Below are 57,671 nucleotides of genomic sequence, written 5' to 3' on the forward strand. Positions count from 1 at the left end.
GCGGATCGAGGGGCTGTCGGTCAGCAGCATCACCAGCCGGTCGATGCCGATACCCTCGCCGGCGGTGGGCGGCATGCCGTACTCCAGCGCACGCACGTAGTCGGCGTCGTAATACATCGCCTCGAGGTCGCCGGCGTCCTTCTCGGCGGCCTGGGCGGCGAAGCGCTCGGCCTGATCCTCGGCGTCGTTCAGCTCGGAGAAGCCGTTGGCGATCTCGCGCCCGCCGACGAAGAACTCGAACCGGTCGGTGACATGGGGATTGGTATCGTTGCGTCGCGCCAGCGGGCTGACCTCGGCCGGATACTCGGTGATGAAGGTGGGCTGATCGAGCTTGGCTTCGGCAACCTCCTCGAAGATCTCGGTCTGCAGCTTGCCAAGACCCCAGCTCGGTTTGGTCGCGATACCCAGACGCTCGCAGGTCGCCCTGGCGGCCTCGAGGGTATCGATATCCGCTTCGCCCAGCCCGTCCCCATGCTCCAGAATCGACTGACGCAGGGTCAGGCGGCGGAACGGCTGTCCCAGGTCGTAGTCGGTGCCCTGGTAAGTAACGGTGGTCGTGCCCAGCACCTGCTCGGCCGCGTCGCGGATCATCGCCTCGGTCAAGTCGAGCAGATCACGATAGTCGGCATAGGCCCAGTAGAACTCGAGCATCGTGAATTCGGGGTTGTGCCGCGTCGACAGGCCTTCGTTGCGGAAGTTGCGATTGATCTCGAACACCCGCTCGAAGCCGCCGACGACCAGCCGCTTGAGATAGAGCTCCGGTGCGATGCGCAGATACATGTCGATATCCAGCGCATTGTGGTGCGTGGTGAACGGTCGCGCCGTGGCGCCGCCAGGGATCGGCTGCAGCATCGGCGTCTCGACCTCCATGAAGCCCCGCTCCACCATGAACCGACGGATCGCGGCGATGACGCCGGAGCGCACCTCGAATACCCGACGCGACTGCGGGTTCATGATCAGGTCGACGTAGCGCTGGCGATAGCGCGCTTCCAGATCGGTCAGGCCGTGAAACTTGTCCGGCAGCGGACGCAGACTCTTGGTCAGCAGCTTCGCCTCGATCAGCATCACGTAGAGATCGCCCTTGCCGGACTTGTGCACCGGGCCGCGGCCGGCAACGATATCGCCGATATCCCAGCTCTGGATGTCTTCCAGCAACTCGGCGGGGAGCCCCTTCTTGTCGACGTAGAACTGGATCTGGCCGGAAGCGTCCTGGATCACCACGAACGGCCCCCGCTTGCGCATGATGCGGCCGGCAACGGCAGCCTGGCGGTCGAGCGCCTCGAGCTCGGGCTTCTCCTTGTCGCCCAGCTCCGCCTGCAGGTCCGCCGCCAGACTGTCGCGTCGGAAATCGTTGGGGAAAGCGCTGCCGCCCTGCTCCGCCGCACGTTCGCGGCGGGCCGCCAGCTTGCCACGGCGCTCCGCGATCAGCCGATTTTCTTCCTGGGCTTCATGCTGTGCATCGGAAGGAGATTGCGGGTTGTCCTGGTTCGCCATGTCGTCGCCTGTCGAAAATTGAAATAAAGCCGCGAGCCGCGAGCCGCGAGCCGCGAATGCAAGTCTCAGCCAAAACAATACGCTCGTGGCTCGTGNNTCCAGATCGCCGTCGAGCACCTTGTCGCAGTTGCTGCTCTGCACGCCGGTGCGCAGGTCCTTGATCCGTTGGTCATCCAGGACGTAGGAGCGAATCTGGCTGCCCCAGCCGATGTCGGCCTTGCTCTCCTCGGCCTGCTGCTTGGCGGCGTTGCGCTTCTGCATCTCGTGCTCCCACAGCTTCGCCTTCAACTGCTTCATGGCAAAGTCGCGGTTGGCGTGCTGGCTGCGCTGGCTCTGGCAGGCCACCACGATACCCGTCGGCTCGTGGGTGATTCGCACCGCCGAATCGGTGGTGTTGACGTGCTGGCCGCCGGCGCCGGAGGAGCGATAGGTGTCGGTGCGCAGATCGGCCGGGTTGATCTCGACCTCGAAACTGTCGTCCACCTCCGGAGAGAGGAACACCGACGCGAAAGAGGTGTGCCGCCGGCCGCCGGAGTCGAACGGACTCTTGCGAACCAGCCGATGGACACCGGTCTCGGTCCTGAGCCAGCCGAACGCGTACTCGCCCTGGACGTGGATGGTGGCGGACTTGATGCCCGCGACCTCGCCGGCGGAGACCTCGGTCAACTCGGCCTTGAAGCCGTGGTGCTCGGCCCAGCGCAGGTACATGCGCAGCAGCATGTTGGCCCAGTCCTGCGCCTCGGTGCCGCCGGAGCCGGCCTGGATGTCGAGATAGGCGTTGTTCTCGTCCATCTCGCCGGAGAACATGCGCCGGAACTCCAGCTTGTCGAGCTGTCCCTCGAGATACGACAGTTCCTTGCGAACCTCATCGATCGTGGCGTCGTCTTCTTCCATCACCGCCAGCTCGAGCAGCTCGCGGTTGTCGGTCAGACCGCTATCGAGGGTGTCGATGGTCTCGACCACGGCTTCCAGCGACGCCCGCTCCTTGCCCAGCTTCTGGGCGTAGTCGGGATCGTTCCAGACGTCCGGGTTTTCCAGCTCTCGGGAGACTTCTTCTAGCCGGTCTTTCTTCTCGGCATAGTCAAAGATACCCCCTCAGGACGTCTGTCCGTTCGGACAGGTCCTTGATGAGGTTATTGATCGGATTGATCTCTTGCATGGGGCTCCTGCCAACGTCGCCACCGACGCGCCGAACCTTCCCGGAACACGGGGGTGGTCGACTCGTCGAAAAAAGGACGCCTATTGTAGCCAAACCCCGGCATAGCGTCATCCCGCCGTCGACCGTCTCACGCTGTGCGAATCGAGACGATGCGCTAAGGTGGAAAGAATAAAAACCTGATCATCCATTACCGTTCGAGGGATCCCACTTTGATATCACCGACTCGCCTGGCAGCCGCCATCGGTTTCGCAGCCACCCTGAGCGCCCTGCCCATCCAGGCAGCCACACTGCACATGGGCATCTCCGGCGATCCCGCATCGCTGAGCCCGGCCAAGATCACCGGTGGCGTGTGGGAAGAGGATGTGCTGCGGGACATCTTCGAGGGCCCGATCGCCATCGATGCCGACGGCCGGATCATCCCCGGCGCCGCCGAACGCTGGGAGATCTCCGACGATGGCAAGACCTACATCTTTCATCTGCGCGACGGCCTCGAATGGTCCGACGGCGAGCCGCTGACCGCCGACGATTTCGTCTACGCCTACCGCCACCAGGTCGATCCCAAGACCGCTTCCAACTACGCCCACCGCCTCTATCCGGTGGTCAATGCCCAGGCGATCAACGCCGGCAGCAAGCCGCTCGATTCGCTGGGGGTCGAATCCCTGGACGACGGCAAGACGCTCAAGATCACCCTCAACGCCCCCACCGTCTATTTCCTCAAGACACTGGTGCTGCCGTTCGCCTACCCGATCCCCAAGCATGTGGTGGATGAGTTCGGCAACGACTGGAGCGACCCCTCCCACATCGCGGTCAACGGCGCCTTCAAGCCGGTGAAGTGGGTCTCCAACACCGAGCTGGAGACGGTCAAGAACGATCACTTCCATGATGCCGACAACGTCAGCCTGGACGGCGTCGACTACTACCCGCTGGAGGACAAGAACGCCGGCATCCAGCGCTTTCGTGCCGGCGAGCTGGATATCCTGCGTGACTATCCGGCGGCGCAGTATCCGCGCCTCTCCGAAAACCTGCCCGATGCCACCCACCTGTTCCCGTCGCTGGGCACCTACTACTACGTATTCAACCTGCGCGACGGCTCGCCGGTGGCGGACAAGCGCGTCCGCGAGGCGCTGAGCCTGGCGATTCGCCGCGACGTCATCGCCAAGCAACTGCTGAAAGGCGGCGTCGAGCCAGCCACCTCGCTGGTACCGCCGGGAACCAGCGACTACGAGGCCCAGTCCCAGCCCGGGCTCGATGACGACATGGACAGCCGCCTGGCCAAGGCCAAATCGCTGATGGAAGAGGCCGGCTACGGCCCGGACAAGCCGCTCGAGCTGACCCTGCGGTTCAACAGTGGCGACGAACACCGTCAGATCGCCGTCGCCGTCGCCGCGATGTGGAAGCCGCTGGGGGTCGACGTCGAACTCAGAAACACCGAAGCCAACGTCCACTACGCCGATCTGATGGAAGGCGATTTCCAGGTTGCCCGCGCCGCCTGGATCTCCAGCTACGACGACGCCCAGAACTTCCTCCAGCTGCTGTCGGCGGAGACCAACAACTACGGTGCTTACCAGAACGACGACTACAACCAACTGGTCAGCCAGTCGGACGCCGAGCAGGACCCGGGCAAGCGGGCGCAGCTGATGCAGCAGGCCGAGGCACTGGCGCTGGCCGACTATCCTCTGACGCCGATCTATACCTACAGCTCGCGCAATCTGGTCAATCCCGAAATCGAGGGATGGAACGACAACGCGCTGGACATGCACGCCTCGCGCTGGATCGAGCTGCCGGAGTGACTAGACCAACGTCTAGCTGTGACCGAAATCACAACGGAGGCGGCGTCACTGCCGCCCTCGCGCACCTATATGCATGAGATGAAACGGACTATCGAGCATTTGAATTAGACGGATCATGAGGTTCGCGCGAAGGTGTCGCATCGATCCCCGGGATGGCCATTGGCCGATTCACTGATGGCACGCTCGCGGCGATCGCCCTACAGCGAGCCTTTCACAACGGATCTTCACAACAACAAGTCGGAGCTTTTCAAAGATGTCGAAGCTGCAACTCCCCCGCACCCTGTTTCCCCTGAGTGCCCTGGCGCTGGCCACCTCGCTGATGGCATCGCCGGCGCTGGCCGAGACCCTCAGTATCGGTGTCCAGGGCGAGCTCGCCTCTTTCGATACCTCCCAGGTCTCCGGCGGCGTGTGGGAATCCCAGGTGCTGATGGACGTCTATGAGGGCCTTATCAAGCAGTCTCCCGATGGTGAATTGCTGCCGGGCATGGCCACCGAGTGGGAAGTCTCCGACGACGGCAAGACCTACACCTTCCACATGCGGGAAGATGCGAAGTGGTCCGACGGCGAGCCGGTCACCGCCGAGGACTTCGTGTTCGGCTGGCAGCACCTGCTGGCGCCGGAGAACGCTTCCAAGTACGCCTACATGCTCTATCCGATCGTCAATGCGAAGGCGATCAACACCGGCGACAAGGCCGCCGACACGCTGGGGGCGGAATCTCTCGACGACGGCAAGACGCTCAAGGTCACCCTCAACCATCCCACGCCCTACTTTCCACAGTTGCTGACCCACTACACTGCCTACCCGGTGCCCAAGCACCTGGTCGACGAGTACGGCAAGAACTGGGTCAAGCTGGACCATATCGCCACCAACGGCGCATTCAAGCCGGTGGACTGGATCTCGCAGTCGAAGATCAGCGTCGAGAAGAGCTCGACCTACTACGATGCCGACGATGTCTCCCTGGATGGCGTCAACTACTTCACCGTCGAAGACCGCAACGCTGGCATCTCGCGCTTTCGCGCCGGCGAGCTTGACGTGCTGCGCGATTACCCCTCCAGCCGTTACCAGTGGCTGACCGAGAACCTCCCCGACGCCACCCACATGAGCCCGATGCTGGGTTCCTACTACTACGTGCTCAACCAGCGCGACGGGCACCCGACGAACGACAAGCGGGTACGCGAGGCGCTCAATCTGGCGATTCGTCGCAACGTGCTCTCCGAGCAGATCATGGCCGGCAGCTTCAAGGCCTCCACCGCCATGGTCCCGCCCGGTACCAGCCACTACGAAGCCCAGCATATGGATCTGGGCAGCGACGATATGAACGCGCGCATGGCCAAGGCCAAGGAGCTGCTGCAGGAAGCGGGCTATGGCCCCGACCATCCGTTGAATCTGCGCCTGCGCTACAACACCAGCGACGAGCACAAGAAGATCGCCATCGCCGTGGCCGCGATGTGGAAGCCGCTGGGCGTCAACGTCCAGATGATCAACTCCGAAGCCACCGTTCACTACCAGACCATTCAGCAGGGTGATTTCGACGTCGCCCGGGCCGGCTGGATCGCCGACTACAACGACGCCGAGAACTTCCTCACTCTGCTGCACACCGGGGTCGGCAACAACTACGGCGCCTACTCCAACCCGGAGTATGACAAGCTGATGGATCAGGCTGCCCAGACCCAGGATCTGGATGCCCGCGAGAAGCTGCTCGAGAAGGCGGAGAACGTGGCGCTGGACGACTACGCGTTCATCCCCATGCTGACCTACGTCACCCGCAACCTGGTGAATCCGAAGATCGAGGGCTGGGAGGACAACGTCGAGGACGATCATCCGTCCCGCTGGGTTCACTTCACCGAGTAACGGCTTGAGCTGTCTTGCGGGGGCGCCGGCATGAGTCATCCAGGAGCATCGACATGACTTGTGTCGCCGTCGCCGTGGCGGGATTGTGGACCTCCCCCGAAGCGCCCCGGGCCATCGACGTCCCGGCGCTGGGCAACCCGGCACAGCTCGAACGCTGGCTCTCCCGACTGGACGACGAGACCCGTCTGGCGCTGTGCAAGGAGAAGCGGCTCGCCACTCAGGTACTGCTGGACACGCCGGTCGAGATACTCGAGCGCTATCGTGATGGCCACGACAACGACTGGTGTCGCGTGGTGATCCCGAGCCAGCGGTCCTCGTTGGACGAGCGCGGCTACCCCGGCTGGATACCGGCGGCGCAGCTCGTCGAGGCTGAGGGCTGTCCGGCCGATGCCGAGTCGGTGGTGGTGATGGCTCCCATCGCCTGGCTGCAGGGTCTATCCCAGGGACGCTCGCTGAAACTGAGTTTTCTGACTCGGCTGAAACTGGCCGACCCGGTGACGGAAGTCGCTGACCGGAGAGCGTCTCGCGTCTGGGTGGAGACATCGCTGGGACGCGGCTGGCTGCCGCGCGACAGTGTCCAGTTGCCGGGCGAGAGCCTGCCGTCGACTGCCGCGACGCTGGAAACGCTGGGGCGGCGCTTCGACGGTCTGCGCTATCTCTGGGCCGGCAACTCGAGCTTCGGCTACGACTGCTCGGGGCTCGTTCACAGCCTGTTCGCCGCCATCGGCATTCGTCTGCCTCGGGACGCCCACGACCAGGTCGAGACAGGGCTTCCGGTGGCGCCGGACGAGCGCCAGGCGGGCGATCTGCTGTTCTTCGAGAAGCCCAACGACACGGGCCGGCTGGTAGTCGATCACGTGGCGCTCTATCTCGGCGATGACCGCATGCTGCACGCGCCGACCAACAATGCCCGAATCGAATGTCGCCGACTTTCGGGCAGTCGCTACGAAACGCAGCTCTGCGCCGTGCGTCGCTATCTCGACCCGGGCGATCCGGGAACGGCGATTCCAGCGGGAACTATTCCAGCAGGAACCTGAAGACTTAAGATCGAGACGGGGTCGCCAGAACCGGCGAATACGCCAGCAGCCCCGGCCATAACAAATGCTCAACAACGGATGGACTCGATCATGCGTAAACAGCCCCACCAAAGCGCGCGCCGACGATTCGTTCGGCTCGGCCTCCCCTTGCTGATGGCCGCGGGCCTGATCGCGTCGGGGGGCGTCGCCACCGCCCAGGCCGCGACGCTGAGTATCGGCATCCAGGGTGAGCCGGCGTCACTGGATACCGCCCGGATCGGGGGTACCACCTGGGAGAACGACGTCCTCGGCGATCTGTTCGAGGGCCTGGTCACCCTGGACCCCGCCGGCGAGTACATTCCCGGCGCCGCCAGCGGCTGGGACGTCAGCGACGACGGTACCGTCTACACCTTCGAGCTGCGCGACGACGCCAACTGGTCGGACGGTGAGCCCGTGGTCGCCAGGGACTTCGTACTCGCCTTCCAGCGTCTGTTCGATCCGGCCAACGGCGCCGTCTACGCCAGCCTGTTCTACCCGATTCGCGGCGCCGAAGCGCATACCAAGGGCGAGCAGGACGCCCCCGAACTCGGCGTCGAATCGGTCGACGCCAAGACCTTGAAGATCACCCTGAACCAGCCGACGCCCTACTTCCCGACGCTGCTGGCGCATATCGCCGCGTCGCCGGTGCCTTCGCACCTGATCAAGCGCTTCGGCAACGACTGGACCCAGATGGATCACATCGCGACCAACGGCGCCTTCACCCCGACACGCTGGACCTCCCACGATCACATCGCGGCGCGCAAGAACCCCGAATTCCACGACGCCGACGACGTCGCCCTCGATGGGGTCGACTACTATCCGGTCGAGGATCGCAGCGCCGGTCTGCAACGCTTCCGCGCCGGCGGTCTCGACATCGTTCGCGATTTCTCGCCGGACCGCTACCAGTGGCTGCAGGAGAACCTCCCCGACGCCGTCCACCTCGCACCGCAGCTGGCCAACTACTACTTCGCGCTCAACCAGCGCGACGGCCATCCGACGGCCGACAAGCGCGTGCGCGAAGCGCTCAATCTGGCAATCCGCCGCGACGTGATCGCCGACAAGATCATGGGCGGTGTCGTCGCCCCGGCCAGCGGTTTCGTCCCCGGCGGCGTCAGCCACTACGACGCCCAGACCATGCCCGGCCTGGCTCGGCCGATGGATGAGCGGATTGCCGAGGCCAGGAGCCTGCTCGAAGACTCCGGCTACGGCCCGGGCCATCCGCTGGAATTGACGCTGCGCTACTCCACCACCGAGGCCAACAAGCGCATCGCCGTGGCGCTGGCGGCAATGTGGCAGCCGCTCGGGGTCGAGACGCAACTGATCAATGCCGAGGGCGCGGTCCACTACGCCGAGCTCGCCAACGGCAACTTCGATGTCGGTCGTGGCAGTTGGGTCGCGGATTTCGACGACGCCAGCAACTTCCTCGGCATCCTGCAGAGCGACTCGCCCAAGAACTACGGCGGCTATCGCAGCCCGGCGTTCGACGAACTGATGGCCAAAGCCAGCCGCGAGACCGACGAAGACGCTCGCCAGCAGCTGCTGCAGCAGGCGGAGCGGCAGGCGCTTTCCGACTATGCGGTGGCACCGATCTACGTCGACGTCTCGCGCAACCTGGTCAACCCCAAGCTGGATGGCTGGGAAGACAACGCGCTCAACCGGCACCTGTCGCGCTGGCTTTCGCTGCCGCAGGGGAACTGAGACCCATACCCGAGGGCGTTGGCGAAGAGGCACTCATGACAACAACAAGAGAGACCGCTGGAGCGAGGGCGGAATCAGGCATGACGAAAACAACAGTCAGAAAACTGCTCGTCATCGCGAGCTGCGCGATGTTCACACTGATGCCGCCGATGGCAGTGGCCGATATCGAGGGAGGCAAGCAGGTCCTGCGCCGCGCCAATGGGGCCGAACCCTCGTCGTTGGACCCGCAGCTGATGACCGGGACCTGGGAGTCAGCCATCATCTCGGATCTGTTCGAGGGATTGCTCACGCGAGATGCGGATGGCGGCTCGATCCCGGGCGTCGCCGAGTTCTGGGACATCTCCGACGACGGGCTGCACTACACCTTCCATTTGCGTGGCGATGCAAAATGGTCGGACGGAACGCCGCTGACCGCCGACGACTTCGTCTATGCCTGGCGTCGAATCCTCAGCCCGGAACTCGCCGCCCCCTACGCCTACATGCTCTATCCGATCCTCAACGCCCGTGCCTATAACCAGGGCGAACAACCAGCCGATGCGCTGGGCGTCGAGGCCAGCGATGACCGTACGCTGAGCGTCACGCTGGCCCGCCCCACGGGCTATTTCCTGGAGATGCTGAGCCACGCATCGACCTATCCGGTGCCACGCACCGCCATAGAGCAGTACGGCAGCGACTGGACCAAGCCCGGTCACATGATCTCCAACGGCGCTTTCGAACTGACCGAGTGGGTCTCCCACGACCACATCGCCGCAGTGAAGAACCCCGACTTCCACGATGCCGCCAATGTCGCGCTCGACGAGGTCCAGTTTCTGCCCATTGACGATGGTCGCGCCGCCCTCAATCGCTTTCGTGCCGGCGAGGTCGACATGACCAGCAGTGTGCCGACCGATCGTATCGAGTGGGCACGCGAGAATCTGCCCGACGCGCTGCATGAAACCCCAACGCTGGCGACGTTCTATTTTGCGTTCAACCAGCGCCCGGGCAGCGTGCTCGATGATCCCCGTATTCGCGAGGCGCTCAACCTTGCCGTTCGTCGTGACATCATCACGACGCAAATCACCAAGCTCAATCAGCCCCTCGCCTACAGCCTGGTGCCCACCGCGATCAGCCATTATGACGGTCCCGAGTTCGACTTTGCCCGGGAACCGATGGCTGAGCGGCTCGCCCAAGCGAAAGCGCTCATGCAGGACGCCGGCTACGGCCCCGATCACCCCCTGCATCTGACGATCGACTACATCACCAATCAGGACACCAAGCGTATCCCGGTTGCCATGGCCGCGATGTGGAAGCCGCTCGGGGTCGAGGTCACGCTCACCAACAGCGACGCCGCCGTCTACTACTCGAAATTGCGCCAGGGCGACTTCCAGATCGGCATGGCGCCGTGGAACGCCGACTATAACGACGCCAGCAACTTTCTGGATCTGTTCCGCACCGGCGTGCCCAACAATCACTCCGGCTATAGCAACGCCGCCTACGACGCCATGATGGAGCGCGCCTCGAACGAGTTGGATCCGGACGAGCGCGCGCGGCTCATGGCCGACGCGGAGGGCATTCTGCTGGACGACTACGCCATGTTGCCGCTCTATTTCTACATTCGACCGGCACTGGTCTCGCCCTCGCTCTCCGGCTGGAAGGAGAGCCCGATGGACGATCATCTGAGCCGCTGGATGCACTTCGAAGATCCCGAATGACCCCACTTAATGACGATGCCGACGAGTGAATTACGCATGACCGCAGCCAAGCCGAGAAGAGACCGCAATACATGCTGATCTACACCCTCAAGCGCCTGCTGCAGGCGATTCCCACGCTGCTGATCGTGATCACGATCTCGTTCTTCCTGATGCGTGTGGCGCCCGGCGGCCCATTCGACGGCGAGCGCCAGCTGCCGCCGGAGATCGAAGCCAACCTGATGGCCGCCTACCATCTCGACGAACCGCTGCCGATGCAGTATCTGCGCTACATGGGCAATCTGCTCCAGGGCGATTTCGGGCCGTCGTTCAAGTACAAGGACTTCTCGGTCACCGAGCTGATCATGCAGGGTTTTCCGGTCAGCCTGGAGATCGGCGGGCTGGCGATACTGCTGGCGCTGATGATCGGGCTGCCGCTGGGGATCGCGGCGGCGATCAAGCGCAACTCCACCGTGGACTACCTGGTGATGGGCACGGCGCTGACCGGTATCGCCGTTCCCAACTTCGTGATCGCGCCGATCTTCGCCCTGGTGTTCGGCGTGCTGCTGGGCTGGCTGCCGGCCGGGGGCTGGAACGGTGGCGCCCTGCCCAACCTGGTCCTGCCGGTGGTGGCGCTGTCGATCCAGCAGATCGCCTATATCGCCCGGATGATGCGCGCCAGCATGATCGAGGTGCTGGGCAGCCACTTCATTCGCACCGCACGGGCCAAGGGTCTCAACGAGGGTGAAGTGATCTGGCGCCACGCGCTTCGCCCCGCCCTGCTACCGGTGATGTCCTACCTCGGCCCGGCCATCGCCGGGATCATCACCGGGTCGGTGGTGATCGAGCAGATCTTCGGCATCCCGGGGATCGGCCGCTACTTCGTCCAGGGCGCGCTCAACCGTGATTACACCCTGGTGATGGGCACCGTGGTCTTCTACGGCGTGCTGATCGTGCTGATGAACCTGATCGTCGACCTGCTCTACTCCGCGCTCGATCCCCAAATTCGCTACGACGACTGACTCATGAACAGTGACCGCCTCATGACCAACGACCGAGCCTCAACTCCATTCATTCGTGCCACCGGGGAGGCCGCCAATGACGTCTGATTCCAAGCCCTACAGCGGCGAACGGCGGGATGGCGCCCCGCTGCCCGCCGGCGGCCCCAACCCGCCCCGCGCTCCGGAACCGGAGGCCGCTGCGGCCCCCGTGGGCGAAAGCCTGGCCAAGGATGCCTGGCGGCGCCTCACCCAGAACCGTGCCGCCATGGCCAGTCTGGGCCTGCTGATCGCCATCGTGCTGGTCTGCGTCGCCGGCCCCTGGTTCCTGCCCTGGGGCCTGGCCGAGGTCGACTGGAACGCCTTCGGTACCGGCCCGACGCTGGAAGGTGCCCACTATCTGGGCACCGACGCCAACGGCCGCGACCTGCTCACCCGCGTGCTCTATGGCGGCCGCGTCTCGCTCTCGGTGGCGCTGGTCGCCTCCTTCGTCAGCCTGGTGATCGGGGTGCTCTACGGCGCCATCTCCGGCTATCTGGGCGGCCGCGTCGACAACGTCATGATGCGCTTCGTCGACATCATGTACTCGCTGCCGTTCATGTTCCTGGTGATCCTGTTGATGGTGGTGTTCGGCCGCAACATCTTCCTGATCTACGCTGCCATTGGCGCGGTGGAGTGGCTCGACATGGCCCGTATCGTGCGCGGCCAGACCCTGGCGCTGAAACGCCGCGAGTTCATCGAGGCCGCCCACGCGCTCGGTGTGCGGGATACCAAGATCGTCACCCGCCATCTGATTCCCAACGCCATTGGCCCGGTGATCATCTACGTCACCCTCACCGTGCCCAAGGTGATCCTGCTGGAGAGCTTCCTGTCGTTTCTGGGGCTCGGGGTGCAGGAGCCGCTGACCAGTTGGGGCGTGCTGATCTCCGAGGGGGTGGACATGATGGAAAGTGCCCCCTGGATGCTGCTGGTGCCGTCGTTCTTCCTCGCCGCCACGCTGTTCTGTCTCAATTTCCTGGGCGATGGGTTGCGTGATGCCCTCGACCCGCGCACACGCTGAGGATGACTCGATGACGCAATCACTACTGGAAATCGACAAGCTCAGCGTGACGTTTCAGCTGCCCACCGGCCCCGTGACGGCGGTCAAGGAGGTCAGCTTCGCCATTGCCGAGGGTGAGACGATGGCACTCGTCGGCGAGTCCGGTTCCGGCAAGTCGGTCACCTCCACCGCCGCCATGCGCCTGCTGCCGGAGCTCGCCGAGACCACCGGCGCAATCCGCTTCAACGGTGAGAACCTGCTGGAGGTCACGCCCAAGCGCATGCGCCGCGTGCGCGGCAACGACATCTCGATGATCTTCCAGGAGCCGATGACCTCGCTCAATCCGCTGCACCGGATCGGCAAGCAGATCGGTGAAGTGCTGATCCGGCACAAGCAGCTCAAGGGCCAGGCCAATCGGCAGCGCGTCCTGGAACTCTTGAGTCAGGTCGGCATCCCCGAACCGGAACGCCGGATCGATAGCTACCCCTACGAGCTCTCGGGCGGCCAGCGCCAGCGCGTGATGATCGCCATGGCGCTGGCCTGCGAACCCAGACTGCTGATCGCCGACGAGCCGACCACGGCACTCGACGTCACCGTGCAGGCGCAGATCCTCGATCTGCTCAAGTCGCTGCAGGCCGAATACGGCATGGCAATCCTGTTCATCACCCACGATCTGAGCATCGTTCGCCACTTCGCCGATCACGTCGCGGTGATGCGGTATGGCGAAGTGGTCGAAACCGGTCCCACGCTGGAGGTCTTCGACAATCCTCGGCACGACTATACCCGCATGCTGCTCGACGCGATTCCGCGCGGGCGCAAGGAGCCTGCCCCGGCAGACGCACCGGTGCTGATGAGCGGACGGGACATCAAGGTTCGTTTCGCGCTGAAGAAGCGCCTGTTCGGCAAGAGCGAATACTTCGAGGCGGTACGCGGGATCGATCTCTCCATCCGCCGTGGCGAGACCCTGGGTATCGTCGGCGAATCGGGCTCGGGCAAGTCGACGCTGGGTCGCGCCCTGCTGCGACTGCTGAAGTCCGAAGGCGACATCCGCTTCGAGGAGAGTGACATCTCCGGGCTCGACAAGTCCGGCATGCGACCGCTGCGCTCGCGCCTGCAGGTGGTGTTCCAGGACCCCTTCGGTTCGCTCTCCCCGCGCATGACCGTGGGCGACATCATCAGTGAAGGTCTCAAGGTTCATCATCCCGAGTTGAATCGCCGTCAACGCGAGGCCGAGGTGATCGCCGCGCTGGAAGAGGTCGCCCTCGATCCGGCCATGCGCAACCGCTACCCGCATGAGTTCTCCGGCGGCCAGCGCCAGCGCATCGCCATCGCCCGTGCGCTGATCCTGAAACCCGAGCTGCTGCTGCTCGACGAGCCGACCTCGGCGCTCGACCGCTCGGTCCAGGTCCGGGTCATCGACCTGCTGCGAGACCTGCAGAAGAAGCACGGCCTGACCTACCTGTTCATCAGCCACGACCTCTCAGTGGTTCGCGCACTCTCCGATGACGTGATGGTGATGAAGGAAGGGCGCGTCGTCGAACACGGCTCGGTGGAATCGATCTTCTCGAATCCTCGAGAACCCTATACCCAGGCGCTGCTGAAAGCGGCGTTTCTGGAGAACGAAGTCGCGGCCTGAAGTTACCACCCAGCGCGCGAAGAAAGGCGATCGACAACAACAACCGACTCGAGAGGGCATCGTGGTTTCCAGCGGATTCATCCCCAACAAGACCGTCGCGTCATTGATCCTCGGCACACTCCTGACCAGCGCATCGGTCATGGCTTCCACAGCCGCGATGGCGCAGTCACTGCCGCCGTCCGCCGAAAATGGGGAGTGGGATCTCTCCGATCTCTACGCCTCGCTCGACGACTGGCAGCAGGCACTGAAGGAGGTGGATAGTCGTATCCAGACCCTCGGTGACTATCAGGCGACACTGACCGACAGCCCCGAGGCGCTGGCCAAGGCACTGGATGCCATTCGCTCGGTGGAGAAATCCGCCAACCGCGTCCAGACCTATGCGTCCCTCCAGGCCGACGAGGATCTACGTGACGGTCCGGCGCAGGAGCGTCAGGCACAAGCCGAACAACTGATGGCGCGGTTCGATTCGGCCATCGGCTACCTGCGTCCGACGCTGATCGCAATGGACCGAAGCGCTCTCTCGAGCTGGCTCTCCAATCCGCAGCTTCGGGATCACCGCCGCTTTCTGGAAAACGTGATTCGTGAAGCGCCACACACGCTCTCCGAGCAGACCGAGACCGCCCTGGCCGCCCTCGGCCCGGTGATGAGCCATGAGACGCCCTATTCGTTGCTGGCGAATTCCGATATCGAGTGGCCCACCCTCGAGATCGACGGCAAGCGTGTACGCCTCGACGCGGCGGGTTATGGCCAGTGGCGGGAATCCCAGGATCGCGATGTGCGCCGGCGGGTGTTCGAGGCCTACTGGCCAGCGTGGCAGCAGTACACCGCCACATTCGGCTCACTGCTCAACGCCCAGGTCCAGCAGCATGTCACCGAGGCGAAACTGCGCCACTACGACAGCGCGATGGCCGCCGCGGTGTCTCGCGATGACATTCCGCCGGCGGTCTACCAGCAACTGATCGACTCGACCAACGCCCACCTGGACACGCTCCACCGCTATCTCAGACTGCGCCAGCGCATTCTCGGCGTTGATCAGTTGCACTACTACGATATCTACCCACCACTGGCCGAACTCGACAGAAAATTCGATCTCGATGATGCACGCGAATTGACCCGGGAAGCGACGACGCCGCTCGGCCCGCATTACGCCGAGCTGATCGGACAGGCCACCAGCGCCGCCTGGACCAGCGCCTATCCGAGTCAAGGCAAACGCTCCGGCGCCTACATGAACGGCTCGGCCTATGACGTTCACCCCTACGTGCTGATGAACTTCAATGGCAGTTACGGCGATGTATCGACCTACGCTCACGAGTGGGGCCATGGCGTACATAGCATGCTGACTAAGGAGAATCAGCCGTACGCAACGTCGGACTACTCGATCTTCACCGCCGAGGTCGCGTCCACGACCAACGAACAGCTACTGGTCGATCGCATGATCCGGCAGGCCAAGACCCCGGAGGAGAAGCTCTTCTACATCGGACAGGCGCTCGAAGCCATTCGCGGAACCTACTTCCGTCAGGCCCAGTTTGCCGAGTTCGAGTTGGCCATTCACCAGGCCGCCGAGAACGGCGAACAGCTATCCGGTGATCGCCTGACGAAAATGTACGGCGAGATTCTGCGCAAGTACTACGGCGTCGACCAGGGCATTACCGACATCGACGAGACGGACTACGCCGAGTGGGCTTACATCCCGCATTTCTACTACGACTTCTACGTCTACCAATACGCCACCTCTATCACGGCGGCACAGGTGTTTGCCCAAGGCCTCGAGGAAAATCCCCAGGCGTGGCGAGACAGATATCTCAACGTGCTCTCCCAGGGCGGCGCGCAAAGCGGTTATCAGTTATTGAAGAACGCGGGCGTGGACCTTGCAACGCCGGCGCCCTACGACAAACTCGCTGACACGATGAACAAGCTAATCGATGAAGCCGAAGCCGCTCTCGACAAGGTCGGCTGACAAGCGGGTAGAAGACGCTCGGATTGAGAGATCCAGCCAGGATGATGACACCGCCGCTACGCATCAACGCCCTCATATCGAGGGCGTTTTTTTGCTTACGTTCATCGAAGCTGGCAACCGTATCTACTTTAGATACCGGGCATAATGACCATGATCGGCATGCGTTTTTTCTATCACATCATTTATGAAACGCATGTTTTTTTGCAGTGCGAATCGCCAGAATTCGCACTTATCGAGTGCAAGAAAACACATGCAATCGGTCGGCAAAAGCCCTGTTGTTCGAAAGCCGGACAAACCTCTTCGACATCACTCGCCGCAGCATAACAGGTGTTAAGGAATCTACGACGTCGCCCCGTGTCTCTTCAATCAATGTGACTCCTAACCTTTGAGGTATCCAACGTCATTTCGCCAATAAAACAATCGTTTACTTGAGCCAAAACTGAAACCGCCGGTTTTGTATAAAATATTCAGTGCCACCGCCACCGCCCAGCGGCAATATTGCTTTCCACCCCGGCCATATTCGCACCGATTGGCACATATATTGCTGCAACTTCCAACAAGGGATTGTGGCTCCTGTCGCGGAGTCACCAACAAGCAGTCACTAGAACAATCGAGACAATATGACCGCGATTGACAACGCGCTTCCCGCTGGGGAAGTGACGCCGAAACACAGACACTCGATATCTCGGCCTGAAGTCCTGGTCCTGATAGCGATCTCGGTGCTTATCCATGGATTGATCTGGTGGTCATTGAATCGCCAACCCCTGGTTGCCGCTGAAGTGTTGCCGAATCAGGCATCCCAGGCATCGGAGGTGACCGTCTCATTGACCAGCGCGCCGCCACCCGAGCCGCCACCGCCGCCGCCGCCGCCGCCCGTTCAGGAGACGCCGGTCGTGGATGACGTTGCCGTCACGCCCGCTGAAGAGGAAGTGGCACCGGAGCCTGAGCCGGAACCGGAACCGGAACCGGAACCGGAACCGGAACCGGAACCGGAACCGGAACCGGAACCTCAGCCTGAGCCACAACCCGAGCCCGAACCGCAGCCCGAGCCCGAGCCCGAGCCGCAACCAGAGCCCGAGCCGGAGCCTCGGCCCGCGCCCGAGCCACAACCGAAACCCGCGCCCAAGCCAGCGCCCCAGAAGCCTGCATCGACACCGAGCCAGCCTTCTCCGCCGACTGAAAGCGCAAGCGCAGCGTCCAGCAACGAGGTCACACCTGCCGTATCCGGCATGCAGAGCCTGGGCAACCCGCCGCCACGCTATCCGTCACTCGCACTGCGCCGCGGCTACGAGGGCAACGTGCAATTGAAGATCCTGGTCATGCCCGATGGCACGGCGGGTCAGGTACAGGTCATTCAATCCAGTGGTCATCGGGAACTGGACGAAGCCGCCGTCGAGACGGTTCGCGGCTGGACGTTCAAGCCAGCCAAACGGGGCGATACACCGATCAAGGGCTGGGCGCTGCAGACCATCGCGTTTCAGTTGCCCAATTGACGAACAACAACGATGCAACACTTTCAGCAAGGAAAAACACCATGATGGAATCCAATGACATCACCGCCATGATCGTACCCGGCGTGCTCTGGACGCTGATCGTCTTCTCTATCGCGACCTGGGCGATTCTGCTGATAAAGGGCCTGCAGTTCGCTCGTAATCGGGTCGAAAACAAGCGTTTCCAGAAAGCTTTCTGGGAGGCCAAGAGCATGGAGGAGGGCGAGTCGATCAGCGAAAAACGTCCGGGCACCATGGCATCGATCGCCCGCGCGGGTTTCGACGTGATCACCGGGCGCGACATCTCTCCCCGTAACCAGGACCTGGCTCAGAAGATCAACCGATCCGATCGCCTGGAGCGCACATTGAGACAGCAGATCCAGCGCGAACGCCGCTCTCTGGAAGGCGGTCTGGCGATCCTTGCCAGTATCGGCAGTACCTCACCGTTCATCGGTCTGTTCGGTACGGTGTGGGGCATCATGGAAGCCCTGATCACCATCGGCGAAACCGGCGAGGCAGGTCTGGACACCGTGGCCGGCCCCATCGGCCATGCGCTGATCGCGACGGGGGTCGGTATCGCCGCCGCGGTGCCGGCAGTGCTGGTCTACAACTACTTCACGCGCCGGCTGAAACTCAACGTATCGCTAATGGATGATTTCGCTCACGACTTCTACAGCCTGGCCCAGCAGCACGCCTTTCAAAGCCGCGCGCCCAGGCCTGTCGCACCCGAAATACCGTCGCCTTCCCCAGCAATGGGGTGATCTCGAGTCACCGGTATCAGCCTCAATCCGCTCATGAAAAGGTAATGTGAAATGGCTTTTTCCAGTCACGACGACGATGAAGTTCTCAGCGAGATGAATGTCACCCCACTGGTCGATGTGATGCTCGTTCTACTGGTGGTTTTCATCGTCACCGCGCCGCTCATGACCAATGCCGTACACGTCAACCTGCCCAAGACAGGGGCGGTCGCGCCCCCCGAGACCAAGGAGCCAATGGTCGTGAGCGTCGATGCCGATGGCGCTTATTTCATTGGCAAAAAGGAGTACAGCTTCGAAGACCTGGAGCAGGCGCTCGTCCAGGCCCATGACGAGAATCCCGATCAGGCCGTACAGCTGCAGGCGGATGAAGGGGTGGAGTACGGCACCGTTGCCAAGGCCATGGCGGCGCTGGAGCGCTCTGGCATCCAGAAGGTGGCCGTTCTGACCCAGCAGTGATCTCAAGAGATTGCCTGGGATACACCACCTCGCAACGCGCGGGACGCCTGCCTGGCGTGATTCGTTTCACTGAAAAGGGAGAATGGACACTCAACGACAACGATAGCGTAGAGCACTCGAATAACAGCGATTGAACATCGAATACCAACAACTGCTATTCAAGGAACACCCTGATAATGACAACGCCAAAAATTTGGGATGCCAAGCATCCCAGGGAATCTCTTTGCTCAAAATCCGGCTGGCGGCTCTCGATGATGCGCCCGGCCGTGTGGCAAAGGTCGTCACTACTGGTGTCGACCTGCCTGATCCTTGCGGCGGCGGCACCACTGGCCATGGCACAGAGCAGTGACGATGACTATGTCGCCCCGCCGGCCGGTGCAGCCGACGAGATTGCCGAGCCGGCAGCGCCCGCCGAAGCGGCACCCGCTGCGGCTGCGGCCCCTGCCGCAGCCGTCGCGGCGCCCGCAGCGGCACCGACTCAGGATCTCGGCCGGATGGAAGTGACCGGTTCGGCAATTGCCCGGACCGATGCCGAAACGGCGGTCCCGGTGACGATCATCGAGGCTGAAGAGATGCGGCAGCAGGGCATTACTTCAACCGCACAGCTGCTTTCGCAAATTTCGGCCAACGACACGAGCTACGGGCCTGGGTTTGGTACCGGCACGGCCATTACCGGCGGAGCCAGCTTCGCCAACCTGCGCGGTATCGGCACAGACAAGACACTGGTGCTGCTGAACGGTCGCCGACTGGCCAACAACTCGCTGGATGGCAGTGCCGTCGATCTCAACTCGATTCCCTTCGGTGCCGTCGAGCGCGTCGAGGTCCTGCGTGATGGCGCGTCGGCCATCTACGGTACCGATGCCATTGGCGGGGTCATCAACTTCATCACCAAGAAAAATCTCACGGGTGGCAACGTCGAACTCGGCTACGACGCGCCCACCCATAGTGGAGGTGGCGATAGCGGCGACATCAGCGCGACCTGGGGTAACGGCGATCTCGAGAAAGACGGTTTCAACATCATGGGATCGATGCGATACCGCAAGCAGGATGACGTCGACTACACCGACCGTGGCAGTATCCGCCAGATCTATGATCCTGCGCGCGGTATCAACGGCACTTCCTCTTTCGCTTATCCTGGCAACTATTATCAGGGCGGCGTGGCGGGCAACCCGCTCGCCGGAGAGGGGTGTGACGGAGAAGGATTGGTCGATACCGGCGGCGCCACCTGTACCTATGACTACGGTCGGTACGGGCAAATCCAGCAGAAGACGGAGAACACGTCGCTTTACACGCGAGCCGCTGCCAAGCTGGCGGAGAACCACACGGCCTCTCTCTCCTACCTGTGGTCACGAAATAAAAACACCTCGCTGAGCGCGCCATCCCCGACTTCCGGTGGTCCGGTCATTCAGCCCGGGACGCCCTTCTATCCGAACGATCCCGCGCTCGATCCGACCCAACCGATCGACGTACGGTGGCGTGGCATTCCCGCTGGCCCCCGCGTGACCGACAACACCATCGACGCCCAGCGTCTGGTACTGGATTTCACCGGCGATTTCTCCGGGTTCAACTACGATAGCGCCGTTTCCTGGAACCGCAGCGATACTGACCTCAACTATCGCAGCGGTTATCTCGACGACAACGACCTGCAAGATGCTTTCAACAACGGCTTGATCGATCCTTTCTCCACCGACCCGCTGACGGCAGCCGGCCAGCAAGCGCTGGCGGATGCCGAGGCAAGCGGTCTGGTATGGACCGCGCAGAATGATGTCTATGCCTGGGACGGCAAGCTGAGTCGCGAGATCGGCGACTGGTTTGGCGCCGGCTCCTCCGCGATCGCCGTTGGTGCCGATTACCGTCACGAACGCCTGAAGCTCGAGACCGACCCCGATATCGCCTCGCGCGCGACCAGCGGCGGTCTTTCTCCGGATGCCTCCGTCAACGAAAGCCGCGATGTCAAAGGCATCTACAGCGAGTTGAACGTACCGATCATCGAAGGGCTGGAGATCACGGCGGCCGTGCGCTATGACGACTACAGCGATGTCGGCGATACCACCAACCCGAAGATCTCCTTCCGCTGGCAACCCTTCCAGCAACTGCTGGTTCGCGGTGCCTATAGCGAAGGCTTTCGCGCGCCGTCGCTCTATGAGCTCTACGATCCTGCCGCGCAGACGTTCTCCCCAGGCGGCCTCAACGATCCGCGACTCTGCCCCGGTGGCTCACCCGCCAACGGCGGCGTCGCCAGCCGCGACTGTAACACCCAGTTCCTCGAAGAACAGGGCGGCAATGAGGACCTGAAACCGGAAGAGGCCAAGAACTGGACACTCGGCTTCGTCTACCAGCCGTTCCAGAGCTTCTCTGCAGGGCTGGATTTCTGGTGGGTCGAGATCGAAAACGAGATCGATCTGCCAACCTCGGATTACGTCATCGCCAACGAGCCTGGCACCATCAGGCGTAAAGACGATGGATCAATCGACTACATTCCGGTTCGCTATCAGAACCTTGGCACCACCAAGACCAATGGTGTCGACGTGTCGGCGAACTACCGACTGCCGACAAGCTACGGTTTCTTCAGCGTGGGTTACACCGGCACCTACGTCGATCGCTATGACTTCCAGGAGACGCCAGATGGCGATTACGTCAGCCGCGTCGGACACTACCGCGCCGGCTACGGCACGATCTTTCGCTGGAAGCACAAGCTTTCCGTCAACTGGAACAAGGGCCACTGGGGCGCCGGTGTCATCAACCACTACATGACGGGTTACGACGACTACGACACCTCCACTAACCGTGAAGTCGGTTCCTACACGACTTGGGACGCCCTGGGTTCTTACGCTTTCAGCGCCGGCCCGACAGTTACCGTTGGCGTGCGTAACCTGTTCGATCGCGACCCGCCCTTCTCCAACCAGCCGGAAGTCGGCCAGCTCGGCTACGATGCCCGCTATGCCGACGCCCTGGGTCGCACCGTCTACGCCCGTTTCAATTACGCTTTCTGACGGGCAACGCGTTCCTTAACGATCGATTGCCGCTGCCTCATGCAGCGGCTTTTTTTCACCCGAACTACCGAGACATCATGACTGATAGACACTTCCTGCCACCGTCGGCGATCCGCTGCGCCACCATGCTCCTGCTGATCGCCGGTACCTCCGGTTCGAGCGTCTTCGCCGCTGGCAATCCGGGCGAATCAACAGCCTCGACAGCGCCGAGCACATCTGCCCCTTCCCACGCGTCGGCATCGGCCACCACCTCTGCCGCGCTAGGAAGCTGGGGCGTCGACCTGAGCGCCCGCGACACCAGCGTCGCCCCTGGCGACGACTTCTACCACTACGTCAACGGCGGCTGGCTGGCACGCACCCCAATTCCGGCCGACCGCAGCAACTACGGCGCCTTTACCGTGCTGGCCGACCGGGCCGAGCGGCAAGTGCATGACATTCTCCGCCAGCTCGACGGTGCCAATACGCCGCCGAACTCACCCCAGCAGCGCCTCGGTGATCTCTATCACGCCTGGATGGACGAGGGCGCCATCGAGGCCAAGGGCATCTCGCCGCTGATGCCGGACCTGACGCGTTTGGCGGGAGTCGAGAGTAAGGCGGATCTGGCTCGGTTCAGCGCCGACCGTCGTCTCGGCGTGCCGGCCATCGTGACGCCGGACGTCGATATCGACGCGAAGGCGCCGGATCGCTACGCCGCCTATCTCTCGCAGATCCCGCTGATCCTGCCCACCCGGGACTACTACCTCGGCGACGATCCGCGCTTCGACGCGATTCGCCAGGCCTATCTCGGCTACATCGGCAGGCTGCTCACACTGGCGAGGCAGCCCCATCCCCGACAGAGCGCACAGCGCATTCTCGAACTGGAAACCGCCATGGCGGAGATCGAGTGGGCGCCGGCGAAACAGCGGGATCGCGACCTGACCTACAATCCGCTGCCGTTGGATCGGCTCGAAGACTATGCCCCCGGTTTTCCCTGGCAGGCATGGCTCTCGGCCAGCGGTCTTGCCGGTCAGCCCCAGGTCGTGCTCGCGGAGAATACCGCCATTCGCGGCCTGGCACGGCTCTACGACGAAACGCCGCTGTCGACGCTCAAGACCTATGCGACGTTTAGACTGCTGGATGCCAACAGCCCGTATCTCTCCAGTGACTTCAGCCAGGCGCATTTCGATTTCCACGGCCAGCGTCTCTCCGGCCAGCCGGCGCAGCGCGAACGCTGGAAGCGCGGCGTATCGCTGATCAACGATTTCCTGGGCCAGGCTGCCGGCAAGCTCTACGTGATGCTGCACTTCCCCCCCCAGGCCAAGCGCGAAATGGAGACACTGGTCGCCAATCTCGAAGACGCCTATCGCGATCGTCTGCAACACCAGGCGAGCTGGATGACCGATCGGACCCGTCAGCGGGCGCTGGAGAAGCTCGACGCCTTCACCGCCAAGATCGCCTATCCCGATCACTGGGAAACCTACGCCGGGATGACCATTCGTGCCGACGATCTCTACGGCGACATCGGTGCGGCACGCCAGTGGCACTGGCAGGACGATCTGGCCAAGCTCGGCGGTCCGGTGGACCGGAACGAGTGGTTCATGAACCCACAGACCGTCAACGCTTACTACGCTCCGTCACGCAACGAAATCGTGTTCCCCGCGGCAATCCTGCAACCACCCTTCTTCGATCCCAACGCCGACCCGGCGGTGAACTACGGCGGCATCGGGGCGGTGATCGGTCATGAGATGAGCCACGGTTTCGACGACCAGGGCCGCAAGTCGGACGGCACCGGCATGCTGACCGACTGGTGGACGCCCACCGACGCCGAGCATTTCGACCAACTGGCCGAGCGTCTCGGGCAGCAGTATGCGCAGTACCAACCGATACCGGGTTATTCACTCAATCCGCAGTTGACGATAGGGGAGAACATCGGCGACCTCGGAGGCGTGAACATCGCCCTGAGCGCCTATCACCGCTCGCTCGATGGCGAACCCGCGCCGATCATCGACGGCTTCACCGGCGACCAGCGCTTCTTCTTGGCCTGGGGCCAGGTCTGGCGGCGCCTGATGCGCGAGGAGGAGATGATCAATCGGGTCCAGAGCGATCCCCACTCGCCGTCGCAGTTCCGGGTCAACGGCATCGTGCGCAACATGGATGCGTGGTACGACGCCTTCGGTGTCGTGCCCGGCGACGACCTCTACCTGCCGCCCGAAAAGCGGGTGATGATCTGGTAGGTTTCTCTGGAGGATTCCCACGCGCCTGAACGACGACCCCCGGCCTCATGGCCGGGGGTCGAATCCGTCAGCGGACGCCGAATAGCCGTACGATCTCAGGCGCGCCGCTCGACGCCGATCGTCTCGAGCCAGGCGTTGAGATCCTTGGTGCTGATCTTTTCGTCGCTGCCATCGCTCTTCTTGAAGGTATCCAGCACTTCGAACAGCCCCTGATCCTCCAACAGCAGTGCCGCCGCTTCCTGTTCGCTTTCGTCGCGATCCTCGTCATCGGCGAACTTCTTGAGATCATCGCGGCTGACGATATCGTCCTTGCCATTCCAGTCGTCCCAACTGTCGATCGCCACGGTCAGCGCCTCCTCGTTGTCACGATAGAAATCGACGTCGTAGTCCCCCACGACCGAGGCCCGACGGTAATCATCCAGCCCGACTTCGCCGATGGTCGCGAGCCAGTCGTCGAGGTCCCGGGTACTGATCTTGCTATCCTTGCCGCCACCTTTCTGGAAAGTGTCCAGGGTGTCGAACAGCCCCTCGTTGTCGAGCAGCAGGTTCGCTGCATCATGCTCGGCATCGCTCCGGTCGTCATCGTCGACGATCTTCTCGAGATCATCGCGGCTGACGATGTCATCCTTGCCGTTCCAGTCGTTCCAGCGCTCGGCAATGGTCTGGAACTCGGCCGCGTGGTCCTGCAGGAACTGCGAGCCATAGCCGCTGGCCGCCGCCGTCTGTCGATACTCCTCCACGCTATCCTCGCCAAGTTCCTCCAGCCAGGTGTCGAGATCGTTGGTGCTGATCTTGGCGTCGCCGTCGCCCCCGTGCTTGAGGGAATCCAGCCCATCGTAGAAACCGTTCTCGTCCAGCAGGAACTGGGCAGCGTCGCGTTCGCCCTGGCTCCTGCTCTTGTCGGCGATGAAACCCTTCAGATCGTCGCGGCTGACGATGGCATCCTTGCCATTCCAGTCGTCCCAGACGCTGGCGATGGTGTCGATCTCCGTCTTGTGCGCATCGAAGAACTCTCGGCCATAGAGCGTCATCATCGCCTCCATGCGCGAATTTCTGCGAAGTTCGTCGGTGCCCAACCCCTCGTCGCCAGCATCCATGTCCGTGCTGCTCCAGGGGCGCCAATCGTCGGTCTTGCTGATATGGTCCTTGCCGGTCTGGCGCGTGGTGCCACCGGTCAGATGTTTCTCCCAAAGATTCTCGGTGCCGGGGTCACCGTCCTTGTGCAGATAGGGTGCCAGCCGGGAGAGCGAGCTGCCGCGTTCGCCCTCGGTATCCTGAAAGTGCTGCCACTCCTTCGACTGGTAGTCGAAGATGGATTGGTCGTCAGGCGTGTCTCGACCGCCGTACATGTAGGACTCGTAGCGGGCAAACTCGAGCTTGTCGCCCCAATCGTCCTCGGTGACACCGTATTCGGAAAGATCCTTGAAGAAATCTCCCTGGGAGTCGGTCAGCTTCTGCATTTTCTGGTGATTGATCGCTTCGGCGATCAGCGTCCCGGCGATACCGAAGATGGTGCCGACGACACCCAGGACGGGGCCAGCCACGCGCGCGCCCATGAAGATCCCGCTCATCACGCGGGTGCCGATACCCCCGAGATTGGCGGCAAGATTGCTGCCGCTGGGCGCAAACATCGACACCGTGTTGGCGAGCGCCATTCCGGTGGTCGAGGAGCCCAGCCCGATCTGAATGCCGGCGCCGGCTCTCTCCAGCGCCGTATCGGCATCCTTGAGCTTCTTGACGCCGGTGACGAGATCCATGACGCCGCCGGTGATGTCCAGCCCCGCTCCCCCCATGAAGCGCAGATACGAGCGTCCGACCCTCTTGGCGATATCGGTGCCAGAGGTCCGGGTACCGGTGTCGATCATCTGGTTGCCCAGGTTTTCCGCCAGCTTGTCGAAGTTTCTTCGCCCGTTCTCATCGAGATCGTCGAGTGGAATGCCCTGATTGCCCAGACTCCGAGACCCGTTGTCCACGCGCAGGCTGATGTTTTCGGCGAAGAGATCGGCTTTGACATCGGCACCGGATTTCCAGATATCCGGGAAGTTGTCACCCAGCAGCCCGAGCCAGGCGGTCGCATTGGCGCGCGGCACGCCGCCTTCGATGCCGGGCACCTCGCGCTTCCCGCCCAGCGTCTCGATGAGATTCGAACCGAACTTGGCAAAGTCGTTGCCGAAACTGAGCGCGCCCACCAGATCGCGAACGGCCCCTACCCGCTCATCGGTGGTCATCTCGTCCCAACCGCCGTTGGATATCTGCATGCCACCGCTGATCAGGCTCATCATCCCGCTCATGGCACCCAGCGTACCGCTGGAACTGGCCGAATCGAGAACCTTCTTGAAGGTCCCCTTTTCCGCCTCCGGCAGCGCGGTCAGGTTGTCGTTGACGATCTTCTGGAACAGCTTGTTCTTTTCCGCCTGACTGATACCCGGCCGGTTGGTGACCTCAGTCGCCAGGCGCAGGGATTCGGCGAGTTTCTTGTGCTCGCCCGCCGACAGGTTGGATAGGGAGGACTTGAACGATTCCAGATCGCGATTCAGGGTCTGATAGGCGTTATAGGACTTGTCGGTCTTGTCCAGATGCTGAAGCGCGCTATTGATGCCCCCCTGCACGATATCGATGGTGTCACGCAGTCCCGTGCTGACATTTTCGGCGTCTACCGAGTCGGGGTTCTCCATATAGCCATCGAGCTGATGGGTCATCATGTTCTGGTCGAAGGTCTGCTTCCGGTCCTTGTAGCGATCCGGTTCCAGCGCCTGCAGGGCTTCGAAGTAGTTGTCGACTTCAGCCTGAATCCCGTCCGAAAGCGCCTCGTCGTCCGTCGCTTCCGCCTTCTCCTTCATCGCAATGACGTAATCCTCGAAATCGAGGTTGGCCTTGCCGTCGGCGTCGAACAGCGCTTCGTTGACCTTGTCGCTGATCGCCTCATGCTTGTCGTCGGGGACGCTCTCGATAGCCCCCTGCAGCGAATCGTCGTAGCGCTTGCTTATACCCTCCTTCTGCATCAGCTCGGAGATCTGCTTGGCGAGTTCGTCCTCGTCGATGAGCGCCTTGGCGTCGTCACCGGTGAGATGCGTCGGCTCCGTTTGTGCCTGCCGATAGGTCGAACCGCCGGACTCGATCAGCTCGACGTAGCCGTAGAGATCGTAGCCATGATCGGTGGCCCCCTGAGCATCGATCAGATCGACCAGCTTCGCTTCGTCCGACTCTTCGCCAAGCTTGCCGCTCTTGACGTCATCGCGGATCCCCTGGATGAAATCCTCGGCAGCTTTCTGCCCTACCGTCTTGTGATTGCCGTCATCGTCCGTGTCATCCACTTCGGCCTCCATCAGGCCGTCGTCGGTGAAATCCGGAATATCATACTTGTCGCGTATCTGCCCGGCGCTCAGTGAGGTATCGGAGACCTGCTCCGGCTTCTCCGCATCGCTCTCTGTCGTCTCGTCGTTGCTCTTGCCCGAGGCGACGGCCCTGACCAGCGTCGACAGCCACTGCGGAGAGCCGGCCGGTGCGCCAGTGGTATCCGGTGTCTCGATTTCGCGATCTGAGTTAACGGCGGGGGCCATCGATAGTCTCCTGAGCGGGAAGGGAAGTCTGAATCGGCCGACTGGACGCCATTCAGTATCTCGCCTCCCCGTCGTCCAGACAGGGCGAATGGGTGACTAATTTTTTTATTGTGTAACGATTCGGAAACGACTGACGACAGTTGTGCATCTCCATTATCGATCCGGACTCGAGCGGCCGATTGCCGGCGTCGATTCGCCGCCAGCCGGGCACGAACCGCCATTACGCGACGACCCCGGCCTTGGCCGGGGTCGCAGTGTGGTCGAGCGCGAGTGTCGACGGATGAACCTGGGCCCTAGAAGCGATAGGTCGCCTGCACGCCGAACAGGTTGAGCGAATTGTCATATTCGGCCTGATAGGAGGTACCGTTCTCGTCCTGCAGATCGACGTCGGCGCGATCTTCCCAGATGTAGCTGTAGGCGGCATCGATGGTCAGGTCGGGGATCGGCGTCCAGCCGGCGCCGATCGAGACCAGGGTCCGGTCCGCCGTGGGTACACGTGGGCTGCGATGGGCATCCTTGACCGGTGACTGGTCGTAGGCGATACCACCGCGCAGGGTCCAGGCCGGATTTACCTTGTAGGAGAGGCCGGCGGCATACTGCCAGGTGTCGCGATAGTCCTGCTGCTCGTTGATATCCAGCCCCAGGTCGTTGTCGACCACCAATTGATCGAAGCGGCTCCAGCGGATATAGGTCGCCCCGGCCATCACCGTCCAGCGGTCGTCGAGCTGGTGGGTCACCGAGAAGTCGATGGTCTCGGGCAGGGTGATATCGAGCGAGGCGTCGCCGTCGGCGTCGAGGAAGACCGGGCCGCCAGCACCGACCCCGCCGAAGACGTTGGAGGCATCGACGTCGCCGGTGAGATGGTATTCGACCTTGGAGCGGTAGGTGAGACCCAGGGTGGTGGACTCCACCGGGCGGTAGATCATACCGATATTGTAGCCCCAGGCGTCGTCGTTACCCTTGACGTTGACGGTACCGTCACCACCGGCGGTCGGGTTGAGCGGATTGGGCGTCTTGCTCTCCAGCTCGCCCTTGATGTGGTTGTAGGTCACGCCGACCCCGATCGCGAACTTGTCGTTGAAGCGATACGACAGCGTGGGCTGGGCGGTGATGATCTCCAGATCGCTGTAGTTGCCGAAGTAGCGTCCCTTGAAGTCGTCGCTGTAGTCGGTAACCAGGCCGAACGGCGCATAGACGCCGAGACCGAAGCTCCAGCGATCGTTGATCGGCTGCACGTAGTAGCCGAACGGTACCGCCTTGTGCGGGATCATGTCACCGTCGGTGCTGCCCCCGGTGCCGACCGCGGCGACACCAGCCGGCGTGAGCGCCGGCTGGGTACCGCTGTCGTTGCTGATATCCGAGCTGGCATCGATGTAGTGGGTACCCACGGTGACCTGGGCGCGGTCGAGGAACGACATGCCAGCCGGGTTGCCGAAGACGATGGAGCCGTCCTGCACGTTGGAGGTGCGTCCGGCCCAGGAGGTACCCTGGCCGCTGACGCTCTGCTCCTGAAGCTGGAAGGCACCGGCCATGGCCTGACTGGAGGCGGCGGCGCTCACCAAGGCGATGGCCAGCGATAGACGACGATAGCGAATGATCATGATTGGTTCCCCTGGACCCAGGAAGCCGCCGCGGCGTCTTGCTCGCCTGTCATGCGGTCGGTGATTCCGTTGTTCTCCAAGCCAATTCCCGGCATGGGAAAGGCTCGACTTGTCGCTTTCCGTTGTGACGGAATGGCGGTTTAGCGTCAATTAGCAAACGGTCGTTTTAATCGAGTTTTGGGGATTTCTTTGGTCGTAAGACCAACGGCTATAGCCGCCCGGCAGTGACGACGAGCGCCTGCTGTCACGTCTTGACCAATGGGTAACACCCAGGTTTTAGACTCATGTTCATGACAGGCCCCGCGAGGATATCCCATGAAAGTCACCGAACTGGCCCGGGCCGCGGGCGTCACTCCCGAGACGGTGCGCCACTACGCGCGCCAGTCGCTGCTGAACCCGCGCCGCGACCCTGACAATGGTTACCAGCTGTTCGATCAGCGCGATCTCGAGCGGCTGCGTTTCATCCAGCGGGCGCGGACCCTGGGCTTCAACCTCAAGGAGATCGCCGACATTCTGGAACAGGCGGACCAGGGTGATTCGCCCTGTCCGCTGGTGCGCGACCTGCTGGCCGCCCGCCTGCCCCAGATCCACGCCCGGATTCAGGAACTTCAGGCCCTGGCGAATCGCATGGAGCGGGCCATGGAGGAGTGGTCGAACCTGCCGGACGGCACCCCCGATGGCCACAGCATCTGCCGCCTGATCGAACAGTCGTCCGAGGGCGGCGGCGAGTGCCCCGCCACCGCAAGGAGAGATCCATGAACCGCTACCCCTATCGCATAGAGGCCATGCACTGCCAGGGATGCGTCGGCCGGATGCGTAGCGCCATCCAGGCCGAGGACGAAGATGCCGACATCAGTGGCGAACCCGACAACAAACGCCTCGAGGTGGCCAGCAAGCTGCCGCGGGAGCGAATCGCTCGAATACTGACCGAGGCCGGCTACCCCCCAGGCGAGGAGATCCCAGGAGAAACCGTTGCCCCGACCTCGTCCGAGGCGGCCGGCGAAACGGAGTCGACGTCGAAGGTCGGGCGACAGCAACGCCTGTCGATCAGTGGAATGACCTGCGCCGGCTGCGTCAACGCCGTTCAGAAAGCGCTGTCCAGGACGCCCGGCGTGCAGCATGCCCAGGTCAACTTCGCCAGCGAGACGGCCCAGGTCAGCGGCCAGGCCACCACCGCCGACCTGATCGCCGCGGTCGAGCAGGTCGGCTACGGCGCCTCGCCGATCGAGGATCTCCGCCAGGCTGCCACCAGGCGCCAGCAGAATGCGGACCGTCAGGCACGTCGCCATGCCATCGAATCCGCCGCCAGCCTGGCGCTGGGCGTGCCGATGATGCTGGCGATGTTCGTCCATACCCCGCAACTCGTCGGCGGCGAGCGCTGGATCTGGCTAGCGCTGGGGCTTGCCACCCTCGGCGTCCTGGCGACGGCCGGGCGGCGCTTCTTCGACGGGGCGTGGAAGGCGTTTCGCCATCATCAGGCCAACATGGATACCTTGATCGCCCTGGGCAGCGCGGCGGCCTGGCTCTACTCGATGGCCGTGATCCTGGTCCCCGATGCCATCCCCGAAGGATCGCGTCATCTCTATTTCGAAGCCTCGCTGATGATCATTGGTCTGATCGGCGTCGGGCAGACGCTGGAGCTGCGTGCGCGAGGGCGCACCAGCCAGGCGCTCTCCCGCCTGCTCGATCTGCAGTGCAGGACGGCCCGGGTGATTCGGGGTGGCGAGGAGCTCGACGTCGAGATCGATCGAGTCCAGGTCGACGATCGAATCCGGGTACGTCCCGGCGAGCGCCTCCCGGTCGATGGCAAGGTCGAGGATGGCGAGAGCTTCATCGACGAATCAATGCTCACCGGCGAGCCGGCGCCGGTTCGCAAGGCCCCGGGAGACCCGGTCAGCGCCGGCACCGTCAACGGCAACGGCGGCCTGATCTATCGCACGACCCATGTCGGTGAAGAGACCCGACTGGGCCGCATCGTCGACCAGGTCTCCCGCGCCCAGGAGTCGCGACCGCCGATCGGCGCGCTGGCGGACAAGGTCTCGGCGATCTTCGTGCCCTGCGTGATGATCATCGCCGTGATCTCGGCGATGATCTGGCTCAATGTCGGTCCACCACCGCAACTCGTGCACATGCTGGTGGCGGCGACCACCGTGCTGATCATTGCCTGCCCTTGCGCGCTGGGCCTGGCGACGCCGATCTCGACCATGATCGGGATCGGCAAGGCCGCCGAGTACGGTGTGCTGATTCGCGACGGCGAGGCGCTGCAGACCGCCAGTCACCTGACCACGCTGGTCGTCGACAAGACCGGGACACTGACCGTCGGCAAGCCGGGCGTTACCGACAGTCGCTACTGGCAGGACGAATCCCGCAGCAAGGCCGTGGTAGCCGCCCTGGAGCGCGGTTCGGAGCATCCGCTGGCCGATGCCCTGATGACCCATGTCGGCGCTGCCACGGCTGGCCCGGCACTTCACGACTTCCGGAGCCTGACCGGCCGCGGCGTCGTCGCCACGCTGGACGATGGTAGCCAGGCCTTGCTGGGCAACGCAGCGCTGATGAGGAACCACGACATCGACCTCGCCGCCGCCGTAGCCGAGCTCGAGACGTGGCAGGCCGAGGCGACCAGCGTGGTCTATCTCGCCGTTGGCGGCCAGTTGGCGGCGCTGTTCGCGGTTCGCGACGCGCTGCGTCCGGACAGCCACCCGGCGATCGCCCGGCTGCAGCAGGAGGGGCTGAAAGTGGTGATGCTCAGCGGTGACAATCGAGCGGCTGCAGAAGCCATCGGCCGCGAAGCGGGGATCGATGACGTGCGCGCCGAACTGATGCCCGAGGACAAGCAGCGGGTGATCGCCGAGCTGCAGCAGGCCGGCGAGCGTGTCGGCATGGTCGGGGACGGTGTCAACGATGCCCCGGCGCTGGCCCAGGCCGACGTGGGCTTCGCCATCGGCCAGGGCACCGATATCGCCATCGAGAGCGCCGGCATCACGCTGATGCGGAACTCGCTGCATGGCGTCGGTGACGCCATCGCCATCAGCCGCGCGACCCTCTCCAACATCAAGCAGAACCTGTGGGGCGCGTTCGGCTACAACGCGTTGGGTATCCCGATTGCCGCCGGTATACTCTACCCGCTCACCGGACTGCTGCTGTCGCCGATGATCGCGGCGCTGGCGATGTCGCTGTCGTCGGTGACGGTGGTCAGCAACGCCAACCGACTGCGGCGGTTGCGACCCGGTGGTGCTCAACGCCACCCAATCGAGATCGACGCCAAGGAAGCGACGGCATGACACTTCTGCTCAACACCCTGGGCATTGCGGTGATTCTGTTCATCGTCTGGTGGTTCTGGCTGCGCGGCTGATCGCGGCCAGCCAAGGGCGAAACCGGCAAGGAGGGAGCGATGACCTCACCCCACCACGCGCCGCCGCTGGGCGGCGTCATCGAGAGCGTTCTCTACACGGCCGACATGCAGCGGGCCCGACACTTCTTCACCCAAGTGCTCGGGCTCGAATCTCATCTCGAGGACGAGCGCTTCACCGCCTACCCCACCGGCAACACCATGCTGCTGGTGTTCCAGCAGGGCCAGACCGGCGAGACGGTCCGCCTGCCGGATGACATGGGGACCATCCCGCCCCACGACGGCGAAGGTCGCCAACACCTGGCGCTGGCGATTCCCGCCGAAAGTCTCGACGACTGGGAAGTGCATCTGGCCGCGCACGGCATCGAGATCGAAGGCCGGACACACTGGCCGAAAGGGAGCGTGAGTCTCTATTTTCGCGATCCGGACGACCACCTGCTCGAACTGGTCACGCCGGGATTGTGGCCCAACTATTGAACGCCATCGCCGATCGAAGCCGCTTTCTCGGCTGGCCCTTCAACTCTGACTGACCCCGGTGTAGAGCCCCGGGCGGTGGTTGATGGTGAGAATCGCGCCCAGCACCACGGTGCCGACGATCGAGTAGAGCACGTTGGTCACCGGCAGCACGAAGAACGCAGCCAGCATGATCAGGCCGTCCAGGCCCATCTGGACCTTTCCCGCCGGCCAGCCGTAGCGATCCTGCAGATAGACCGCGAGGATGTTGAAGCCGCCGAGGCTCCCACGATGGCGAAACAGGAACAGCACGCCCAGGCCGATCAGGCTTCCCCCCGCCAGCGCCGCGAACAGCGGCTCGACCGCGCCGATCTCCATCCAGCCCGGCAGCATCCAGGAGATCCAGGACAGCAGCGCCACCGCACCGAAGGTCTTCAACGTGAAATGGTGGCCGATGCGTCGCCAGGCCAGCCAGTAGAACGGCAGATTGACGACGAAGAAGACCGGCCCGAAGCTCCATCCGGTGACGTAGGTCACCAGCAGCGCGATCCCCGCGGTACTGCCGATCAGGATGTGGGCGTGATGATACAGCGCCAGGCCGAGGGCGGCGCAGGACGCCCCCAGCAGAATGGCCAGCACGTCCTCGTGGGGACGGTGGCGATAGACCCGTTCCATGCGGAACCCCTTGTTGTCGTTTTGCCGCCGGATAGGCAGTCGAATTCAGCGTCGGCGCTTGTGGCGCCTGCGAGGGATTATAACGGCAAGTCTACAAAGCGGACGGCAAGAAGTCAGCGGGCACCCCTTGCCCCCGATGAGCCGGGGGAATGCTGAACAGCCCGGCGAGCGGAGCAACCGGGGTGGCGCTCCGCCACAAGGCATGGGGAGTACAAGCTCGAAGCGAAGCGCAGAGAACGCCCGAGAGGCGGCCCGGTAGCGGCGAGAAACCGCGGGGTGCGAGTCAACTGAAGCCTATGGGATATCGGTGAGGATTCCGAGCGGACCGGCGCCCCGGCACCGCACGACGCAGTGATTCACCGCGGGCGCCGAGTTCGCGCAGCCGTCTAGTCAGTATCTTCCCGAAGGCGCTCGGCGTGCTCGACCATTAGCTGCAACGACTCCCGCCCCTTCCAGCGGTTGCGAGAGAGCTTGAAGGCGCAGCGCACCCTGTCGCCCAACGAGATCGGCGCGGCCTCGCCGGGGTTGAGCGCGCGGAACCAGATCGCCCGGCAGACGACCGCGTCGCAGGAGAGCTCGAGCATCAGATGATTGCCCTCGGCACCCACCGCGCGCAGCTGCTCGACGACAAATTCACCCTCGAACAGCGGCGCGTCGAACTCACGCCCATATGGCGCCAGCGCTTCGAGCTCGCCCAACGTCGGAAGGCCCAATTGCGAGGCTGCCAACGGGCCATCGGTCCAGACCACCGGGAACAGCTCCCGCTCGCCGAGCTGTTCCCGCACCGCCTGTAGGAACGCGCGCTGGAACGTCTCCTTCTCGGCCAGAGGTACGCCCACGCCGGCAGCCCCCCGGTGCCCGCCGAAACGCGGCAGACTCGACGGCGACAGCTCATGAGCGCGCTGCAGCGCATCGCGCAGATGGAGGGCGTCGATCGAGCGCCCCGAGCCGGTCAGCATGTCCGGCGCGGTCGCCGGGGTCAGCACCAGCGTCGGCCGGCCGTAGGAGTGCACCAGCCGCGAGGCGACGATGCCCTGCACGCCGGCGTGCCCTTCCGGCAGATGGATCACCAGCGCCGGCCAGTTCTCCTCCAGCTGCGGCCTCGCCAGGGCGCGAGCGCTCTCGACCATCTCCGCCTCGAGCGCCTTGCGTGCCTGGTTGTCATCGTCGAGGACCTGCAGATGCTGACGCGCCACGCCGTCCTCCTCCGCCAGCATGAAGTGCAGCGCGGCGTAGGGATCGTCCAGGCGCGAACGGGCATTGATGCGCGGCCCCATCTGGAACGCCAGGGTCTCGGCGTCGAACGGCACGCTGTCGGCACCGAGGCGCTCGGCCATCACCCGCCAGCAGGCGGACTCCATCCGATTGATCAGCCGCAATCCGTAGGTCACCACGGCGCGATTGGCGGCACTCGCCCCCAGCGAGACACAATCGGCCACCGTGCCCAGTGCCACATAGGAGAGCCACGGCGAGAGCTTCGGCGTCGATGTCGACAGCACGCCCTGCTCGACCAGTACCGAGCGGGTCAGCGACATCACCAGCCAGGCGACCATGCAGCCGGCAATGGTCTTGTCGGGATAGCCGCAATCGGGGCGCGTGGGGTTGATGGTGGCATAGGCAGAGGCCGGAGGCCCCTCCACCGGCAGCGCGTGGTGATCGGTCACCACCACGTCGATACCGGCTTCGCGCAGCCGGGCGATTCGCGGCTCGTCCGAGGAGCCGCAGTCGGCGGTGATCACCAGGCTGGGGCGCGGTTTCAGCGCCAGGGTGCGCTCGACCAGCGGCAGACTGATGCCGTAGCCGTCGTTGATTCGATGGCCGATCAGGCTGTGCAGCCTTGTCGCCGGCACGCCGAACAGCTCGGTCATCGAACGCAGCATCACCACGTGCGACGTGATGCCGTCGACATCGTAGTCGGTCAGAATGCCGATGTGCTCGCCCTCGCTCACCGCCCGGGCGATGCGCTCGGCGCCACGCCGAGCGTCGCAGAGCTGCTCGGGATGGTTGAGGTAGCGCAGTGCCGGCGCGGTCAGCGCCTCCAGCGGGCCGTCGTGGCCGTGCAGCCGCCCGGCCAGAATCCGCGCCTGAAGCTCGGAGAGCCCGGCGGCCAACCCGCGCCGATAGACCTCTTCGTCACGGGGGCGCGGCTGAATGCGGCGACGGGAATGGTCGCGAATCGGCTCCGGCGAAGTCGAGAGGAGAGACATCTGGAACTCAGGTGAGTGCGATCATGACATGCTGGCGATAGGCTGGACGCGCCTGCAGCCGCGTGTACCAGGCGGCCAGATGCGGCAGGTCGGGACGCTCGATGGCCATTTCGAACCAGGCGTAGGCGAAGCAGCCCAGCGGGATATCCCCCATCCCCCACGCCGCCCCCGATAGAAAGGGCTGTTCGGCCAAGGTTCGATCTGCCATGGCGAGTAGCGCACCGCAGCCGGCGAGTCCTTTTTCGACCGCCTTGGCGTCACGCTGCTCGGCCGGCAGGCGCACCGTGTTCCAGAACAGGTCCCGGAAGGGGGATGCCAGCGACGATGTCGTCCAGTCCATCCACTTGTCGGCGGCGGCACGCGCTGCGGGATCGTCGTCATACAGGGAGTCGCGACCATACTTGGCGCATAGATAGCGCACGATCGCGTTCGATTCCCAAAGCACGAAGTCGCCGTCCTGCAGGCACGGGATCAGACCGTTGGGATTCATGGCCCGGTAGGCGGGTTCGTCGACCATGCCATAGGCGCCGCCCGCATCGATCCGTTCGAAGGGCAGCTCCAGCTCGGCGGCACACCACAACACCTTCTTGACGTTGGTGGAGTTCGCCCGTCCCCAGATCTTCAACATGACTTGTTCTCCCTGCCGTCCCGTACGGCGTTTCGCGCCGTGCGCTTCGGCTCAGCGCCGGTTGTCGGCGACGAACGCCTGCACGGCTTTCAGCTCGGCAGGCAGTACACTGTAGCGCTCTTCGCGCTCGAGCAGGTCATCCATGTGCGGTGGCAGCGGCACCCCGGAGAATCCCGCCTTGACCACGGCCTCGGCGAACTTGGCCGGATGCGCGGTCGCCAGCGTGATCATCGGCGTCACGGCATCGGCACGTGCACGCTCCGCCGCCCGGTAACCGGTGGCGGTATGCGGATCGAGCAGCTCCTTGGTGCGATGGTGCGCGTCGCGAATCGCCTCGAGGATGGTGTCGTCGTCGACGCTGAAGCTCGAGAACTTCTCGCGCAGCCTGGCCAGTGGCGCGTCAGCCAGCACGGCCGGCTCCTGCTGGAAGCGTTCGAGGAGCTCGCGCACGGCGTCGCCGTCGCGGTCATAGGCATCGAACAGCAACCGTTCGAAATTCGACGACACCACGATATCCATGGAGGGCGCCAGCGTCGCCGCCAGTTCACGCTTGGAGAAGTCGTTGTCGGCGAGCGTACGGTGGAGAATGTCGTTGGCGTTGGTGGCGATGATGAACTGCTTCACCGGCAGGCCCATCCGACTCGCCATGTAGCCGGCGAAGAGGTTGCCGAAGTTGGCCGAGGGCACGCAGAAGCTCACCTCGCGATGCGGTGCCCCGAGCGCCACGCCGGCAGCCACGTAGTAGACGATCTGGGCCATGATTCGCGCCCAGTTGATCGAGTTGACCGCCACCAGCCGCTCGCCGTCGAGGAAGGCCTGGTCGGCGAAGCTCGCCTTGACCATCGCCTGGGCGTCGTCGAAGTTGCCCTCGATGGCGATGTTGAAGACGTTGTCCGCGAGTACCGTGGTCATCTGGCGTCGCTGCACCTCGGAGACCCGGTTGTGCGGATGCAGGATGAAGATATCGAGATGGTCGCAGTGACGACAGCCCTCGATCGCCGCCGAGCCGGTATCGCCGGAGGTGGCGCCCATGATCACCGCACGCTCGCCACGCTTGGCCAGGAAGTGATCGAGGATGCGCCCTAAAAGTTGCAGCGCGACATCCTTGAACGCCAGGGTCGGTCCATGGAACAGCTCGAGCAGGAAGTGGTTGGCGTCGAGCTGATTGAGCGGCACCACCGCCTCGTGGCTGAACGTCGAGTAGGCATCGTGGACCAGACCGCGGAAGGTCTCGTCGTCGATCTCGCCGCCGACGAACGGCTTCATTACCCGGAAGGCGATCTCGGCATAGGAGAGCCCGGCCATGGAGGCGAGCTCTTCATGGGACAGTTGCGGCACCGTTTCCGGTACATAGAGCCCGCCGTCCACCGCCATGCCGGTCAGCACCACTTCCTCGAAATTCAGCGCCGGCGCCTGGCCGCGCGTACTGATATAACGCATGTTTCACTCCGTGAGTGGCGAGCTTCGAGCTGCGAGTCTCGAGCTGATATTGACCGAGGCCCGCGGCTCGTAGCTTGTGGCTGCGATTATTCCTGCTCGTCCAGCGACTCGACGCGGATCCGCGTCACCGGTCCGGCGATGTCGGCCAGCGATTCCAACTGACGGATCGCCTCGTTCATGTGCTTCTCGCGGGTCCGGTGGGTCAGCAGGATGATCGGCACCAGTTCGCCTTCGGTGGCTTCCTTCTGGATGATCGCCTCGATCGAGATACCCTGCTCGGCGAGGATCGTCGCCACCCGGGCCAGCACGCCGGGGCGATCCACCGCCAGCAACCTCAGATAGTACGCCGTGACGATCTCTTCCATCGGCAGGATCGGCAGCGCGTTGGCCTCGTCGTTGACGCCGCTGAAGGCAAGGTAGGGCACCCGGTAGCTGTGGGCGGTGGCGATGTTGCGGGCCACGTCGAGCAGATCGGCAACGACCGCCGAGGCGGTGGGCTCGGCGCCGGCGCCGGCGCCGTAGTAGAGCGTCGGCCCCACGGCGTCGCCCATCACAGCGATGGCGTTCTTGACCCCGTGCACATTGGCCAGCAGCCGCTCCTTGGGAATCAACGTCGGGTGTACGCGCAGCTCGACGCCGTTGTCGCCACGCCGGGTGATGCCCAGATGCTTGATGGTGTAGCCCAGGTTATCGGCCTGCTCGACGTCTTCGGCAGTGATCCGCGCGATGCCCTCGGTGTAGGCGCGATCGAACTGCAACGGCACACCGTAGGCGATGGAGGCGAGAATCGTCAGCTTGTGGGCGGCGTCGATACCTTCGACGTCGAAGGTCGGGTCGGCCTCGGCATAGCCCAGTGCCTGGGCTTCGGCGAGGACGTCCTCGAACGCCCGCCCTTCGTCGCGCATATGGGTCAGGATGTAGTTGCCGGTACCGTTGATGATGCCGGCAAGCCACTGGATACGGTTGGCGCCGAGACCTTCGCGCAGCGACTTGATCACCGGAATGCCGCCGGCCACGGCCGCTTCGAAAGCGACGATTACCCCCTTCTTGTGGGCCGCGTGAAAGATCTCGTTGCCGTGGACGGCGATCAGCGCCTTGTTGGCGGTGACCACGTGCTTGCCGTGCTCGATCGCCGTCATCACCAGCTCTCGGGCGACGTCGTAGCCGCCGATGAGTTCGACCAGCACATCGATATCGGGATTGCGCGCGACCTCGAAGATGTCACGCGTCACCTTGACCCCGGAAGTGTCGCAGTCGGGATTGTCATGACGTGCACCCACCTGCTCGATGACGATGGGACGCCCCGCGCGCCGGGCGATCTCGTCGGCGTTGCGCGTCAGAACGTCGAAGGTGCCACCGCCCACGGTGCCCAGCCCGCAGATACCCACTCTCACCGGATCCAAGATGTCGCTCTCCCCTGCTCGATTGTACTGGTCGCCTCACCCCACGGAGCGGTGACCGCGGTCGCGGCACCTGTCCTTTGTCGAACGGATTTCATCCACAAAGCGCCCTGAAGGGCGGTCACGGTAGAAAGCCCAGCCCCCCTTGTCAAGCCGACTCGAGGGGATTCACGCCAGGCGTCAGCTGTCGCCGTCGGCATTCACGTCGAGCATCGCCGCCAGACGCTTCGCCGGCAGATAGCCGGGTACCATTTTGCCATCGGGGAAGATGATCGCGGGCGTTCCCTGGATGCCGGACTCGACGCCGAGCCGATACTGGGCCGCAATCGGAGCGTCGCAGTTCTTCGGCGCGTCCACCTCGTCACCGCGGAACGCAGCGCTCATCGCCTCGGAGCGGTTGTCGGCACACCATACCCGGGCGAGCTGCCGGGCGGCATCCGAGCTGGGACCCATGCGCGGGAAGGCCAGGTAGTCCACCTCGATCCCCATCTCGTTGAGCTGGGACAGCTCGGCATGCAGCTTGTGACAGTAGGGGCAGGTGGGGTCGGTGAACACGGTGAGCCTGGCCTTCACCTCGCCGGCCGGCTTGTAGACCACCCGCTGGTCCTCGGGAACGGCGTCGACCAGAGCCTTGCGGCGCTGGTTGGCGGCCTGTTCGGTCAGATTGACCATGCCGTCGTCGGCGTTCTCATAGAGGTCGCCGACGATCAGGTACTGCCCGTCGGCATCCGAATAGAGCGTGTTACCGCCGCGCAGGCGTACCTCGTAGAGCCCCGGCACCGGTGAGTCATCGATGGCCTCGATCGGCAGCGGCTGACCACTGTGGGCATTCAGCTTGTCGGCGAGGTCGGCGGGGGGCTCGGCGAACGCACTCGGCGCCAGAGCCACGCCCACCAGGGCAAGTGCGGGCAGTAAACGACTTCTCATGTTCAACCTCTCGGGTGGTGTTGGGCGTGCAGCGCTTCCAGGCGCGCCTGGGCCACGTGGGTATAGATCTGCGTGGTCGACAGGTCGCTGTGACCCAGCAGCAACTGTACGACACGTAAATTGGCCCCATGATTCAATAAATGAGTCGCGAAGGCGTGGCGAAGGGTGTGGGGCGACAACGGCTTGTCGATGGCCGCCAGCTGGGCGTAGTGCTTGAGCCGGTACCAGAAGGTCTGGCGGGTCATGAAACCGTCGTGGCGGCCGGGGAACAGCGGCGGCTGACGGATATCCCGCATCAGCTCGTTGCGGCCCTGACGCAGATAGCGGTCGACCCAGGCCAGGGCCTCTTCCCCCAGCGGCACGAGACGCTCCTTGTCGCCCTTGCCACGCACCATCACGACCCCCTGGCGCAGATTGATCGCGTTGACGGTCAGCCCCACCAGTTCCGATACCCGCAACCCGCAGGCGTAGAGCACTTCCAGCATGGCGCGATCCCGCAACCCCAGCGCGGTCTCCACATCCGGCGCCAGCAGCAGGCGATCGACATCGTGCTCCTCGAGTGTCGATGGCAGCCCCGGCTGCACTCGGGGGGCCTGAATCTCCGCCAGCGGGTCGTGACTCATCAACCCTTCCGCCAGCGCCCAGCGATAGAAGCGCCGCAGACAGGAGAGCTGGCGGGCGATGGACCGCGCATGGTAGCGCTCACGACAGACATCGACGAACGCCAACAGCGTACTCTCGCCGGGCGCCAGCAGCCGTTCGTCCTGCGCTTCGAGATAACCGATCCAGGCCGTCAGATCCCGGCGGTAGGCGCTCAGCGTATGCTCGCTGACACCGCGTTCCAGCCACAGCGCATCGAGGAAGGCATCGCGTCGGTCGTGGTCGTTCATGCGGCTCCGTGATGGCAGGGGCTATGTGGCCAAAAGCACCATCATAACGCGGAAACCCCGCGAGCCGAACGACTCGCGGGGTTTCCTGCGGACCAGCCGGATGCGCCTCCAGTCGAAGGCGCGGGCCGGATCAGCCCAGCTTTTCCTTGATGCGGGCAGACTTGCCGCTGCGCTCGCGGAGGTAGTAAAGCTTGGCCTGGCGCACGTCGCCGCGACGCTTGACTTCGATACCGGCCACCAGCGGGCTGTAGGTCTGGAAGGTACGCTCGACGCCGACACCGTGGGAGATCTTGCGCACGGTGAAGGCGGAGTTCAGGCCGCGGTTACGCTTGCCGATGACGACGCCTTCGAATGCCTGGAGGCGCTCGCGGCTGCCTTCCACGACCTTGACCTGGACGACGATGGTATCGCCGGGCGCGAACGCCGGGATTTCCTTGCTCATCTGCTCGTTCTCGAGCGCCTGGATCACCTTGCTCTTGCTACTCATGTCTTGCTCCTCGTTGAAGAAACGCCCTGGGGCGTTTCGTGATCCCGGCGCCCGTCCGACGAACGGTCGGGGCGGAATCGGACTCGTGGATGACACATGTCGACGGTCACTCTGTGCGAGAACCTACCGTCTCATGCACCGCCGTCGCGGGGGGAGATGCTTCCCGCGGCGTGTTCGTCGATGAATTCGTCGAGCAGCTTGCGCTGTTCGCGATCCAACGTTCGGCTCTCCAGCATATCCGGGCGCCTGAGCCAGGTGCGCCCGAGGGATTGCTTCAGTCGCCAGCGACGAATCAGCTCGTGATTGCCGCTGAGCAGGACGTCCGGGACACGATGGCCGTCGATGACTTCGGGCCGCGTGTAGTGCGGGCAGTCCAGCAGGCCGTCGGCGAACGAATCCTCGCTGGCCGAATCGCTGTGGCCCAGCACCCCGGGCACCTCTCGCGCCAGCGCATCGATCATCACCATGGCCGGCAGCTCGCCGCCGCTGAGCACGTAGTCGCCGATCGACCACTCTTCATCGATATCGGCCTCGACCACGCGCTCGTCGATACCTTCGTAACGACCCGCCACGACGATCAGCCCGTCACGGGTTGCCAGCTCCCGCGCCCCTGCCTGATCCAGCCTGCGTCCCTGGGGAGACAGATAGATCACGCTAGGCCGATGGCCGGCAGACTCGGCACCGGCCCGCGCCTCGGCCAATGCCCCGCGCAGGGTATCGACCTTCATCAGCATGCCGGGGCCGCCGCCATAGGGACGGTCGTCCACCGTGCGGTGCCGGTCGGTGGCGTAGTCACGGGGATTCCAGAACGCCAGTTCCAGCAGCCCCCGTTCAACGGCGCGTCCGGTGACACCGTGCCGGGTGATCGCCTCGAACATCTCCGGGAACAGGGATACGACACCAATCCACACGGTACGCTTCTCCTACCCGTTGCCGAACGCTTGGCTCTCACCGACCTGGACAGCGGCACCGGGTGCCAGCACTGTCGTCGTCAGAAGGCGGGGTCCCAATCGACGATCATGGAGCGATCGGCCAGATCGACCTGAACGATGACGTCGTCAGGCAGGAACGGCAGCAGCCGCTCGCGATCATCGAGGCTCTCCTCGGAGGGCCTGACCACCAGCACATCGTTGGCACCGGTCTCGAACAAGTGGTCGACACGTCCCAGCTTGACGCCGTCGCGGGTCACCACCTCGAGCCCTTCCAGCTGATGCCAGTAATATTCGCCGCTATCCAGTTCGGGTAGCGCCGTCTTTTCCACCGCCACATCGGCACCGGCCAACTGCTCGGCCAGCTCCCGCGTGTCGATGCCTTCCAGTCGCACCACCAGCCCCTTGCCCTGCGGCCGCGCCTCGAGCAGACGTCGCGACTGCTGCTGCCCCCGCATCGACAGTATCCACACCGGATAGTCGAAGATGCCCTGGGCCGGGCTGGTGTACGAGTAGACCTTGAGCCACCCTTTCACGCCGTGCGGGCTGGTCAATCGACCCAGCACCACCTGTTGCGTCTCGTCACCCTGCATAGGTTATGTCCTGCTCGGAATCTTTCGGCAAGGTTTCACCCGACAGTGTCTTGCGAGCCGCCTGCGGCATGACGATCGATCTCAGGCCTGGGCCTTGCGAGCTTCTTTGACCAGCTCGGCGACGCGATCGGAGACCTGCGCACCCTGGGACTGCCAGTGGGTGACACGGTCCAGATCGACACGCAGGCGCTCTTCCTGGCCGCGGGCGACCGGATTGAAGAAGCCGACGCGCTCGATGAAGCGTCCATCGCGGGAAACGCGAGAATCGCTGACGGTCAGGTGATAGAAGGGACGCTTCTTGGCGCCACCACGTGCCAGACGAATGGTTACCATTGCGTTGATAATCCTTCGGTTAAGTTAATCGTTACGCCACGAAATCGAGTCTTCTCGGACACTCGCCCGAGACGAAGACGCAGCATTCTACGGAAAACACCGTGTATTGGAAACCTTTTGTTGCGGGTGGGCGAGTCAGCGCCGAGGGAAACCGCCGCCGCCCATGCCCCCCATCCCGCCGGGGCCTCCGGGACCGCCAGGTCCTCCGCCCCCCATCATGCCGGACATGCCGCGCATCATCTTCTGCATGCCGCCCTTCTGGCCGGCTTTCTTCATCATCTTCTGCATCTGCTTGTGCTGCTTGAGCAGACGATTGAGATCGGGCACCTGCAGCCCCGCCCCCATGGCGATACGCCGCTTGCGCGAACCGTTGATGATCTCGGGCTTGCGGCGCTCCTGGGGCGTCATCGAGTTGATCAGCGACTCGAGCTTGCCGAACTCCTGCTCGGCGCCCTTGTTCTGGGCCATCTCCGCCATCTGCCCCATACCCGGCAGCTTGGACATCAAGCCACCCATGCCGCCCATCTTCTTGAGCTGCTGAAGCTGGTCGCGGAAGTCCTCGAGATCGAATCCCTGCCCCTTCTTGACCTTCTTGGCCAGCCGCTCGGCCTTGCCCTTGTCGACGTTGCGCTCGGCCTCCTCGATCAGCGACAGCACGTCGCCCATGCCGAGAATCCGCGAGGCCACGCGATCGGGGTGGAACGGCTCGAGGGCGTCGACCTTCTCGCCCATCCCCATGAACTTGATCGGCTTGCCGGTGATATGACGCACCGACAGCGCGGCACCGCCGCGCGCATCGCCGTCGGCCTTGGTCAGGATGACCCCGGTCAGCGGTAGCGCGTCATGGAACGCCTTGGCAGTGTTGGCGGCATCCTGGCCGGTCATGGCGTCGACGACGAACAGTGTCTCCTGGGGCTGGATCGCCTGATTCAGGGCCTGGATCTCCGCCATCATCGCCTCGTCCACCGCCAGCCGGCCGGCGGTGTCGACGATCACCACGTCGTGGAACTGGATCTTGGCGTGCTTGATCGCCGCCTCGGCGATCGCCACCGGCTGCTGGGCGCTGGTCGACGGGAAGAAATCGACCTCCACTTCCCTGGCCAGCGTCTCGAGCTGATCGATGGCCGCCGGCCGGTAGACGTCGGCGGAGACCACCAGCACTTTCTTGTTCTCGCGCTCGCGCAGGTACTTGGCTAGCTTGGCGACGGAAGTGGTCTTGCCCGCGCCCTGCAGGCCGGCCATCAGCACGACGGCGGGCGTGCCCTTGAGCGTCAGCGCCTCGTTGGCCTGGCCCATGATCGACTCCAGCTCCTGCTGGACGATCTTGACGAACTGCTGGCCCGGCGAGAGGCTCTTGGAGACCTCCTGCCCGACCGCGCGTTCGCGCACCCGATCGACGAAGTCCTTGACCACCGGCAGGGCGACATCGGCTTCGAGCAGCGCCCGACGGACTTCGCGCAGCGTGTCCTTGATGTTGTCTTCGGTCAGACGCGCCTGGCCGGTAATCGACTTGAGCGTCTGCGACAGGCGATTGGAGAGACTTTCGAACATGAAACGCTCCGGGCAGCGATGCCTGGCATCACCGAGGCTCGAACTCGAGCTCGCGACGCCACTGGAAAGGAATGTGGCCAGCATTATACGCATGGATGCGGCCAGGCTCCATGCAGTGCGGCGCCACGAGTCGATGGCTGGGCGAGTTGGCGGTGATTGGGTATAGTGGCGGCGAAACGCGATGGCCTATCATTCAGGATCCGTTGCCGCTTGTACGGCCGCGCTGAAGCGGCAACAGCTCCCGGCGCATCCGCATCTCGCACTCTTTTCATCGTCACGGCGGCTGCTCGAAGACCGCCCACGAGGCCAAAACACCGATGCCGGCGCTTCCTTTCGCCCTTGTCGCTATTGTCTGTTATCTCGCCGCCGGGCTATGGCAGAGCCTGAGCCTTGCCCGACGGGTCGCCGAACGCCCGAGCTGGGTACGCAGCGCCGGGTTGATCGCGCTGGGCTGCCACACCTTCATCATCGCCCTGGCCATCATCGGCCCGCACGGCCTGCATCTGGGACTGACCCAGAGTGCCGCGCTGGTGGGCTGGCTGGTCGTGGCGCTGCTGCTGGCCGCCAGCCTGTTCAAGCCCGTACTCAACGCCGGCGTCTGCGTTTTCCCGCTGGCCGCCATCACCATCGTCGGCGTGGTCGGCATGCCCAGCCGAATGATCGAGTCCGGGGTCTCTCCCGGCCTCTATTTCCATATCCTCAGCTCGATCGCCGCGTTCTCCTTCCTGGCCATTGCCGCGGTCCAGGCCGCGCTGCTCGGTTTCCAGCACCACGCCCTGAAGCGCCGCCAGACCAGCGGCATCGTCCAGGTACTGCCGCCGCTGACCCGCATGGAGCAACTGCTGTTCGAGCTGATCTGGTGCGGCATGCTGCTGCTGACGGTCGCCATCGTCAGCGGATTCGTGTTCGTCGACAACCTGTTCGCCCAGCACCTGGCCCACAAGACCATCCTGTCGCTGCTGGCGTGGCTGATATTCGCCGGCCTGCTGGCGGGGCATCATCTTCTCGGCTGGCGTGGACCCAAGGCGGTGCGCTGGACGCTGGCCGGTGTCGCGATGCTGGTACTGGCGTTCTTCGGCACCAAGTTCGTGCTCGAATACATCTTCCATTACAACGCCTGAGCACTTGCCCGGCCGGAAACTCCGTCGCGCGGTCATCGGCCGCGTTGACAGGCTCCGGCTAACGCCCTACAACAACCTGACAACTCCATGAGGAATTCTCCGCCTTGAGCGACGACATACCCCTGGGCCTCATGCTGGGCCTGCTGTTTGTTCTGGTCTGCCTGTCAGCATTCTTCTCCAGTTCGGAAACCGGCATGATGTCGATCAATCGCTATCGATTGAATCATCAGGCCAACGCCGGTTCTCGCTCCGCCAGCCGCGTCGTCGAGCTGCTCAAGCGCCCCGACCGCCTGCTGGGCGTGATCCTCATCGGCAACAACCTGGTCAACAACCTCGCCGCCTCCATTGCCACCATCGTCGCCATCCATTTCTTCGGCGACGTCTCCGGGCCGGCCATCGCCACGCTGGTACTGACCATCGTCGTGCTGATCTTCGGCGAGGTCACGCCCAAGACCTACGCCGCCGTCAAACCGGACCGCATCGCGCTGCCCGCCTCGTTGATCCTGGCGCCGCTGCTGCGGCTGCTCTACCCGGTGGTTTGGCTGGTCAACGCCATCTCCAACGGCCTGCTGCGGCTCATCGGCGTCCGCCACCTGGACGCCGGCGCCGACAACCTGACCCGCGACGAACTGCGCAGCGTGGTTCACGAAGCCGGCTCGCTCATTCCCAGCCGCCACCAGGCGATGCTGCTGTCGATCCTCGATCTCGAGAACGTCACCGTCAACGACATCATGGTGCCCCGTCACGAAATCGTCGGCCTCGACCTGGACGACGATCTGGAAACCCTGCTCGCCCAGATCCGCCAGAGCCAGCACACCCGGCTGCCGATCTTCAAGGGCGACATCAACAACATCATCGGCATTCTGCATCTGCGTAACGCCTCGCGCTTTCTCTCCAAGCCGGATCTCAACAAGGCCGCCATCGTCCAGGAAGCCCGGGAACCGTACTTCATTCCGGAGTCGACGCCCCTGCACACGCAACTGCTCAATTTCCAGCAGCAGAAGCGCCGCATCGGCGTCGTGGTGGACGAGTATGGTGATGTCGAGGGGCTGGCCACGCTGGAGGACATCCTGGAGGAGATCGTCGGCGAGTTCACCACCGACGTCGCCGGCACCTACAAGGACATTCACCCGCAGACGGATGGCGGCTATATCATCGAGGGCACGGCCAACATCCGCGAGGTCAACAAGGCGCTCGGCTGGCAGCTGCCGACGGATGGACCCAAGACCCTCAACGGGCTGATTCTGGAGGAGCTGGAGTCCTTCCCCGATGCCCAGGCCTGCCTGCAGATCGGCGCGACCCGCCTGGAAATCCTCGAGATCGGGGACAACCTGATCACCTCGGTGCGCTGCTGGCAACAGGGCGTGCGGCGCCGCAGCGGCGAATGAGCCGACAAGGGCGCGGACAGGATGCTGACCGCGACCGGCGCGGGCTAGGGTTGGTACGGAAAATCGGCGAGCGAAGGCCAGACCGGGGCGCGTAGCCAAGGCAAAAATCGGCATAGACGGACCGGGCTGGCGCTCCAGCCGATTTCGACGCCGTATTGCCGAGCACAGCCAGGTTTCGCACAGAGCCTAGATCGGTCCACCCAGCTTCCGGGACAAGCTCTGATCGGCCGCCCGCTTGAGACCTCGAACCCGCCGTTCCAGGGTTCGCCTCGGCGAGTAGCCGGCGGGAATCGGCTCGCCGAAGACCAGCAGCACCCGCGCTCTCAGCCGGCGCGGCCATTTGGTCAGCGCCTTGCCATCCTTGTTGGATGTCCACGACCCCCACAGCCCCGACAGCGCCGCAGGCACCACCGGCACCGGATCCCGCGCCAGCACCAGGTCCAGACCCCGCCGGAAAGCGTGCACATCGCCGTCCGGCGTCAACCGCCCTTCGGGGAAGATCATCACCACCTCGCCATTGCGCAACGCGCGACTGACTTCTTCCAGCGCGCGACGAACGCCGCCGGGATCGCGGCGGTCGGAGTCGACCGGAATGGCACCCGCGATCCGGAAGAACCAGTGAACCCAGGGGTTTTCGTAGATCGGCCGATCCATCATGAATCGCAGCGGACGGGGGCAGGCGCCACCGAGCACCAGCGCATCCATGAAGCTGACATGGTTGCAGACCACCAGCGCCGGCCCGGTGGCGGGTACATGCTGTCGGCCACGGCACCGGAGCCGGTACAGCATTTGAACCAGGGCAAAAATCAGCAGTCTCAGCGCGGGCCGGGGGTTTCGCATCAGCAGCGCCACGCCCACCAGCAGGGCCGACCAGCCCAGGCAGGCGAACAGCGTGAAGAGCGACAGCTCCATCACGCTCAGCACCACGATCCCGAACACGGCGGAGAGGATCATGAACAGCGCGTTGAGAATATTGTTGGCGGCGATCATGCGGGCCCGACGCTCCTCGCGACTGGCCAGCTGCATCAGGGTATAGAGCGGTACGCTATAGAGGCCGCCGCCGAGCCCCACCAGCGCCAGCAGCGTGCTCATGCGCCAGAAATCAGTCATCGCCAGTAGCTCGACCAGGGTCAGGCGTTCCGCGGCGAAACTCGACTGCGCAGCCAGCTCGAGCCCGGAGACACCGATGACCAGCGCGCCGATGGGTACCAAACCGAGTTCCAGCCGCCCCGCCGACAACCGCGAACAGAGCAGCGCCCCCAGGCCCACGCCAATCGCGAAAGCGCCGAGCAGGAAGCTGACGGCACCTTCGCTGCCGTGCACCACGTCTTTCACCCATGCAGGCAACTGGGTCAGGTAACAGGCGCCCAGAAACCAGAAGAAGCTGATACCGATCAGTGCCGGACGAACCTTCTTCTCGGCAAGACCGTCACGCAGCACTCCCCAGGTACCGGAGAGCGGGCGCCATGGCACGCGCCCGGTCACGCTCGGAGGCGCCGCCGGGATCCTCAGGCTGACGACGACACCGATCACGGCAATCACCACCAGACTGGTCGCAATGGCCGCCCTTCCCAGCGCGCCTTCCAGCGAAGCCAGTACGCCGGCCGCCAGAGTCCCCAGCAGAATCGACACGAAAGTGCCCAGGTTGACCCAGGCATTGCCCTTGACCAGCTCGGTGGCGGCCAGATGCTGCGGCAGGATGGCGTACTTGACCGGACCGAACAGCGCCGACTGCGTGCCCATCATGAACAACAGTGCCAGCAGCAGGCCAAACAGCTCGAACCAGACCGCTGCCGCGGCCGCGATCATCGTGGCCAGCTCCAGCAGCTTGAGCCGGCGGACGAGCCTCTGCTTGTCGAGATGATCGGCGAGGGTGCCGCCCCAGGCGGAAAACAGGAAGAATGGCAGGATGAAGAGTCCCGCTGCCAGGTTGTTCAGCAACCCCGTGTCCCAGCCGTAGCGGGGTACGGCGACGAAGGTCAGCAGCAGCAGCAGGACATTCTTGAAAAGGTTGTCGTTGAAGGCACCCAGGGCCTGGGTCCAGAAGAACGGCGCAAAGCGGCGCTGGGCCAGCAACCCCGAATTCACGAGTCTTCCGACAGGTAGCGCAGGCCATTCAGCGTCATCGACAACAGCTGGTCGAGCAGTTCGCCCACTTCCATCGGCTGCCCCTGCCAGTAACCGAGGCGGTCATTGAGCCCCAACTGGACCAGGCCATGCACGCTGCCCCAGAGCGTTCTTGCCATGCGCCGGGCAGCGGCATCGTCGAGTGCCGGCTGATGAGCCTTGAGTGCGCTCTCGACGCGCAGGAACAGCGCATCGATGATATGACTCTGGCGCTCGTCGAGCTCTCCCTCGTCCGCCAACGGATACTCGAACAGCATCTGCCAGCGATGAGGCTCATGCTGGGCAAACTGCCAGTAGGCCGTCGCCAGAGCCTTGAGCTGCGGCTCCGGATCGGCGTCTTCCAGCCAGGATACCGCCGCCCCCATCCTGTCGAGCGTCTCGATGTTGACGTACTGCAGCAGGTTGCTGAAGCTGCCGTAGAGCTTGAGCAGCGTGCTCGGTGCGCAACCCACATCGCGAGCCAGTGAGCGCAGCGACAGCGTGTGCACGGGATTTTCTCGCAGCCAGGCATCGCAGGCCGCCATGACCTGTGCATGGAGCGCCTCGGGGGCGTGCTGTCGCGGTCGAGCCATGAAATTCCTCGCTCGGAATGATGTCGAATCGCTGCCGATGATTCGGAAGCCGGAAAATATTGTTGTCGACTTAAAATCGAACAGCGTTTCCCAGCATATCGCCATACCGCGTAAACGCAAGCGCCGAGCGGATTAACGTGACGATTTTGTAAGGGTTTTACGCCACGGACACCTGGGCGAAAAGATCGCCTCCCTCTCTCCTTCCCGGGTGAATAACGCCTTGGCCCGGCGCCAGCGGTGGCATAGGCTGTTGCCCTCGCCATCCGATCGTTCAAGAGGAGACACCATGGCTGGTCGGCTGCATGTCGACGACTGGACTCGTCATCCGGCAAGTCCCGCTTTTCGCGGTATCGACCCGCCAGTCTTCGGCCCCAACCTGGCGCCGCGCCGCTGGCTGTCGATTCTGCGCCAGGAGGCGGGGACCACCGTGCTGCGCGACGCGTTCTGGGGGCTCACTCCCACATGGCTGAAAGTGCTGGATCAGGCGCCTCACTGCGCCCGTGCCGAATCGCTCGACGAGCGACCGATGTTCCGCGAAGCCCTGGCCGAGCGCCGGTGCCTGCTGCCGGTGACCGGCATTTATGTCTGGCAGAGCGGGCTGCGCGGCAAACAGCCCTTCCTGGTGACCCATGTCGACCGGTCGCCACTGCTGCTGGCCGGCATCTGGAGCCGCCATGCGCCGGACGCCGGCACGGCACGCGACTCCTTCGCCCTGATCACGGTCCCCACCACGGAAGTCATCGCCCCCATGAGCGATCGCCTGCCCATGGTCATCGACCCCCGACAGACCGAGACCTGGCTCTCGCCGGGTACGTCGCCAGCATCGATCCGCGAGCTCATCGGTCCGGCCGACAAGGAACTGTTGGGCGCGTTTCCGGTATCAAAACAGGTGAACGACCCCGCGCATCAGGAGTGGGCCTGCGGCTATCCCATCGGCCCCATGCGCGTCTGGACCCCATGAACGCTTCGCCGCGGCAGGTATCGATCCATCACTTCAAGACCCCGGTTTGCACTTCCCCCCTGGTCATCAGCGAGAGAGTTCGTATGCAGGAACCCCGTTTCCACTCCACGCGCCATCACTCGGCGTCCACCGGCATCACGTCGCCGCAACGCATCCTGCGGGGCACCTGGCACCTGGCCGGCTGCCTGGCGATGGCACTGGTACTCGGATTGCTGGCAAGTCCCGGTACGGCGACCGCCGCTCCCGATCCCGAACCGGCCGACCATGCCGCGCTCGTTCAGGGCCCTATCATCCAGAGCCCGAATGACCATCGCCAGTATCGCGCCATCACCCTGGACAACGGCCTGCAGGCCTTACTGATCAGCGATCCCGAGGCCGACAAGGCCGCGGCGGCCATGGACGTCTCGGTGGGCAGCAACAGTGACCCGGCCGACATGCCCGGGCTGGCGCACTTCCTCGAGCACATGCTGTTCCTGGGCACCGAAGGCTACCCGGATCCGGACGGCTACCAGCGCTTCATCTCCCAGAACGGGGGTTCCCACAACGCCTTCACCGCCGACCAGGACACCAACTTCTACTTCGACGTGGATCCGGGCGCCTTTCCCGAAGCACTCGATCGATTCTCGCAGTTCTTCATCTCCCCGCAGTTCAACCCCGACTATGTCGACCGCGAACGCCACGCGGTGAATTCCGAATACCAGGCCAGGCGCGACGATGACGCCCGCCGCATCAACGAGGCGCTGGGCAAGGCGCTCAACCCCGAGCATCCGCTCAATCACTTCTCGGTCGGCAGTCTGGAGACGCTCAACAGCGACCACAGGCCACTGCGCCAGGCGCTGCTCGATTTCTACCAGCGCCATTACGATGCCAATGTCATGCATCTGACCGTGCTCTCCCCCGAGCCGCTGGATGCCATGGAGAAGCAGGTCCGCCAACGTTTCGCCGCGATACCCGATCGCGGCCTGCAAAAGCCGGTGGTCGATCAGCCATTGGCGAGGGCCGGTGACCTGCCGGCGTCGATTCGCATCAAGAGCAACGAGGCGCGTCGTCAGCTGGAATTCCTCTTCCCCATCGACGACCCCACCCTCGAATACGCCGACAAGCCGGACGACTATCTCGCCAACCTGCTCGGACACGAGGGTGAGGGCAGCCTTCTGGCAGCCCTGCGCAAGGCGGGGTGGGCCGACGGCCTGTCCGCCGGTACCCGCGCGGGTGACGGCCGCCACGCGCTGTTCGACGTCTCGATCAGCCTGACCCCGGAGGGCGAACGCCATCTCGACGAGATCCAGGCCAGCCTGTTCGATCAGATCCGGCGCATCCGCGACCACGGCGTCGAGGCATGGCGCTACCGGGAACAGGCCAAGCTGGCAGAGCAGAGTTTCCGCTTCCAGCAGCGCAGCGAGCCGATCGATACCGTCAGAGGCATGGCGATGAGCCTGGCCCACTATCCGCTTCAGGACGTGCAGTACGCGCCCTACCGCATGGACCGATTCGACCCGGAAGCCATCGACGACATCCTCGGGCGCCTGACACCCGACAACCTGCTGCGAGTCTACAGCGGCCCGGACGTGACGGGTGACGAGACCACCCGCTACTTCTCGACGCCCTATACCCTGACACGACGCGATGACTGGCCCGCAGGCGCTTCCCTCGATGGCCTGGGGCTGCCAGACGCCAACCCGTACATTGCCGAGGATCTGAGCGTTCAGCCGTTCGAGAGCGCCGAGCCCGCCCGCCTGGTCGACTCACCCAGCGTCGAGATCTGGCATCAGGCCGACAGCGATTTCGGTGCACCGCGAGTCGAATGGCGCTTCAGCCTGCAGAATCCGGATGCGTCCCGGGACGCCCGGCATGCGGTGCTGACCCGGCTGCTCGCCGGTTGGCTGAACGACGGCCTCAACGAGCGTTTCTACCCGGCATCACTGGCCGGACAGGAGTTCGCCGCCTACGCCCACGGTCGCGGTATCACGCTGGCCTTCTCCGGCTGGCGCGATCATCAGGACCGCCTGATGAGGACCGTTGTCGAGCAGTTGCGCCAGGGCGAGATCACCGACGCCAGTGTCGAGCGGGTCAAGCAGGGCTTGAAGCGCAACTGGGAAAACGCGCCCCAGGACGCACTCTACCAGCAACTGCAGCGTACCCTGAGCGAGGCCCTGATGCGCCCGCAGATCAGCACCACGAACATGCTGGCAGCGATCGACGGCATCGATGCCCAGGACGTGCGCGACTACCGCCAGCAGTTCCTCGACAGGCTCTACCTCCAGGCCATGGCGGTGGGCAACCTCGATGCCCCTCTCGCCAAGCGTGAGGGGCTGCTGGTTGCCAATGCGCTGGCGCCAGAACTCCGCGCCAGTGCCATCCCGCCGTTGACAGTGCTCGACGTTCCCGCGAACGCCCCGGTACTGCACCCAGCAACGGCTCGCGGCGACTCGGCGGTGCTGCGCTACCTGCAAGGCCCCGACCTCTCGCTGCAAGACCAGGCCAGCCTGGCCGTGATCGGACAACTGATCGGACCGCCCTTCTTCGCCAAGCTGCGCACCGACGAGCAGCTCGGCTACATCGTCAGCGCCGGCTACGCGCCGTTCATGAACGCGCCGGGCCTGATGATGCTGGTGCAGTCCCCCAGCGTCTCCAGCGCGACGATCGACCAGCGGATGGATGCCTTCCTCGCCGCTTTCGATCAGCGCATCGCCGCACTGGGTGACGACGATCTAGCGCCCTATCGCCAGGCCGTGCGTCAGCAACTGCTGCAGCGTGACCCGTCGCTCTCGGCACGGGCCGACCGTCTGTGGCAGACGCTGGCCTATCCACAGGCCGACTTCGACCGGCGCCAGCGACTGGCCGCCAAGGTCGACGAGCTGACCGCAGCGGATATCCGCAGCGCCTGGCAGACACTGCGCCGGAGCCCGGTGCTCGATGTCACCGCAGATCCCGGTGACCAGCCCAGCAACGTGGATGCGTTGACCAAAGGTTTCGTCCCGCTGTCGCGCTGAGCGGCGTCTCAGCGAGCGGCACCCGGGCAGGATTCGACCCGCTCGAGCGCGCCCATCCACGCGAAACCCCAGCCATCTGGCTGGGGTTTCGTCGTTACACAGGCTTGGCGCGATCGGCGGTGCGCAGCCAGTGATGGCAGAGTGCGTCTAGAAACGTATCGTCAGATTGGCATCGACACTCTGATCCCGGGTGTCGCTGGCCAGTCTGCCCGTGTAGCCCACCCCTACCGAAGTTGCCGACGAGAGCGCCATGTCGATCCCGGTGGCGAGCGTGATCGCATCCTCGCCCACCGGTATGCCGTCGACCGCAAAGGTCTCTCCGCCGCGGAAGGCCTGCTCCGCCGTTGGCGTGCGCTGGCCAAAAGCGTGCTGCCACCCTGCCGCCGCCTGCCAGACGGCGCTGGCGCCGCCGATCTCGAATGGTGTCGTCGTGCGCAGCCCGAGGGTCGAGTAGGTCACCTCCGCGTCTCCATCCTCGCCATCCAGGCCCGCCGCGCCGCGCTCCTGATAGCCGTCGCTGTGGAGATCGACATAGGCGAGCCCGGCGTAGGGTTCCAGCCGAGTCCGACCCGCCGTCAGGGCGATACCGACCTCACCGAAGAGCTGTGCGGTGCGCGCCTCGTAGGAAGCCTTGGCCGTCCCGGCGTCCGCAACGTCGATCGCGCGTCGTGTGTCGATATCGTGCCAGGCGTGCGCCGCGCCCAGGCGCAGCCCCACGGGCCCGAAGGAGCGGCCGGCGTAGGCGGCCAGGGTGTAGCTGTCGATCTCGGAGGAGGAGTCGCGCCGGTCGACGTCGTAGTCCGAGCGGCCATAGCCACCGGCCACACCGAGCTGCCACGCCGTCTCTTCGCTGGCGCCGACTACCCTGTCGATACCTACGAAAAGCCCGCGTGTCGAGCGCTCCAGCCCAGTGGCATTGCCATCGCCGTCACTCCTGCCCCAGCCGCCGAACCCTTGCAGCCACATCCCCGGGCGCTGATCGGGCAGTTTACCCAGCGCCGATGCGGCGCCCGTACTGGTGTGGTGAGGTGCCGACCCGGCACGCCGCAAGCGCCCGAACACGGCCTCGCGCACGAACCGGCTCTCCTCGATCAGTCCGGAACGCGTGCTGGCATGAATCTCGCCGGACAGCGCGTCGTAATCTTGGCGAAGGGTCGCGATATCGGTGGTGGCGATAACCGCGTCATAGATACCATTGCCCGCGCCCAGGCTCTCGATCCCGGCCGCGCTCGCCCGCTGATTGTCGGTCGCGGCAAGATCGGCGAAGCGGGTGTCGTTGCGAGCGACGTCGAGCACCACGGCATTGGCCTGGTAATCCAGGTCGAGATCGAAGAACGGCGAGTAGGACTCGGGCGCGTCGTAGGCGCCGGTGACGCCCCCCGCCGCGCTGATCAGGGTATAGCGGGAAGGCGCATAAGCGGCATCCGACAGCGGGGTCACCGCAAGCTCGCCAGCCAGCGACGCCGTGCCGGAAACATGGATTCGGTCACCGCGCCCGGCCCCCTCGATCTCCGCCCGGTAGGTGGAACCCGCCGTCTGCCGGTAGTCGCCGACCACGTTCAACTGGCCGACGGAGTTGCCGGGCGAGATCGTGCCCTTCACCGTCACGCTCCCCAAAGTGCCGTTGCCTCCGAGCAGGCCATCGGCCGCCACCGCAAGCGGGCCATCCAGCGTGCCGTCGAGATCGAGACGGCTGCCGCCGGTGATGTCGATCCCATCCGCGTAGCGCTGCGTGCCGGTGAGCCGCCAGTCACCCTTGATCGAGAGCAGTTCGACATTGTCGCCACCGGCAAACACACCCTCCCCGTCGAGCAGGATCGTATCGACGCCATCACCACCGTCGATGCGACCGTCGAACGTCGCCCCACTCTGGACGACCAGGGTGTCGTCGCCGCCCCCCAGATCCAGCGCCAGGCCGTTACCCCCGGCGATCCGCCCCGAGTTGACGACGGTATCGTCATAGTCGCCAACCAGCGAAATACCATAGCCATCGATACCCTCGATGGTGCCGCGGTTGATGATCGTGGTCTCGCCGTAGGCACCACCGCTGCTGCCATCGTCGATCAGAATGCCGTTGTCGGCGCCGCGGATCAGCGCACTCTCGCTGGCATTGACGATGGTGCCGCCGCCCATGGCGATCCCTTCGCTCTGATTGGGGGTATCGCCCGGCTTCTGGCCCTTGGCGCCGGTTCCCCGAATCGTGCCGCGGTTGGTGATATGGCCGATGAAGTCGATATCCACGCCGTCGCCATCGCCCAGCTCGGAGTCGCTATCGATGTCGCCGCTGATCAAGCCCGCGTTGACGACCGTCCCGTTGCCGTCGGAGCCGACACCCGAGCCGTTGCTCCCCCGGATCGTCGCGCCCGCCGCGTTGTAGACGGTCACCTCCACATCGGTGGTGATGCCGTGTCGCGCGCCGGATATCGTACCGCCGGCCAGGTTGTTGATCGTCGCGGCATGATCTTGCAGATCGACCCCGTCGTTGGAGGCATCGGGTTCGCTGCTGTTGGCGACGATGCTACCGGCGTTGTTGACCGTCGCCCCTGCTCCGGGGCGCAGGGCATCGGCGTCTTCGGCGCGGATTTCGCCGCCGGCGTAGTTGTTGATCGTGACCCTGGCCTGACCGGCTTCGATGTGATCGAAATCGATCGCCTGGCCACCGTCGTCGCCGGTGCCGGAGGAGAGAATCAGGCCGTAGTTGTCGACCGTGACCACCGCGTCGCCTCGCGGGCCGCCATCGCCATCGATCCGCACGGCGTCGTCGGTGGATTCGATGATCCCGGTACGTTCGTTGCGCAGATGAAACTCGGCAAGATGGGCGACATCGGCGACGTGGATTCCGCGATTGGCGGAGGCGGTCGATAGAATCCGGCCGGCATTATCGATGGTGATCTTGCCGGCGCCTGGGCGAATCGCATCGTTGTCGTCGGCCTCGATCACACCGCTTTCAGCATTGGTGATCGTGACGACAGCCGTCGGTGATTCGATCGAGGCGAAATCCAGGACCTGACCGCCGGCCGAATGCAGCGTGCCAGCGTTATCGACGATGATCTCGCCATCGCTTAGGTCAGTATCGACCCTGAAGACGTCGTTACCGGTGTCGATGATCGCGCCGGCGGCGTTGTATAGCGTCAGCGAGCGCTCGCTGTCATCCCCATCGGTGTCGATGCCCCGTTTCCGGCTGAGAATCGAGCCGGCGTTATCGATGGTCACGCCGGCAGCGGGCGACGC

The 57,671-nt window shown here is 64.1% G+C and carries 39 protein-coding genes and 1 pseudogene (1 of these 40 running past the window's edge); 21 read left to right on the top strand and 19 right to left on the bottom strand.

The annotated features are described in order from the left end of the window. Together lysS and prfB are read right to left on the bottom strand one after the other, a co-directional pair. Nucleotides 1-1,494, bottom strand: a 1,494-nt coding sequence (gene lysS / locus DOM45_RS01870) for a lysine--tRNA ligase (protein ID WP_110598173.1), incomplete at its 3' end; no start/stop codon positions are given. Between the two features lie 99 nt (nt 1,495-1,593). After that, nucleotides 1,594-2,653, bottom strand: a pseudogene (prfB, locus tag DOM45_RS01875) (peptide chain release factor 2); the annotation flags it as partial. A 209-nt stretch (nt 2,654-2,862) separates the two neighbouring features. Between prfB and DOM45_RS01880 the strand changes: the two are divergent. The 14 genes from DOM45_RS01880 (at nt 2,863) to DOM45_RS01945 (ending at nt 24,255) form a co-directional block, all read left to right on the top strand. Then, on the top strand, nt 2,863-4,443 hold the full coding sequence (locus DOM45_RS01880) for a peptide ABC transporter substrate-binding protein (RefSeq protein WP_240612258.1): 1,581 nt from the start codon (nt 2,863-2,865) through the stop codon (nt 4,441-4,443). Nucleotides 4,444-4,696: 253 nt separating this feature from the next. Continuing rightward, nucleotides 4,697-6,295 (top strand): peptide ABC transporter substrate-binding protein, encoded by a 1,599-nt coding sequence (locus DOM45_RS01885; protein ID WP_110597836.1) that lies wholly within the window; start codon nt 4,697-4,699, stop codon nt 6,293-6,295. 53 nt (nt 6,296-6,348) lie between these two features. Next, nucleotides 6,349-7,332: a C40 family peptidase gene (locus DOM45_RS01890; protein WP_110597837.1), complete on the top strand. Its 984-nt coding sequence runs from the start codon at nt 6,349-6,351 to the stop codon at nt 7,330-7,332. A 90-nt stretch (nt 7,333-7,422) separates the two neighbouring features. Then, on the top strand, nt 7,423-9,048 hold the full coding sequence (locus DOM45_RS01895) for a peptide ABC transporter substrate-binding protein (protein WP_240612259.1): 1,626 nt from the start codon (nt 7,423-7,425) through the stop codon (nt 9,046-9,048). A gap of 80 nt (nt 9,049-9,128) precedes the next feature. Continuing rightward, nucleotides 9,129-10,739, top strand: coding sequence for a peptide ABC transporter substrate-binding protein (locus tag DOM45_RS01900; protein WP_157958327.1), 1,611 nt, complete (start codon nt 9,129-9,131; stop codon nt 10,737-10,739). A gap of 71 nt (nt 10,740-10,810) precedes the next feature. Beyond that, on the top strand, nt 10,811-11,737 hold the full coding sequence (oppB, locus tag DOM45_RS01905; protein ID WP_110597840.1) for an oligopeptide ABC transporter permease OppB: 927 nt from the start codon (nt 10,811-10,813) through the stop codon (nt 11,735-11,737). 76 nt (nt 11,738-11,813) lie between these two features. Next, nucleotides 11,814-12,773 carry an ABC transporter permease gene (locus tag DOM45_RS01910; RefSeq protein ID WP_110597841.1) on the top strand — a complete coding sequence of 320 codons (960 nt, stop codon included), beginning with the start codon at nt 11,814-11,816 and terminating at the stop codon, nt 12,771-12,773. Nucleotides 12,774-12,783: 10 nt separating this feature from the next. Next, nucleotides 12,784-14,388: an ABC transporter ATP-binding protein gene (locus DOM45_RS01915; protein ID WP_110597842.1), complete on the top strand. Its 1,605-nt coding sequence runs from the start codon at nt 12,784-12,786 to the stop codon at nt 14,386-14,388. A 61-nt stretch (nt 14,389-14,449) separates the two neighbouring features. Further along, nucleotides 14,450-16,345 (top strand): oligoendopeptidase F, encoded by a 1,896-nt coding sequence (pepF, locus tag DOM45_RS01920; RefSeq protein ID WP_110597843.1) that lies wholly within the window; start codon nt 14,450-14,452, stop codon nt 16,343-16,345. An 893-nt stretch (nt 16,346-17,238) separates the two neighbouring features. After that, complete coding sequence (locus DOM45_RS01925) at nt 17,239-17,838, top strand: energy transducer TonB (RefSeq protein ID WP_205909374.1); 600 nt, start codon at nt 17,239-17,241, stop codon at nt 17,836-17,838. A 41-nt stretch (nt 17,839-17,879) separates the two neighbouring features. Beyond that, the gene (locus DOM45_RS01930; protein WP_205909375.1) at nt 17,880-18,596 is read left to right on the top strand and encodes a MotA/TolQ/ExbB proton channel family protein; all 717 of its coding nucleotides are present in this window, start codon (nt 17,880-17,882) and stop codon (nt 18,594-18,596) included. Between the two features lie 51 nt (nt 18,597-18,647). Continuing rightward, entirely contained in the window at nt 18,648-19,049 is a 402-nt protein-coding gene (locus DOM45_RS01935; RefSeq protein ID WP_110597845.1) for an ExbD/TolR family protein, read from the top strand. A 251-nt stretch (nt 19,050-19,300) separates the two neighbouring features. Beyond that, nucleotides 19,301-22,042 carry a TonB-dependent receptor gene (locus tag DOM45_RS01940; protein WP_205909376.1) on the top strand — a complete coding sequence of 914 codons (2,742 nt, stop codon included), beginning with the start codon at nt 19,301-19,303 and terminating at the stop codon, nt 22,040-22,042. A 77-nt stretch (nt 22,043-22,119) separates the two neighbouring features. Next, nucleotides 22,120-24,255 carry a M13 family metallopeptidase gene (locus DOM45_RS01945; protein WP_110597846.1) on the top strand — a complete coding sequence of 712 codons (2,136 nt, stop codon included), beginning with the start codon at nt 22,120-22,122 and terminating at the stop codon, nt 24,253-24,255. A 95-nt stretch (nt 24,256-24,350) separates the two neighbouring features. On the opposite strand, the gene DOM45_RS01950 is transcribed toward DOM45_RS01945, so the two are convergent. After that, on the bottom strand, nt 24,351-27,815 hold the full coding sequence (locus DOM45_RS01950; RefSeq protein ID WP_110597847.1) for a hypothetical protein: 3,465 nt from the start codon (nt 27,813-27,815) through the stop codon (nt 24,351-24,353). Between the two features lie 293 nt (nt 27,816-28,108). After that, a complete protein-coding gene (locus tag DOM45_RS01955; protein ID WP_110597848.1) occupies nt 28,109-29,416 on the bottom strand; it encodes an OmpP1/FadL family transporter in 1,308 nt (435 codons plus the stop codon). Nucleotides 29,417-29,731: 315 nt separating this feature from the next. On the opposite strand from DOM45_RS01955, the gene DOM45_RS01960 reads away from it, so the two are divergent. The 3 genes from DOM45_RS01960 to DOM45_RS01970 all read left to right on the top strand — a co-directional run bounded on the left by DOM45_RS01960 (nt 29,732) and on the right by DOM45_RS01970 (nt 33,242). After that, nucleotides 29,732-30,175, top strand: a complete 444-nt coding sequence (locus DOM45_RS01960) for a MerR family transcriptional regulator (protein WP_110597849.1) — start codon at nt 29,732-29,734, stop codon at nt 30,173-30,175. After that, nucleotides 30,172-32,697 carry a heavy metal translocating P-type ATPase gene (locus DOM45_RS01965; RefSeq protein ID WP_240612260.1) on the top strand — a complete coding sequence of 842 codons (2,526 nt, stop codon included), beginning with the start codon at nt 30,172-30,174 and terminating at the stop codon, nt 32,695-32,697. Before DOM45_RS01960 ends, DOM45_RS01965 begins: the two co-directional genes overlap by 4 nt. A gap of 110 nt (nt 32,698-32,807) precedes the next feature. After that, nucleotides 32,808-33,242 (top strand): VOC family protein, encoded by a 435-nt coding sequence (locus DOM45_RS01970; protein WP_110597850.1) that lies wholly within the window; start codon nt 32,808-32,810, stop codon nt 33,240-33,242. 39 nt (nt 33,243-33,281) lie between these two features. On the opposite strand, the gene DOM45_RS01975 is transcribed toward DOM45_RS01970, so the two are convergent. From DOM45_RS01975 to ffh, 12 genes are all read right to left on the bottom strand, one after another. Further along, nucleotides 33,282-33,893 (bottom strand): YitT family protein, encoded by a 612-nt coding sequence (locus tag DOM45_RS01975; RefSeq protein ID WP_110597851.1) that lies wholly within the window; start codon nt 33,891-33,893, stop codon nt 33,282-33,284. Between the two features lie 386 nt (nt 33,894-34,279). Further along, on the bottom strand, nt 34,280-36,100 hold the full coding sequence (locus DOM45_RS01980; protein WP_110597852.1) for a single-stranded-DNA-specific exonuclease RecJ: 1,821 nt from the start codon (nt 36,098-36,100) through the stop codon (nt 34,280-34,282). A gap of 7 nt (nt 36,101-36,107) precedes the next feature. After that, nucleotides 36,108-36,728 (bottom strand): glutathione S-transferase, encoded by a 621-nt coding sequence (locus tag DOM45_RS01985; RefSeq protein WP_110597853.1) that lies wholly within the window; start codon nt 36,726-36,728, stop codon nt 36,108-36,110. A 51-nt stretch (nt 36,729-36,779) separates the two neighbouring features. Then, nucleotides 36,780-38,168: a threonine synthase gene (gene thrC / locus DOM45_RS01990; protein WP_110597854.1), complete on the bottom strand. Its 1,389-nt coding sequence runs from the start codon at nt 38,166-38,168 to the stop codon at nt 36,780-36,782. A gap of 86 nt (nt 38,169-38,254) precedes the next feature. Continuing rightward, on the bottom strand, nt 38,255-39,571 hold the full coding sequence (locus tag DOM45_RS01995; RefSeq protein WP_110597855.1) for a homoserine dehydrogenase: 1,317 nt from the start codon (nt 39,569-39,571) through the stop codon (nt 38,255-38,257). Between the two features lie 177 nt (nt 39,572-39,748). Continuing rightward, the gene (locus DOM45_RS02000) at nt 39,749-40,495 is read right to left on the bottom strand and encodes a DsbC family protein (RefSeq protein WP_110597856.1); all 747 of its coding nucleotides are present in this window, start codon (nt 40,493-40,495) and stop codon (nt 39,749-39,751) included. 2 nt (nt 40,496-40,497) lie between these two features. Continuing rightward, the gene (gene xerD, locus DOM45_RS02005; RefSeq protein WP_110597857.1) at nt 40,498-41,385 is read right to left on the bottom strand and encodes a site-specific tyrosine recombinase XerD; all 888 of its coding nucleotides are present in this window, start codon (nt 41,383-41,385) and stop codon (nt 40,498-40,500) included. Nucleotides 41,386-41,515: 130 nt separating this feature from the next. Next, nucleotides 41,516-41,872: a 50S ribosomal protein L19 gene (rplS, locus tag DOM45_RS02010; RefSeq protein WP_110597858.1), complete on the bottom strand. Its 357-nt coding sequence runs from the start codon at nt 41,870-41,872 to the stop codon at nt 41,516-41,518. Between the two features lie 131 nt (nt 41,873-42,003). Then, on the bottom strand, nt 42,004-42,783 hold the full coding sequence (gene trmD, locus DOM45_RS02015) for a tRNA (guanosine(37)-N1)-methyltransferase TrmD (RefSeq protein WP_110597859.1): 780 nt from the start codon (nt 42,781-42,783) through the stop codon (nt 42,004-42,006). Between the two features lie 80 nt (nt 42,784-42,863). Next, complete coding sequence (gene rimM, locus DOM45_RS02020; RefSeq protein WP_110597860.1) at nt 42,864-43,394, bottom strand: ribosome maturation factor RimM; 531 nt, start codon at nt 43,392-43,394, stop codon at nt 42,864-42,866. 81 nt (nt 43,395-43,475) lie between these two features. Then, nucleotides 43,476-43,727, bottom strand: a complete 252-nt coding sequence (rpsP, locus tag DOM45_RS02025; RefSeq protein WP_110597861.1) for a 30S ribosomal protein S16 — start codon at nt 43,725-43,727, stop codon at nt 43,476-43,478. A 135-nt stretch (nt 43,728-43,862) separates the two neighbouring features. Continuing rightward, entirely contained in the window at nt 43,863-45,278 is a 1,416-nt protein-coding gene (gene ffh, locus DOM45_RS02030; protein WP_110597862.1) for a signal recognition particle protein, read from the bottom strand. 317 nt (nt 45,279-45,595) lie between these two features. Here ffh and DOM45_RS02035 point away from each other — a divergent pair, with 317 nt between their 5' ends. Together DOM45_RS02035 and DOM45_RS02040 are read left to right on the top strand one after the other, a co-directional pair. Beyond that, nucleotides 45,596-46,399, top strand: coding sequence for a cytochrome C assembly family protein (locus DOM45_RS02035; RefSeq protein ID WP_110597863.1), 804 nt, complete (start codon nt 45,596-45,598; stop codon nt 46,397-46,399). Between the two features lie 104 nt (nt 46,400-46,503). Next, nucleotides 46,504-47,787, top strand: a complete 1,284-nt coding sequence (locus DOM45_RS02040; protein WP_110597864.1) for an HlyC/CorC family transporter — start codon at nt 46,504-46,506, stop codon at nt 47,785-47,787. A 186-nt stretch (nt 47,788-47,973) separates the two neighbouring features. Here the strand turns inward: DOM45_RS02040 and DOM45_RS02045 are convergent, their stop codons facing one another. After that, on the bottom strand, nt 47,974-49,875 hold the full coding sequence (locus DOM45_RS02045; RefSeq protein ID WP_232822182.1) for an MFS transporter: 1,902 nt from the start codon (nt 49,873-49,875) through the stop codon (nt 47,974-47,976). After that, a complete protein-coding gene (locus DOM45_RS02050) occupies nt 49,872-50,486 on the bottom strand; it encodes a TetR/AcrR family transcriptional regulator (RefSeq protein ID WP_110597865.1) in 615 nt (204 codons plus the stop codon). Before DOM45_RS02050 ends, DOM45_RS02045 begins: the two co-directional genes overlap by 4 nt. A 286-nt stretch (nt 50,487-50,772) precedes the next feature. Here DOM45_RS02050 and DOM45_RS02055 point away from each other — a divergent pair, with 286 nt between their 5' ends. Together DOM45_RS02055 and DOM45_RS02060 are read left to right on the top strand one after the other, a co-directional pair. After that, nucleotides 50,773-51,447, top strand: coding sequence for an SOS response-associated peptidase (locus DOM45_RS02055; RefSeq protein WP_110597866.1), 675 nt, complete (start codon nt 50,773-50,775; stop codon nt 51,445-51,447). Between the two features lie 83 nt (nt 51,448-51,530). Further along, the gene (locus tag DOM45_RS02060; RefSeq protein WP_240612261.1) at nt 51,531-54,440 is read left to right on the top strand and encodes an insulinase family protein; all 2,910 of its coding nucleotides are present in this window, start codon (nt 51,531-51,533) and stop codon (nt 54,438-54,440) included. A gap of 147 nt (nt 54,441-54,587) precedes the next feature. Here the strand turns inward: DOM45_RS02060 and DOM45_RS02065 are convergent, their stop codons facing one another. Then, nucleotides 54,588-57,671, bottom strand: the 3' portion of a protein-coding gene (locus DOM45_RS02065) for an autotransporter outer membrane beta-barrel domain-containing protein (RefSeq protein ID WP_110597867.1). Its footprint extends 228 nt past the window's final position; only the last 3,084 of its 3,312 coding nucleotides appear in the window; its start codon lies beyond the right edge, outside the window; it ends in the stop codon at nt 54,588-54,590.

This window comes from Salinicola lusitanus (assembly GCF_003206045.1).
Classification (GTDB): domain Bacteria; phylum Pseudomonadota; class Gammaproteobacteria; order Pseudomonadales; family Halomonadaceae; genus Salinicola; species Salinicola lusitanus.

Bases quoted from the DNA above. Each gene is read 5' to 3' on its own strand.
- DOM45_RS01885 (WP_110597836.1), top strand. From the start codon at position 4,697: ATGTCGAAGCTGCAACTCCCCCGCACCCTGTTTCCCCTGAGTGCCCTG.
- DOM45_RS01890 (WP_110597837.1), top strand. From the start codon at position 6,349: ATGACTTGTGTCGCCGTCGCCGTGGCGGGATTGTGGACCTCCCCCGAA.
- DOM45_RS01895 (WP_240612259.1), top strand. From the start codon at position 7,423: ATGCGTAAACAGCCCCACCAAAGCGCGCGCCGACGATTCGTTCGGCTC.
- DOM45_RS01900 (WP_157958327.1), top strand. From the start codon at position 9,129: ATGACGAAAACAACAGTCAGAAAACTGCTCGTCATCGCGAGCTGCGCG.
- oppB (WP_110597840.1), top strand. From the start codon at position 10,811: ATGCTGATCTACACCCTCAAGCGCCTGCTGCAGGCGATTCCCACGCTG.
- DOM45_RS01910 (WP_110597841.1), top strand. From the start codon at position 11,814: ATGACGTCTGATTCCAAGCCCTACAGCGGCGAACGGCGGGATGGCGCC.
- DOM45_RS01915 (WP_110597842.1), top strand. From the start codon at position 12,784: ATGACGCAATCACTACTGGAAATCGACAAGCTCAGCGTGACGTTTCAG.
- DOM45_RS01930 (WP_205909375.1), top strand. From the start codon at position 17,880: ATGATGGAATCCAATGACATCACCGCCATGATCGTACCCGGCGTGCTC.
- DOM45_RS01935 (WP_110597845.1), top strand. From the start codon at position 18,648: ATGGCTTTTTCCAGTCACGACGACGATGAAGTTCTCAGCGAGATGAAT.
- DOM45_RS01940 (WP_205909376.1), top strand. From the start codon at position 19,301: ATGATGCGCCCGGCCGTGTGGCAAAGGTCGTCACTACTGGTGTCGACC.
- DOM45_RS01945 (WP_110597846.1), top strand. From the start codon at position 22,120: ATGACTGATAGACACTTCCTGCCACCGTCGGCGATCCGCTGCGCCACC.
- DOM45_RS01950 (WP_110597847.1), bottom strand. From the start codon at position 27,815: ATGGCCCCCGCCGTTAACTCAGATCGCGAAATCGAGACACCGGATACC.
- DOM45_RS01955 (WP_110597848.1), bottom strand. From the start codon at position 29,416: ATGATCATTCGCTATCGTCGTCTATCGCTGGCCATCGCCTTGGTGAGC.
- DOM45_RS01960 (WP_110597849.1), top strand. From the start codon at position 29,732: ATGAAAGTCACCGAACTGGCCCGGGCCGCGGGCGTCACTCCCGAGACG.
- DOM45_RS01965 (WP_240612260.1), top strand. From the start codon at position 30,172: ATGAACCGCTACCCCTATCGCATAGAGGCCATGCACTGCCAGGGATGC.
- DOM45_RS01970 (WP_110597850.1), top strand. From the start codon at position 32,808: ATGACCTCACCCCACCACGCGCCGCCGCTGGGCGGCGTCATCGAGAGC.
- DOM45_RS01975 (WP_110597851.1), bottom strand. From the start codon at position 33,893: ATGGAACGGGTCTATCGCCACCGTCCCCACGAGGACGTGCTGGCCATT.
- DOM45_RS01980 (WP_110597852.1), bottom strand. From the start codon at position 36,100: ATGTCTCTCCTCTCGACTTCGCCGGAGCCGATTCGCGACCATTCCCGT.
- DOM45_RS01985 (WP_110597853.1), bottom strand. From the start codon at position 36,728: ATGTTGAAGATCTGGGGACGGGCGAACTCCACCAACGTCAAGAAGGTG.
- thrC (WP_110597854.1), bottom strand. From the start codon at position 38,168: ATGCGTTATATCAGTACGCGCGGCCAGGCGCCGGCGCTGAATTTCGAG.
- DOM45_RS02000 (WP_110597856.1), bottom strand. From the start codon at position 40,495: ATGAGAAGTCGTTTACTGCCCGCACTTGCCCTGGTGGGCGTGGCTCTG.
- xerD (WP_110597857.1), bottom strand. From the start codon at position 41,385: ATGAACGACCACGACCGACGCGATGCCTTCCTCGATGCGCTGTGGCTG.
- rplS (WP_110597858.1), bottom strand. From the start codon at position 41,872: ATGAGTAGCAAGAGCAAGGTGATCCAGGCGCTCGAGAACGAGCAGATG.
- rimM (WP_110597860.1), bottom strand. From the start codon at position 43,394: ATGCAGGGTGACGAGACGCAACAGGTGGTGCTGGGTCGATTGACCAGC.
- rpsP (WP_110597861.1), bottom strand. From the start codon at position 43,727: ATGGTAACCATTCGTCTGGCACGTGGTGGCGCCAAGAAGCGTCCCTTC.
- ffh (WP_110597862.1), bottom strand. From the start codon at position 45,278: ATGTTCGAAAGTCTCTCCAATCGCCTGTCGCAGACGCTCAAGTCGATT.
- DOM45_RS02035 (WP_110597863.1), top strand. From the start codon at position 45,596: ATGCCGGCGCTTCCTTTCGCCCTTGTCGCTATTGTCTGTTATCTCGCC.
- DOM45_RS02050 (WP_110597865.1), bottom strand. From the start codon at position 50,486: ATGGCTCGACCGCGACAGCACGCCCCCGAGGCGCTCCATGCACAGGTC.
- DOM45_RS02055 (WP_110597866.1), top strand. From the start codon at position 50,773: ATGGCTGGTCGGCTGCATGTCGACGACTGGACTCGTCATCCGGCAAGT.
- DOM45_RS02060 (WP_240612261.1), top strand. From the start codon at position 51,531: ATGCAGGAACCCCGTTTCCACTCCACGCGCCATCACTCGGCGTCCACC.